Origin of the sequence: Mycobacteroides abscessus ATCC 19977, from assembly GCF_000069185.1 — a bacterium.
In the GTDB taxonomy this organism is placed as follows: domain Bacteria; phylum Actinomycetota; class Actinomycetes; order Mycobacteriales; family Mycobacteriaceae; genus Mycobacterium; species Mycobacterium abscessus.
Genome location: NC_010397.1, coordinates 3,540,529 through 3,597,949 on the forward strand (window position 1 = coordinate 3,540,529; position 57,421 = coordinate 3,597,949).

Consider the following 57,421-nt stretch of genomic DNA (forward strand, 5'->3'; position numbering starts at 1 on the left):
TAATCAGCTGGATGCGGGCGGGACGCGACAGGGTTCCAGAGCGCCCGGAAAGCCGGATGCCGCCAAAGATGTAGTGCACCAAGCCGTTGACGATCAGCGCGATAGACGCCGCGATGAACAGGTAGGTCAACACGAAGCGGTAGAACGGCAAGTCGAAGGCGAAGAAGCCGAGGTCCAATCCGAACTGCGGATCCTTGATACCGAAGTCCCCGCCTTCCAGGAACAGCTGCACAGGCATCCAATAGCTTTGGGCCACAACACCGGCCAGTACGCCGATAAGTATGGGAACACCGATGAGGAAGAGCCGCACCCGCGACAGAATCAGCGCCCGGTACTGCGCCAGCGCGTCACCCGGCCCCTTGGCGGGCACGAACACGGGGCGAGCACGGTACGCCAACCCGAAGCCGGCGAAAACCACGGCAGCGACCAGTGTTCCAACGATCAAGAACAGCGCGAGACGAGTCAGCAGCACGGTGGTGAACACACCGCGGAAGCCGAGCTCACCAAACCACAGCCAGTTGATGTAGGTGTCGACCAGGCGCGGCCCGATCAACAACAACACCACAATCACCAACGACGCGGCGACCAGTCGCCGGCTCCGTCGGGTCAATCGTGGCAGAGCCCCATTTGGCCGCATTCCCACGTCGCTACGCTCCTCGTCGAGTGTTACTGAGAGTGTCGAACCGCTCAATATTCGCTATAGAAAACCCAGGCCCCACTGTAGCCGCAGAAGGGCCGGACCTGTCCTGCATCGATGGTGGTGAGATTCGCTAACAACTGGGCGGTTGTTCACCGCGGTTGAGGGCATTAAGTCCATCCACCGCCTCGGTCAAGGTGCCCACCTTGACCAGAGTGAGCCCCTGCCCACCATCGGTCTTCGCCTCGGCACAGTTGGCCGCGGGCACCAGAAATACCGTCGCTCCAGCGTCTTTGGCGGCAAACATCTTGTGCGTGATACCACCGATGGGCCCCACCTTGCCCTCGGCGTCGATGGTTCCCGTTCCGGCGACGAACTTTCCACCATCCAATTCGCCGGGTGTCAGCTTGTCGATCACGGCGAGGCTGAACATCAAACCGGCGGAAGGCCCGCCGATATTGGCCAGGTTGAAGTCGATGGTGAACGGCGCCCACGGCGCCTGTACCACGCCGACCCCCAGGAATCCGTAGTCACGATCCCCGTTCTTGCCGAGCGTGATTTTCACCGTTCCGTTGGGTGCGTTCTTTCGCTTGTAATCAAGCATCACCTCGTCGCCCGGCTTCGTCAGCTTGAGCTGTCCGGTGAATTCGTCCAACGTCGCCACCGGATGACCGTTAACCGCCGTGATCGCGTCGTTCTGCTGCAGCTTGCCCTTGGAGGGCCCGTCGTCGCTGATGGTGAGAACGGTGACCGCGGCGGGGTACTTGAGATATCCGAGCGCCGCGAACTCCGCGCTCTCCTCCGACTTCTTGAACTCGAGGTCGTTCTCCTTGTCCACCTGATCCTTGGACCGATCCGGCGGGTACACCACATCCCGCGGCACCAGCTGCTCGCTGCCACTTGCCCACAACCGCAACGCATCGGCCAAGGTCAGGCCGTCGCGCTGCGAAACGGTCGTCATGTTGAGGTGACCGGAGACCGGGTCGACCTTGGTGCCCTTGATGTCGACCACTTCCTTGCCCTCGACCTGCCCGAGGGTGTTGAAGGTGGGGCCCGGCCCCAGGGATACGAACGGCACGGTGATCACCGACATCAACAACCCGAAGACGACAATCGGGATCAGCGCGACCAGCAACGTCGCAACGCGGCGATTCATGCCTGCACCTTATGGCAACCGGCGATCGGCACCCCGCCGGTAGGCTCCGAGGCGGAGGTTCGATGAACGAGCAAGCCCCTGTCCTGCTGTACGACGGCGTATGCGCGCTGTGCAACGGGGCGGTCAAGAAGATCCTGCGTGACGACAAGGTTGGGTCGATGCGGTTCGCCGCGCTGGACAGCGAGTACGGCACCCAGGTGATCGATCGGCACCCCGAACTCGCCGGGGTCGATTCCTTCGTGATCGTCGACAACCCGGGCGGGCCGGACGAACGCACACACATCCGATCCGATGCCGTGCTCCGCGTCATCGATTATCTAGGCGGCGCGCGACGGGCCTCCCTCATAGGGCGCCTGGTCCCGCGCCCGATCCGTGACTCGCTGTATCGGCTCGTGGCACGCACCCGGTATCGCGTGTTCGGCCGCTACGACACCTGCCCGGTGCCGCCTCCCGAGGTCCGGGCGCGCTTCCTGGCCTAAATCAGGCAAAAGTGAGTGGCGTTCTCTCCGATTACGCCGTCAGCGTGATCCGGCCGCCGCTACCAGCGGTACCGTGGAGATATGGCCGACCTACCCTTTGGATTCGCTGCTGGCGACGACCCCGACCGTGAACGGGGCGACGCCGGACGCGGCTCGTCGGGCTCCGGTTCGTCGGGCGCGGACCCCTTCGGCTTCGGATCTGGTGGATTCAATCCCGCCGACCTGGGCCAGATCTTCACGCAACTGGGCCAGATGTTCAGCGGTGCGGCCGCCGGCGCGGCCAGTGGCCAGCCCGCGGGCCCGGTGAACTACGACATCGCCCGGCAACTGGCCTCAAGTTCAATCGGTTTCGTTGCCCCCATCACCGCGAGCACCACATCGGCGATCACCGACGCGGTGCACCTGGCCGATACCTGGCTCGACGGCGCTACCTCGTTGCCTGCCGGTGCCACCCGCACCGCGGCCTGGACCGCGACGGACTGGGTGGACAACACCTTGGAAAACTGGAAGCGGCTCGTCGACCCTGTCGCCGAACAGATCTCAGGCATGTGGGCGGCAAACCTCCCCGAGGAGGCTCAGAGCATGGCCGGCCCGCTGCTGGGCATGATGACTCAGATGGGCGGCATGGCCTTCGGCTCTCAGCTCGGCCAGGCCCTCGGTCAGCTATCCCGAGAGGTGTTGACCTCCACAGACATTGGGCTGCCATTGGGCCCCAAGGGCACCGCCGCCCTGATGCCTGCCGCAATCGAGACATTCTCGGAGGGCCTGGAACAGTCCAAGGGCGAGATCATGACCTTCCTGGCTGCCCGCGAAGCCGCACACCATCGGCTGTTCAGCGGCGTGGGCTGGCTGACCATCCGGCTGATGGACACCGTCGAGCAGTATGCCAAGGGTATCTCCATCGATATGAGCGCCATCGAAGAGGCCGCACGCGGATTCAACCCCGCCGCGATGGGCGACCCATCAGAGATGGAACAGATTCTGTCCCAAGGTATTTTCGAACCGAAAACCACACCGCAGCAGGAACAGGCCCTGGAGCGGCTGGAAACCCTGCTGGCTCTGGTCGAGGGCTGGGTGCAGACCGTGGTGACCGACGCGCTCGGCGAGCGCATCCCGGCGACTGCGGCCCTCAGCGAGACATTGCGCCGGCGCCGCGCCACCGGCGGCCCGGCCGAACAGACCTTCGCGACCCTGGTGGGGTTGGAGCTGCGCCCGCGCAAGCTGCGCGAGGCGGCGGACCTGTGGCGCAGGCTGACCGATGCCGTCGGCGTCGACAAGCGCGACGCGGTCTGGGCCCACCCCGACCTGATGCCCGATGCCAGCGATCTGGACAACCCGGCGGCATTCATCGATCGCATCATCGGCGGCGACACCGATGCCGTCGATGACCCGATCGCACAGATCCAGAAGCTCGATCCCGGCACTCCCCCGACAGAGGACTGAAGAAACTCCCCGCGCGACCATTCATCGCTGGTCAGCACCTGAATCGGGCTGTGGATAAACGGCATTCGGCCGCCCGTCAGGCACGCGGGGCATGCCACAGTGGGTCATGTCCAGCGAGCCGACGTTCACCCTCGACCCGGCTCGTCCCGTGCTGCCCCGCCCCGACGACGGCATCCAGATCGGTTGGACGCCCCGTCACGCGGTGGTGGTGCACACCGGCTCGGCCGCGCCCACTCACGCGGTGCGACAGCTGCTCAGCTCCTTGAGCGATGAGCTCAGCTGGGAACAGATCGTCAACCTGCGGTGTGCCAAGGACTTTCGTGATCCCGATGACATCCGTTCACTTCTTGAGGAATTGGTTGCCGCAGGCGCCGTCATCCGCCGCATCAGGCCCACCAACCCAGCCTCACCGGTGATCAGGCTCGTCGGCCGCGGCCCGCTGTCCGACGCCCTCGCCGAAGCACTGCGACATACCTCGGCACGCATCCAGCACACGACACATTCGGTCCACGGAAAGTCCTGGCAGCACGTGGATTTGGCGGTATTGGCCGATGACCTGATCGCCGATACCCGCTTGCTGCGCATGCTGGCCGACGCCGAGGTGCCGCATCTGTCCGTCCGCGCCCGCGACGGCACCGGCCTCATCGGGCCCATGGTGCTGCCCGGCATCACCAGTTGCCTGGAATGCGCCGACCGTCACCGGCACGACCGTGACGAACAGTGGCCCGCGGTCGCGGCTCAGCTCACCGGAACCGTCGGCGTCGCCGCGCCGGCCACTGTACTGGGCACCGTGGCGGTGGCTCTGGCACAGATCGACCGGGTGTTGTCGGCGATGCGCGGACAGCCGCCCGGCCCACTCGCGACGCTCAACGCGACGCTCGAACTCGATCTGGCCACCCACGCGCTGACCGCCCGGCATTGGACCGCCCATCCCCTATGCCCCTGTGGCGCTTACTTTGCCGGAAATTGACGAAGCACCACTTTTTGTTAACTTCATCACGAGCGGGCATGATGTGCGCATGGCAGAGATTCGTCGTGGCCGCGCCGCGCGCGCCGCAAAACTCGCATCGCTTCCGGCCGGTATTGCCGGTCGCGCCGCACTCGGTGTCGGGAAACGCCTGGCCGGGAAGTCCAAGGACGAAGTCAACGCCGAACTCGTGGAGAAAGCCGCCGAACAGCTCTTCCAGGTACTCGGCGAACTCAAGGGCGCGGCCATGAAGATTGGCCAAATGCTCTCGGTGATGGAAGCAGCCATCCCACCCGAATTCGGCGAGCCCTACCGCGAGGCCCTGACCAAGCTGCAAAGCGACGCCCCACCGCTGCCCGCGGACAAGGTCCACCGCGTCCTGGATGCCCAGTTGGGCACGAAGTGGCGTGAACGCTTCCAATCCTTCGACGACAAGCCCGTCGCCTCGGCCAGCATCGGCCAGGTACACAAGGCCGTCTGGAAAGACGGACGCGTTGTCGCCGTCAAGGTGCAATACCCGGGCGCCGACGAGGCCGTCCGTTCGGACCTCAAGACCATTCAGCGCCTCTCGTCATTGTTCAAGCAGGTGGCACCCGGTGCCGATATCAAGGGCATCGTTGACGAGCTCATCGAACGCACCGAGGAAGAACTCGACTACCGCATCGAAGCCACCAACCAACGAGCCTTCGCCAAGGCCTTCAAAGGCGATCCCGAGTTCTACGTGCCCTCGGTAATCGCGTCCTCACCGAAGGTGATCATCACCGAGTGGTTGCAGGGCCGGAAGCTCTCGGAGATCATCGCCAGCGGTACCGAGGAAGAGCGCAGCAGATGCGCCCACCTGCTGCTGGAGTTCAGCATCAGCTCCCCGTACCGCTGCGGACTGCTGCACGCCGACACCCACCCCGGCAATTTCATGCTGTTGGAGGACGGCCGGTTCGGTGTCATGGACTTCGGCGCCTGCGCATCGCATGAGGGTGGGTTGCCCGCGGGCTTCGGGCCGATCCTGCGTCTGGCCCGCGACGAGAAATGGGAAGAGCTGACCGAGGTCCTCCGTTCGGAGGGCTTCATCCCGCCCAGCGCCACCTCGGTATCCCATGAGGAGGTCAACTCCTACCTCGAGCCGTACATCGAGCCGCTCAACTACGACACCTTCCACTTCAGCCGCAAGTGGTTACAACGGCTCACCGCCAAGGCCACCGATTTCCGCAGTGAAGAGTTCCTGGAGTCGTTCAAGACCAGCCGGCAGATGAATCTGCCGCCGAACTATCTGATGTTCTTCCGGGTCCTCGGCGGCCTGATCGGTATCGCCGCACAGCTCGATGCCCCCGTGGACTACGCGGCCATCATCGACAAATGGGTTCCCGGCTTCCACGAGGACAGCAAGGCCCCAGCCGCCACCTAGCCCAAGAGGAAAACCTGCGTTGTCAGAATCATCCGGGCCCCGGCATGATGTAACTCATGGCTGAGATTCGTCGTGGCCGCGCCGCGCGCGCCGCAAAACTCGCATCGCTTCCGGCCGGTATTGCCGGTCGTGCCGCGCTCGGTGTCGGGAAACGGCTGACCGGTAAGTCCAAGGACGAGGTCAACGCCGAGATGATGGAGAAGGCGGCCGAACAGCTGTTCCAGGTGCTCGGCGAGCTCAAGGGCGCGGCCATGAAACTGGGCCAGGCGCTGTCGGTGTTCGAAGCCGCCATTCCCCCGGCCTTCGCCGAACCCTTCCGCGAGGCCCTGACCAAGCTGCAAAGCGACGCCCCACCGCTGCCCGCGGACAAGGTCCATCGGGTCCTCGACGCGCAGCTCGGCACCAAATGGCGTGAACGCTTCCAGTCCTTCGACGACAAGCCGGTCGCCTCGGCCAGCATCGGGCAAGTGCACCGCGCCGTGTGGAGCGATGGGCGCGTGGTCGCCGTCAAGGTGCAATACCCGGGCGCCGACGAGGCGGTGCGCTCGGACTTGAAGACCATGCAGCGGCTCTCGTCATTGTTCAAGCAGATCGTGCCCGGCGCAGACGTCAAAAGCATCATCGATGAGCTGATCGAGCGCACCGAGGAAGAACTCGACTACCGCATCGAAGCCACCAACCAACGAGCCTTCGCCAAGGCCTTCAAAGGCGACCCGGAGTTCTACGTGTCACCGGTTGTGGCCTCGGCCCCCAAGGTCGTCATCAGTGAATGGATGCAGGGCCGGAAGCTCTCCGAAATCATCGGCAGTGGGACCGAAGACGAGCGCAATGAGTGCGGACGCCTGCTCCTTAAGTTCACCGTCAGCTCCCCCTATCGCTGCGGACTGCTACACGCAGACACCCACCCTGGAAACTTCATGCTGCTGCCCGACGGACGCCTCGGCGTCATGGACTTCGGCGCCTGCGCCACCCACGAGGGTGGATTCCCGCCCAACCTGGGGCCCATCTGGCGGCTGGAACGTGACGGAATGTGGGATGAACTGATCCCTCTCATGCGTGCGGAAGGATTCATCCCGCCGCACACCGAGGTGTCCCCCGAGGAGATCGACGAGTACCTCAAGCCATTCATCGATCCGCTCAAATCCGATGAGTTCCACTTCACCCGGAAATGGATGCAGCGGGTGGCTGCCAAATCCAGCGATGTGCGCGGCGCCCAGTTCCAGACGGGCCGGCATCTGGACCTGCCTCCCGTCTACCTGATGATGTTCCGGGTGCTGGGCAGCCTGTCCGGCATTCTGGCCCAACTCGACGCGACAATCCCCTATGCGCGAATCATCGGCGACTGGGTTCCCGGCTTCCGCGAGGATGAAGACCGAATGCCCGTGGCTCCCGGGGGCATTCGGTCTTAACTGCACCCGCTAGGCGCTCGCCAAGCGAGCGAGTTCGGCGTCCTGTTCGGGCGATCCACCGGAAGCTCCGAGCCCGCCGATCAACGCGCCGGCTTGGTCGAACAGCGGAACTCCGCCGCCGACCAGGAGTAGTCCGCCGGCATGGATGTGATCGAAATGTAGTGCGGGCTGGCCCAATTGCAGTGGTGCGGCCAGGCCCTCAGTAGGAGCTTGGAACATCACCGAAGTGCGCGCCTTGGCGATGGCCAGTTCGTTGGAGGCCAGCCAAGCTCCATCCATGCGTGCGAAGGCGACTAGATTGGCGCCGCTGTCCAGGATCGCGAAAACCGCTTTCATTCCGGCCTTCTCCGCGGCCGCGAGGCCGCGGGCCACCAGCTGGTTCGCGTGCTCCAAGGTGATATCAGGCATTTTGCGTCCACTCAGTTTCCTGCCAGCCCTTAGCGACGTCGATCGTGGCCAGCGGGCGCATGGTGCGGTAGAGGTGCTCGTCGGCGGGGATGATCTCGACCATCGCATCGATCATTTCCTGCGGATCGAACTGATCGGCGAGCGTGTCTCCGAACGAAGGCATGGGCACCACGGCACGTTCGGGGTCGTACCACTGCACGTGGCTCTCGGCACCCGTGTCGTTGAAGCCGGTACCGAACAAACCGGGATTCACGGTGGCGACCTTGACGCCATGCGGTTCCAGCTCGGCCTTCATCGAACCCGCGATCGCTTCGATGGCGTGTTTGGTGGCGCAGTACACCCCGACGAACGGAATGACCAGGATTCCGCCCATGGAAGACGTCCACACCACTTTGCCTGATTTGCGTGCGACCATTTTCGGAACAATGCCCTGTGCCAGCTGAATGTGTCCAAAGACGTTGATATCGAACGATTCCCGAACACGCGCCAGTGGGATATCGATGATCGAACCGCTTTCCATCACCCCTGCGTTGAGCACCAGTACGTCAGGGTCGTAGCCGGCGGCGTGCGCGATGTCGATCTCATCGAGCAGGTTGAGCTTGATGACCTCCAGGTCGACACCCGCCTCAGCGGCATCAGCGCGCAGGGTGCGTACCTGTGGCCAGGTCTCCGCGGTGGCAACCACCTGGTGCCCACGGCGTGCGAGTTCGATGGCAGCCCCTCGGCCAAACCCAGAACTTGCACCGGTGATCAGGATCTTCTTCGACATGCATTTCCCTTCAGAGGTATCAGAAGTGCCCCTTGACGACACCGAGCTTGCCTACTGGGGCCAGTATTGTCAATAAACAGTTAGTTACATGCGGCGCTATCCGCTGCCCGCCTCTTGCCCCGTCCGGCAACACCCCTACCGGATCGACCTACCGCGGCGAGTCTGCCCCGCCACACAAGAGGTCCTGACCGGGAGCGTATTCACGCCACAGCATCGGCACGGCTACTCTTCCGAGAGGACGTCACGGCAACGATGCCGGACCGAGAGGGTACGAGGTGACATGGCAGATATTCGCCGCGGCGGACTCAGCCGAATGACCAAACTGGCAAGCCTGCCCGCCGGCATGGCAGGACGGGCCGTCCTTGGTGTTGGCAAACGGCTGACCGGGACGTCGGCCGACGAGGTCAACGCCGAACTCTTGGAGAAGGCGGCCGACGAGCTGTTCAAGGTGCTCGGCGAACTCAAGGGCGGCGCCATGAAAGTGGGGCAGGCATTGTCGGTGATGGAGGCCGCGATACCGCCCCAATTCGCCGACCCGTTCCGCGAGGCGTTGGTGAAACTGCAGAGCGAGGCACCGCCGCTGCCGACACCCAAGGTGCATCGCGTGCTCGACGCACAGCTCGGCACCAAATGGCGCGAACGCTTCCAATCCTTCGACGACACTCCCGTCGCTTCGGCCAGCATCGGCCAGGTGCACAAGGGAGTATGGAAGGACGGCCGCGAGGTGGCCGTCAAGATCCAGTACCCGGGCGCCGACGATGCCTTACGCGCGGATCTCAAACTCATTCAGCGGATGACACCGTTGGCCAAACAGATTGCGCCCAAGGCAGATATCGACAGGCTGGTGGCCGAGATCAGCGACCGCATCGAAGCCGAGCTGGACTATCGCCTGGAGGCGTCCAATCAGCGCGCGTTCGCAAAGGTCTTCGCCAGCGATCCGAAGTTCTTTGTACCGGCGGTTGTCGCCAGCGCTCCCAAGGTGATCATCGCCGAGTGGATGGAAGGACGCCGGATCTCAAAGATCATCGCCGAGGGCACCCGCGAGGAGCGTGACTCCGCGGGCGCCTTGATGCTCGAATTCACAGTGAAGTCACCGGAAAGCGTGGGGCTGGTGCATGCCGATCCGCACCCCGGAAACTTCATGCTGTTGCCCGACGGACGTTTCGGCATCATCGATTTCGGTGCGGTCTCGGAGCACCCTGGCGGCATTCCGCCGGAGTTCGGCGAGGTGCTGTGCTGGGCGCGCGATGAGCAGTGGGACCAGGTGATCCGTCTGATCAAGCAGCTCGGCTTCATGCCGCCGGACGTTCAGCTGTCCGGGGATCAGGTGATGGATTACATCAGACCGCTTTGGCCCTATGTCGATCCGCTGCGCGCGGGTGAGTTCCATTTCACCCGCGAGTGGTTCCAGCAGGCCGCAGTCGCGTCGACCGACCTGTTGGACGAGGGATTCGCGGACCGATTCAAATTGGCGCGTCAGATGACGGTGCCGCCGGGTTACGTCATGCTGCTGCGCACTCTCGGCGGCATGATCGGGGTTCTGGTGCAACTCGATGCGCATGTGAACTACGCGGCGATCGCCGAACAATGGATGCCGGGATTCTTCCCGCCTAACTCCACATCGGCCTAAACGCATTGCTCCCCATCGCCGAATGACGATGGGGAGCAATGGTTATCAGGCCCTACAACCTTCTTGGCCGGCGGCGTCATGCCGCGGCGGTGTCGGCGTCGGGCAGTGGGTTCTTGCGCGGGCGTCCACGCGGCCGCTTGCGCGCCACAATGGTCCCCTGCTCAAGAATCTCACCGCCCCACACTCCCCACGGCTCTGCGCGGTCCAGCGCAGCGGCCAGGCACTGCGACCGGATCGGGCAGTCCGCGCACAGCGCCTTCGCCCGCTCCAGGTCGGCGGGGCTTTCCGCGAACCACAGGTCCGCGTCCGCGACGTGGCACGGCAGCGCGAGTCTTCGGGCCTCCACTTCAACGGTCATCATGTGTCCGTTCACCTGCTTCCTCTTCGGTTCCTCGTAAAACTGCTGGTCTCGTATCGGTGTCTTATCGATCGAGATCCGGAACCACGCTTGAGGTTTGGGGCTCAAACAAATGTGGCCACGGATCCCGGTGGTGTCGGGTCCGTGGCCTGGGAGGCGGTTGTGGGGATACCTAGATGTATCCCCTATTCACGGACGCGACATTCGCGGCTGCGACGGCGGCGCGGTGCTTAATCGCGGAAGCCGAGCCGGCCATCAACACGGCAGCTACCGCCGGCTTGGCGGCGGCACGCGTCTGGAGCGACGGCGGAGCGATCGGCAACACGACAAAGGCACCATGGGCATCACGCCACAAGGTGTCTCCGTAATTGGTGGGTGTGTTCATTTCGCTCCTCCTTCCGTCTACTCGCACGTGAACAGGTCTTGGTTTGGAATCCTCGCGAATTCCTGAAGCCCAGAGTAAAAGGTCACCTATCGGTTGACAAGTTATTTTTGACCTGCGGCGATACTTCAAAACCAGTTTCGTCGAACTGGCATCTTTTCTCGGTGAGACATGGCCGAAGATCAGCGGTGGCCCACCCTGGCACCGAAATCAACGTTGTGCAGATGCGCACTCACACTTTCCCTGCACAACGTCGATCTAGACATACTGGGCTCTACACGGAAGTGAGCAGCCGCGAGCGGAAAAGATCCAACACCTGGTCGAGGGCCGCCCGTGTGGGCTGCCCGGGCTCATCGATGAGATGTTCGGTCACCACCGAGTGCGGCGGCATCGGCGAACCAGGACGAGCGGACTCACCGGGCAGCTCGATTGCAATGAACGCGTCCCCCAGTTCGTCGCGCAGGAACTGAAAACGCTCGGCGGGCACCAGTTTGTCGGTGGTGAAGCGCATGCCGATCACCTTGAGCCCCTCATGCTGGCAGCGGTGCTTGACCTTGCTCAGGTCCTCCGGAGAGATATCGATGTTGTACCGGGCCTTCTTACTGAGGCCGAACGGTAGCGAGGGCTGCGACAGCACCGGTGCGAGCAGCCTGTCGTCTGCCGCCATGGCCAGCGCGTATCCACCGGTGAAACACATGCCGATGGCACCGACCCCCGGGCCGCCGTTGCGCTCATGTTCGTTCTGCGCCAGCGCCCGCAGCCAGTTGATCACCGACGAGGTCTTCCCCGTCGCCAGCACCGTAAATTCGCGGCTCACGCATCCCCGGAACATCGAAGACGCCATGTAGGTGCTGGTACGCAGCCAACCATCGGCCTTCGGGTCGACGCTTTGGCCGGGATTCCCGAAGAGGTGCGGCATGACGGCGGTGCAACCGATATCAGCCACCTTGCGCGCGAAGTCGGCGACCCTGGGGCTGATTCCGGGCATCTCGGCGATGACGATCACCGCCGGTCCGCTGCCCTTTCGCAATACGATCTTGGTTTCACCCTCGTGAGTGAAGGTGCCTGCTTCGAAATCGCGGAGGTCATCATCGGCCATGGGCCGAGCCTAGGACGAGATCGCGATCCGCGCTAGACACGTGTTCAACAAGCGATCACGAGGATCTGGCACGCACCAGACGCAATACGTCGGGGCCGTACTGCTCCAGCTTGCGCGCACCGATCCCGGGAATGGCGACCAGAGCGGCATCGTCGCCGGGAAGCAGTTCGGCGATGGCGATCAACGTGTTGTCGGTGAAGACCACGAACGCCGGAACCTTCATTTCCTTGGCCGTCTTGAGCCGCCAATCCTTCAGTGCGACAAGCAGTTCCTCGTCGATATCGGACGGGCAGCTCTCGCAGCGCCGCAGCAGCACTGCGGCGGGCGTGCTCAGCGCCGCATTGCAGACACGGCAGCGCGCGCCACCGCCGCGGCGCCTGGGCGTGGCAGAAGCGGGAAGTTGCGCGGTCGGGGCGATTCCGTTGAGGAATCGTGAATGCTTACGCGACTTACGCCCGCCGGCGGCGCGCGACAGCGCCCAGCTCAAGTTCAAATGCACACGGGCGCGAGTGATTCCCACGTACAGCAGGCGGCGCTCTTCCTCCACCGGCTCGATATCACCGGCGCGCGACAGTGCATGCGAGATGGGTAGGGTGCCGTCGGCGAGCCCCACCAGGAACACCGCGTCCCATTCCAGGCCCTTGGCCGCGTGCAGCGACGCCAGCGTCACGCCCTGCACGGTCGGTGGATGGCGCGCCTCGGCGCGTACCCGCAGCTCGCGCACGAGCCCGGGCAGATCCAGCTCCGGCTGACGAGCACACTCCTCGTCGGCAAGTTCGACAAGTGCCCGCAGCGATTCCCACCGTTCGCGCGCCTGGGTTCCGTGCGGCTCTTCCTGCGACAATCCCAACGGTTCCAGAATCTCCCGCACCTGTTCTGGCACAGGCATTCCCGCATCCTCACGGCCGGCTGCGCGTTGCAGCGCCACCAACGCCTGCCGCACCTCCTGCCGCGTGAAGAACCCTTCGCCGCCACGCACTTGAAACGGGATGCCGGCCTCGGTCAGCGCCTCCTCGTACACCTCAGACTGTGCGTTGATGCGGTACAACACCGCGACCTCGGAGGCGGGGGTTCCGGATTCAATCAGTGCCGCAATGGATTTCGCAACAGACTTGGCCTCTGCCGCCTCGTCGTCATGCTCGGAAAACCTGGGGGCAGGCCCCTGTGGCCGCTGACCGATCAGTTGCAGCTTGCTGCCGGCCACCCGGCCCTGCGCGGCCGAGATCAACCGATTGGCCAGCGAAACCACTTGCGGCGTCGAACGATAGTCGCGTTCCAGACGGACCACCGTCGCATCGGGAAATCTGCGCGAGAAGCCAAGCAGGTACTGCGGAGTGGCACCGGTGAACGAGTAGATGGTCTGGTTGGCGTCGCCCACTACCGTCACGTCATCGCGCGGCCCCAGCCACGCGTCGAGCACCCGCTGCTGCAGCGGGGTCACGTCCTGGTACTCGTCGACGACGAAACAGCGATAACGGTCCCGGAACTCCTCGGCGACGGCTGCCGAGTTCTCGATGGCGGCCGCGGTATGAAGCAGCAGGTCGTCGAAGTCGAGAAGGGTGGACCCATCGGGCCGGGCCTTGAGTTTTTCGTAGCCCGCGTAGACCTTGGCCACCTGTTCGGCCGGCACCGGCGCGTCCCTGCCGAACTTGGCGGCGGCGGCCGGATATGTCTCCGGGCTGATCAAAGACGCCTTGGCCCACTCGATTTCACCGGCGAGGTCACGCACGGTGTCGGTGGTGGTGCTCACCTTGGCGCGGTTCGCGGCCTGCGCGACGAGGGTGAACTTGCTGTCGATCAGCTCCCAGCGGGTATCGCCGACCAACTGCGGCCAGAAATACCGGAGCTGCCGTAGACCGGCCGCGTGAAATGTGACGGCCTGCGCGGATCCGACACCCAGGTCACGCAGCCGACCCCGCATCTCCCCCGCCGCCCGCTGGGTGAAGGTGACAGCCAGAATCTGGCCCGCGGCGACATGGCCGGATGCGACCAAATAGGCGATGCGATGGGTAATTGTGCGCGTCTTGCCTGTTCCGGCCCCAGCGAGCACGCAGACGGGGCCGCGCGGAGCGGTGACGGCGGCACGCTGCTCGTCATCGAGACCATCGAGAAGAGAGCGCGCCACCCAGCCATCCTCTCAGCAACGGCCGACAACACACCGCCCCCACCCCGCTGTTGACAGATCTCACACCCCCGGCGGAACACCCCCTCGGGGTATGACGTTGAATGCCAATGTGACTACAGCGAGCGATACCGGCCTCATCATGTACTCCACCACCTGGTGCGGATACTGCCGTCGGCTTGAAACGCAACTGAAGGCGGCCGGCATCGACTACACCAAGGTCGACATCGAACAAGACCCGGCCGCAGCCGAATACGTCAGTGGAGTCAACGGAGGCAACCAGACGGTGCCGACCGTCAAGTTCCCGGATGGCAGCGCGCTGACCAATCCGTCGCTGGCCCAGGTGAAGGCCAAGCTCGGCCTCTAATCGTTGGCTACGGTCTTCCCGCAGGCGGCTCCTCGCCGGCATACGCCCAGGACTCCACGATCTCCCGGGCGATGGAGATCGACCCCGGCAACATCAGCCGTGAGTCGGACGCAGTGGTCCAATCCCCCGCTTCCAGGGCGGAGCGCACCTCCGCACGGGTGAACCAGTCTGCCTCGGCAATTTCGCCGTCATTGAACGCGAAGGGCTGCGAGGGATCGCCGATCGCATGGAAGCCCAGCATGATCGACCGCGGGAAAGGCCACGGCTGGCTACCCAGATACTGCACATCGGTGACAGTGAGGCCGACTTCCTCAGCCACCTCGCGGGCCACGCATGCTTCCAGTGATTCGCCCGCCTCGACGAATCCGGCAAGCAGCGAGAACATCCGCTCCGGCCAGAACTTCTGACGGCCGAGCACCGCGCGATCGCCGCCGTCATGCACCAGACAGATGATGGCCGGATCAGTGCGGGGAAATTCTTCTTGCCCCGTGGCCGAGTTGACCCGAACCCAACCACCCTTGGCCGGAATGGTCGGCGATCCGTCGACGGGGCTATAACCGGCGTTGTCATGCCAGGCCAGCATGGCCATGGCGGTGGCCAGCAGCGCTGCGCTGGTGTCGTCGAACAACTGACCGGAGCGGCGCAGGTCCAGCAGCGGCGCGCTGTCCTCGTCGAGGTCGGCGCGCACCGCCCATACGTGACGGCCGCCCGGGATCCGTCCGAGGAACACGGCGTGCTCGGGCGGCTGATCGCCGATGCGGGCGGCGTCTTCGATCACCACCTGCCCGTCGACGATGTTCACCCGGCCACGCACATCCAGGGTGATCAGGCCCGCCTCGGCCCAGCCCTTGGCCAATTCCTCAGGGTTTGAACGCAGTTCATCGGCACGGTCCAGCCCGACGCGCGACAGCAAGGGAATGTTGCGAAGGCGGAAGGTCATATCAGGCTCCGGCGTTGCGGACGTAGAGCAGGCGGTCGGTTGCCTCGATGGAATCTACCTCGGGGGCGTCGACCCGGTGCAGGATGCCGTCGCGCACCACCCCCAGCACGATGTCGGACAGATGGCGCGGTGAGCCGCCGACCTCGCTGCGCTCCACCTCGCGTTCCGCGATCGCGAATCCCGCCTCCGGAGTCAGCAAGTCCTCGATCATCTCGACGACCCGCGGTGTCGTAGTGGCGATGCCGAGAAGCCGACCCGCGGTTTCGGAGGACACCACGACCGAGTCGGCACCGGACTGGCGCAGCAGATGCACATTCTCCGCCTCGCGGATCGCGGCAACGATCTTGGCGTTGGGAGCCAGTTCGCGGGCGGTAAGTGTGACGAGCACCGAGGTGTCATCCCGGTTCGCGGCCACGATGATCGACTTGGCGTTCTGCACCCCAGCCAGGCGCAGCACATCAGATTTGGTGGCGCTGCCACGCACGGTCACCAAGTCGGCGGCGGCCGCAGCGTCCAGGGCCATCTGGTCTTCGTCAACGACCACGATTTCGGACGGGGCGGCGCCGTCGGAGAGCATCGCCTGCACGGCGGTCTTCCCCTTGGTGCCGTATCCGACGACAACGGTGTGGTTGCGCACGCGGGCCCTCCATCGCTGGATCTTCAGTGCTTGACGTGAACGTTCGGTGAGCGCTTCCACCGTGGTACCGACCAGGACAATCAGGAACAGCAGGCGCAGCGGCGTGATCACAAGGATGTTCACCAGCCGCGCACCCTCGGTATATGGGGTGATATCGCCATAGCCGGTGGTCGAGAGCGACACGGTGGCGTAGTAGAAACAGTCCAGGAAGCTGAGCGGATCGCTCTCCTCCGGCGTCGATGCGACATCGCGATAGCCACTGCGATCCGCGTACACCACGAGCACGGCGGCGAAGAGTGTCCCGACCGCGATCAGGATGCGCTTGCCGATGGCCCGCCATGGGCTGGCCGCGTTTTCGGGGATGCGCAGCACACCGACCAACGCGTGGTCTGGCTGTGCTGTCAGCGCCTGATCAATACCGCGAAACCGCTGGCGGAGCTTACCTGCCATATGCCGATCGCGTCCGAGTCACCGGTTGCACGGGTGTCAATCTACTCATAGGGCGGCCGGGCTTCGCGTTGGCCAGCGAGATAGCCGGGAAGTCCGAGCGAATATCAATCCCGGGTCAGCTCCGCGAGCTCCTCCGCGTGCGGCAAATCGGGCAGCTCTGTGGGCGCCACCGTACGACCCGAGCGCACGTAATGGAACACGGCACGCACCCGCGCGGGATCGATTTCCCGTAACGACGCCCACGCGCGCCGGTACACGGCCAGCTGCAGCGCGGCGGCCTTCATCTCATCACCCGCCGGCTCGTGACCCGTCTTCCAGTCCACGACCGTCCACGTGTCCTCGGCGCTGTCGGGTCCGAACACGGCGTCGATGCGACCACGCACGACGATCCCCGCCACCGAAATCTCGAACGGCACCTCAACCTCTACCGGGGTTCGGTCGGCCCATTCGGACTCCAGGAACGCCGACTGCAGCGCCGCCAGGTCCTCGGCGTCCTCGAAACTTCCGTAGCCGTCGCCAGGCAAGTCTTCGAAATCGATGAGCCGCACCGACCCGTAGTGACGCTGCACCCAGGAGTGGAACGCGGTGCCCCGACGAGCGTCCAGGTCCGGACGGGTGGGGCGCGGGCGAGCCAGCCTGCGGGCCAGGGCCTGCGGATCCTGCCGCAGCTCCACCAAACTGGTCACCGAAAGGTGCTGAGGAAGGGTCATTTCCGGGCGGCGATGGCCCTGCTCGCGTTCCCGTAGCAGCGCGTCGACATCGGCCTCCCAGCCGTCGGTATCGTCATCGTCCTCCATGGTCAGGGCCGCCCCGTCGGCGAGCGCTGCGCGCACCAGCCGGGCGCCGGCCTCAATGTCATCGCGTCTGCCCGCGAGCGGGTCAGCGGGCCACTGTGCTTCGACGGTCTGATCGAGCATGGGATTGCGCTCGCCCGCTGGCGGCTCGGGGGCCCACCGTTCGACGGTTCCGCACGGAACGCCTTCGGCGGCAGCGGACTCAATGACATCGCGTAGTTCGACCAGAAAGTCCGACGGCCCCTTCGGTTTGAGCCCGGTCTGACCCCAATGGTGCCCCGAGACGAAAAGCTGCTCAGCGCAACGGGTAACCGCCACGTACAACAGCCGCCGCTCCTCGTCGATCCGGCGCGTGGCCAGGCTGTCCTTATGCCGGGCGATGGCGTCGGCGAGCTGTTTGCGATTGGTGATGCCCTCGGTGTCCAGCTGGGGCACCCCGAATTGATCTCCCTGGCTGGCGCGATCACCGCGGACCAGCGGGGGCAGTTCCGTGGCGCTGGTCAGCCAGGTCGGTGCGGCCACTCCGGACGGGAACACCCCGGCGCTCAGATGCGGGACGGCCACCACATCCCATTCCAGCCCCTTGGCCGAATGCACGGTCAGAATCTGCACCCGGCCCGGGCTTGCGGCCACTTCCACAGGCGCGAGGCCTTTTTCGATCTCCCACGCAGCGTCCAGGTATTGCAGGAACGCGGAGACCACCCCGACCGGATCGCTCTGGTCGGCGGACTCGGCGAATCCCGCCGCAACGTCGGTGAAAGCGCGCAGCTGATCCAGGCCCTCACCGCGTCGCCCTGCGACAAGCTCGACGTCCAAGGCGAGCACTCGCTGCACCTCGGCGATCAGGTCGGTGAGCGGCATCCCGAGTCGCGCGCGCAACGCCGACAGTTCCCGTCGCAGTGCGGTCAAGCGCTTCCAGCCCTCCGGCGAGTATTCATCGGGCGTACCGGGATCGCTGATGGCATCGGCCAGACACGGAATATCGGCTTCCTCTCCCACGTCTGGGCCGACCGCCGGCGCGCCGCCGCGACCGAATCCCGTCGCCCGCCGCCACAGCACCACCAGATCGTGGGCGCCAAGACGCCACCGGGGTCCGGTCAGCACGCGCAGGGCGGCGGGGCCAGCGGTCGGGTCGGCGACAAGACGCAGCATAGCCACGGTGTCGGCGACCTCCGGAAGTCCGAGCAGACCGGTAAGTCCGACCACCTCGGCCGGAACACCTTGGGCGGCAAGAGCCTCGGCCATGGGCGCGGCGTCACTGTTTCGCCTGACCAGCACCGCCGACGACGGAGGGCGGTTCCCCTCGCGATGTGCCTGCTCATATACCGCGGCCAGTTGCGTTGCGACCCATTCTCGCTCGGCAGCGATGTCGCCCAACAATGCGCACGCGATACGCCCGGAGGCGGCGTCCGGCCGGGGCAGCAGCGGCCGGACGGCCACCGAACGCCGACGCGCCTCCTCCGAGACCGAGTTGGCCAGGTGCAGGGCCTCGGGTGGGTTGCGCCAGCTGGTACGCAGTTCCCTGGTCGGCGCCGGTGATCCATCCGGAAGCGGAAAGTCGGTGGTGAATCGGGGCAGATTGGTCGCCGACGCACCCCGCCAGCCATAGATCGACTGGATGGGATCGCCCACGGCGGTCAACGCCAGGTCCGGGTCAACGCCCCGACCGAACAAGGACGACAACAAGATGCGTTGGGCATGCCCCGTGTCCTGGTATTCGTCCAACAGCACCACTCGGTAGCGCTCTCGCTGAGTCTGTCCGACGATGGGATGATCGGCGGCCAACCGCGCCGACAACGCCATCTGTGCACCGAAATCGAGAACACCGCGGGTACGCATCAGCGCAATCAGCTGCTCCACGATCGCCATCAGCTGCGTTCGCTCACGCTGTGTTTCGATCAATCGCAGCAGCCAGGCGCTCGGCCCACCCTCACGCTGGCGCGGGCCGGGAGGCAGCGTGAGGATCAGCCGCTCGAGCTCATCGTGCGATGACAACAGATCGGTGGTGTTCACCAGATGCTCGGAAAGCTGCCCCGCCAGCGCCAGCACCTGAGCGGTGACAGCGCCGGGCGTCTTCTCGGTGTCCAGGTCTCCATCGAAATCACAGACCAACCGGAAGGCCAGCTGCCATAACTGTGTTTCGGTCAGCAGACGCGCATTGGGTTCCATGGGCAGCAGCAGCCCGTGCTCGCGCAACAACGTTCCGGCATAGGCGTGATAGGTGGCAATGACGGGATCGGGCTCGTCGGCGGCGACGGGAGCCAGGATCCCGCTTCCCGCCAGCCGGGCGAGCCGAGATCTGACACGGCGCAGCAACTGGGCCGCGGCCTTGCGGGTGAACGTCAACCCGAGCACCTGACCGGGGGTGGCATAGCCATTCGCCACCAGCCACACCACCCGAGCGGCCATCGTCTCGGTCTTACCCGCACCGGCGCCGGCGATCACCACCATCGGGCCGGGAGGTGCCCCGATAACGGCCGCCTGCTCATCGGTGGGTTCGAAAAGCCCCAAAACCCTCGATAGCTCGGCGGGCGAGTATGCATTCACGACTGACACACTGCCTGTCCATCGGTCTGGGCCGGGCAGCACGTCCGCAAGGGACAATGCCCGCAGCCATCGTTGACCCGCGCGACGAATATCGGCCCTTGTGTGCTCGCCGCCGCGTTGTGGATGCTCTCGCGCCAGGCATCCTGGGCCGCCGGGGTCAGCGGATCCTGATGACGTTGCGTCGCGCCGTCATCGAGATTGGGCTTGGCGATGTAGACCAAGCGGCCACCACCGGGCGCACCCGCCGGTTCCCCCTCGATGAGCCCCTCGGCGGCCGCGACCTGATACGCGGCAAGCTGAGCGTGTTGTTGCGCATCGTCTTTGGTGGCAGGGCTTTTCCCGGTCTTGATGTCGATGACAACCGGACGACCCTCGGCGTCACGTTCCAGGCGGTCGATGCGGCCGACCAGGCGCACCTGCGGTTGACCAGCGCGGGAAAGAACTCCATCGACACCGATCTCGCGACCGACCTCGGTGAGCTCACCACGCGTTGACGCACGCCACGTGGTGAACGCTTCCAACAGCTCGTGATGGCGTCGCAGCTCGTTGCGTGCGTACCACTGCGACTCGAATGGCATTGATTCCCAGGCCTTGTCGAGCGCCCGGCACATCGCGTCAGAATCCTCAGCGTGGACGCCGACCAGCTCATGGACCAAAGTGCCCAGTGCCCGACGCGGATCGGTGAGGTCGGTGCCGCCATGCCGCTCCAGCATCCAGCGCAGCGGGCAGGCCATCAGGGTCTCTACGTTGGACGGCGACACTCGGACCGGACCATCTTCGGCCAGCCACAACGGGCGCTCATCGCTGACATCGCCGAGGCCATACCAGGATTCCGGGTCGGCGCCGGGCACTCCGGCAGCCGCGAGCCGGGCCAGTTGCCGGGCGGCGGCGCGGCGACGAGCATCAGTCACGGCTTCGACCGGTGCCGTGACGACTGCACGCAGTTCACCGACAAGGTTCGCGGCGGTCAACACTCGTGACTGCGCCGCACCCGGGCGATATTCAGATATCACCCATTCCGGGTGTGCGGCCATGAGTTCGGTGAGAAAACGCGATGCCATCGCGGGCCCACCGCCCATGTCTGCGTTTTCGTTCTCGACTGCGGTAATCAGCACGCGGCGTGCCGCCCTACCCACGGCCAACAGCAATAGCCGACGTTCCTCGGCAAGTGCCACCGCAGACCCGTCGACATGGGCGGCGTGCTCGATACCGGCCAACACATCCATCAGTTCCTGGGTGCGCAGCACGCCGCCCCGCACCGCGGTATTGGGCCACAAGCCTTCCTGTACACCAGGAATCGCTACCACATCCCATTCACGCCCCACCGCGGCGTGCGCACTGACGATGGCGACGGCATCGGGTTCGAGTCGCGTCGTGCGCTGGCCGACCAACGCCAATGACCGAATGTGGTCGATCAGGCCCGTGACGCCGATGCCGGGTGTGCGTGCCACATGCTCCGAGGCGAGGTCGAATAACGACGATACGGCGTCCAGATCGCGGTCAGCCTGCGCACCCAATGGGCCGCCGCGTTGCGACAAACCATCCCAGCGCCGCTGCAAGCCGGACCGCGTCCACGCGGCCCACAGCACGTCAAGAACGCTCGCACCGGATGCGGTGGCCTCGCGGGCGGCCCCGATCACCGCCCGCACCCGCCGCAGGGGCGCGGCCTGGATGTCGGTAAGCGCCGCGAGATGCGTCTCATCGGCCTCGACCAGGACCGCACGCAGCAGCTCCGCACTGCCCCTTTCGCCGCCCGCGGCTTCCTCAGCGCGCAGCAATTGTCGTCGTAACCGCCTGAGCGCCACCGGATCCACCCGCCCGAGCGGACCCGTCGCCAGTGTCACCGCGTCCTCATGTGTCACACCGCCCTGAGCGGCCGACACTGCCAGCAGTAAGGCGTGCACAGCGGGAACCGAGGCGACGGGGCCATCGTATGACTCCGCATGCACGGGAACACCAGCCGATTGCAGGGCCCGGCACAGGGCCGCTCCGCTGCGCGGCACCGAACGTACGATGACCGCCATGCGCGACCATGGCACGCCGTCTATCAAATGAGAGCGCCGCAGTAGGTCCACGACCAGCGACGCCTCCGCCGTCTCGGTGGGTACGGCGGCAAGACGAACGGCGGCCGGCCCGTTCTCGACCCCGTGGATTACCCGAGCCGGCGAACTCCCGGGCAGCCGCCGAGCCACCGAGTTCGCCAGTTCGGCGATTGGTGCCGCGCAGCGATGCGAACCATCGAGTTCGATCATGGTGGTCCTGCTGTCCGCACTGACCTGCAGCAGTTGCGTATCGGCACCGCGAAATCCGAATACGGTCTGGTTGGGGTCACCCGCGATGACACAGAAACCGGCCCTTTCCGCGAGCAGCCGGACCAGCAGCGCCGCCTGCGGATCAAGATGCTGAGCATCGTCCACGAGGAGCAGTTCGATGCGATCACGCTCCGCGGCTAGCATTCCCGGCTCCACGGCAAAGGTCTCCAGCGCCGATCCAACCAGCTCCGCGGCGCCCAGTGCGGGCACTGTGGCCTGCGGTGCCGCCATGCCCACCGCGGACCGTAGCAGCATGACTTCCTCGTACTCCCGCGCAAGACCAGCGACCGCGATCCACTCCGGGCGGTTGTGCCGCCGCCCGATCGCACGTAGCTCGCGCGCGTCCACCCCGCGCTCGGTGCATCGAGCCATGAGATCGCGCACACCGGTGGCGAAGCCCGCCGTGGCCAAGGCCGGCCGCAGTGACGCGGGCCACGATCCGCTGTTGTCTTCCGCGTTGCCGCACAACAATTCCCGCACAATGCTGTCCTGCTCGGCCGCGGTGATGAGTCGCGGCGGCGGATTCCCTTGACACGCCGCGTGGGCGGCAAGAACAGCGAAGGCATACGAATGCACGGTGCGGACCATGGGCTCGCGGATAGCGACACCGGCGCAGCGCTCGAACACCGCCGCCGAGATCCGGTTTCGCAGCTCGGCGCTGGCCCTGTTGGAACCGGTGAGCACGAGAACTGAGGCCGGGTTCACGCCAGCTGCGGTGTGGGCCGCCACGATATCGACCAGCAGGCTTGTCTTTCCGGTGCCGCTGCCACCGACGACCACGAACCGGCCCGTGCGGTCGGGATCCAGCAGGCATGCGGCAGCACCGTCCCAGTATCTGCTCGAGGGGGGCGGTGCCGACATGTGCAGATCACAGCACGAGGGTCCGACAAGTAGATCTGACCTGGGAACCCGTCATGAGGCGGTGGGCGAATGATGGCAGGATTCGGCGAGTGACACCGACGCTGAACATCCATCGATACGGCCCAGTGGAACCCGCACGCCTGCTCGCGTTGCATGGACTGACCGGACACGGCAGACGCTGGGCGCCGCTGTTCGACGAGTACCTCGCCGATGTGCCGGTGCTGGCGCCCGACCTGCTAGGACACGGGCGCTCCCCCGCGACCGCACCCTGGTCGTTGGAGGCACACGCCGATGCGGTAGCTGCCGAGCTGGACACGGCCGAGACCGGACCGATCGTGGTGGTGGGGCACTCGTTTGGTGGTGCCATCGCACTGCACCTCGCGGCGCGCAGACCAGACCTGGTGAAGTCGCTCGTCCTGCTGGACCCGGCAATTGGATTGGACGGGGACTGGATGCGTCAGATCGCCGACCAGATGGTGACCTATCCGGACTACACCGATCGGGCCGAAGCGAAATCGGACAAAGTAGCCGGGGCATGGTCAGACGTACCAGACCATGTCATCGAAGCCGAACTGGACGAGCACCTGATCCAGTTATCCAACGGCCGGTGCGGCTGGCGGATGAACCTACCCGCGGCGGTCACCGCATGGAGTGAACTTGCTCGCGATATTGTCCTACCTGTCAACGTCATTCGTACCACGTTGTTACTCGCGACCCGCACCTCACCGCCCTACGTGCTACCCAAGCTTCTGGACGCACTCCAGGCCACGCTCGGCAGCCAATTCGAGCTGATCGACATCGACTGCGACCACATGGTGTCACAATCCCGGCCCGCCGAAACCGCCGCCGCGATACGGTCGCACCTGGAGTAAACATGGCCGCAGTCACCGAGGAACAAGTCGAGCTGGTGCGCTCGCTGGTCGCATCCATACCGGCCGGGCGAGTAGCCACATACGGAGATATCGCCGATGCGGCAGGACTTGCCAGCGCGCGAATCGTGGGCTGGATCATGCGCACCGACTCCGCGGACCTGCCCTGGCATCGCGTCATCGGCGCGAGCGGCCGCCCCGCGCCGCATATCCGGACCCGTCAGCTCGAATTGCTCAGGGCCGAGGGCGTGCTCGCCGTGGACGGGCGAATCGCGCTACGCGACGTCCGCCACGGCTTCTAGCTCACCCGATGCCGCCGTGACCGAGGCAAAGCGCTGCACCAGCAGATCCACGATCTGCGGGTGTACCCCAAGCGGTTGCGCGACGCCGTCGGCACCGCACTCCGCGAGACGTTGCTGAAAAAGACCTTGTGCCAACAGATACGACGCGATGAAGACCCGTCGGCCCGTCGCACGCGCCTCTCTGACCACGTCGGCCACCCGCGGTTCCCCGGTAGCGATGTACCCCACCCGCACGGGGCCGGTATGCCGAGCGAGCAGGCTCGCCGCGGTGTGAACCTCATGGCGGGCACGCGCGTCAGAGGATCCCGCCGCCGCGAGCACAACCGCATCACCACGGCGCCATCCGGCCGCACGCAACCGCCCCGCCAGCACCGAGGCCAGTACAGGATCGGGCCCCAGCGTTTGCGTGATAGCGACCTGCGGATGCCCGCTGAGCGCTACGTGCTCCGGAATGTCGTGGTGCACATGGTATCCCGACGCCAAGAAGGCCGGAAGTAACACCGCGGGTCCGTCAATGGTGGATAACACTTCCGACGGGGTAGGTCCCAGAACATCCACGAAAGCGGTGCGCACCGAACCGACGCGCCGCGACACCGCCTCGGCGAGCGCCGCGATGTTCTCCACACCGGCTGCCGAACGGGTGCCATGGGCCACCAATACGAACTCAGCCATGACATTCCCCAATCGTGGTCGGATCGATCGCCAACCGGTAACCCCGCTTGACCACTGTCTGAATAACTTTCGGCGCGCCGAGTGCCGCACGCAACCGAGTCATCGCCGTCTCGACGGCATGGGTGTCGTCACCGCCACCCGGCAGTGCGGCCAGCAGATCCTCACGGGACACCACCTGACCGGGGCGCACCATCAGACGCTTCATCAACGCCATTCCCGCCGGCGAGATCTGGCGAGTTTCACCATCAACCGCGATCCCGCAGCTGCGCACGCTGACGATATGCCCGCCGGCGTGGAACCGTGGCGCCCGCCTGGTCAGTTCATCGGCAATGTGTCTGGCCAATGCACCCAGCCGCGCCCGCTCGGGCTGCGTGGTGGGCACACCGAGTACCTCCAGCGGAGCCGCGGTCACCGGCCCAACACACAACGGCGCCACCCGGGCCCGCAACGCGGCCAGCAGCTCATCCAAACGGCCGGTCGCCTTGGCACGCCCCAACATCGAGGCCACCGCGGGCGCACTGGTAAAACTGATCCCGTCCAGCTCGGCGTTGATCGCCATGGAGATCAAGCGGTCCATCGGCCGCTGGTCCTCCGGAGGCTCCCAACGGTACACCGGCACCCGGATCACTTGCGCGCCAGCGATGGTCAGCGCCTCGCATAGGTCAGCGATGGGCTCCCATTCGGTGGCGGCGCCGTGTAGTTGCACGGCGATACGCCGGCCCTCGACACCTTCTTCGAGCAGGCGATCCAATACCTCTGCCGACGATTCCGATGCGGGCGACCATTCTTCACGCAACCCCGCCTGACGGATCGCTCCGGTGGCCTTGGGTCCACGAGCGACCAAACGCCCGGACTCCAGCGCCGACTTGAGACCGTCGGCCACACCCCACTCATCGGCAGCCTCGATCCAGCCGCGGAAACCGATGCCGGTGGTGGCCACGGTCAGATCCGGCGGGTTGGCGATGACGAGTTCGGTCGCGTCCCGAAGTTCGGCATCGTCGGCCAGCGGGATGATCCTGATGGCCGCGGCATGCACAACAGCGGCCCCGCGACGCTCCAACAGCGCGATCAGTTCCTCCGAACGGCGCGCGGCGGTGACACCGATCGTGAACCCGTCGAGCCGACGTTCTGGCTCGTTACGCGGCAACCGCGTTCCGGTGTCGGCTCCTGAGCATTCCGATTTCGACGTTTCCATTGATCACCCGCACCTCGAAGACTGGCAACCGGCGCGACGCATCATCGAGACAACGCCCGTCAATTAGCGAGAAGACCTGCTTGAGCAGCGGCGATGCCACAGTGGGCTCCCCGCCACGGTCACCGGTCAAACCGCGTGACATCACGGCGGCCTGGCCGAATGGATCGATGTTACCGACCGCGTACAACTCCCCGCTGGGCATGAGGAACAAGGCGGCCTGTACGTCGTCGGCCAGGAGCACCGCAGCACCCCGGCCCGGGGTAAGCGAATCCACCGCACAGACCGTTGACCACACGTACTGGTACCGCCTCAGTCGAGGGCGAGCGTCCAGGATTGTCATCTCCGGCCTTTCTTCTCGTTGTTTCCTGCGTTTTCACGCGATATGTCATGTGTACCGACGTTGTGTTACCCCGGTATTACCGGGGCCGATGCGTTATGTTGCGGCCTCGGCGGCGGCCCGGAAACCGGGCGTACCCAGCAGCACCGGCACCTTGCGCGGGCCACTTTCGTCGAATGCGATGGTCGAATCGGGCTGATCGGGCGCGTTGACGAAGGAAACAAACCGTCGCAGCTTGTCCGGGTCGGCCAGGACCGCTGCCCATTCGTCCTGGTAGCCCTGCACGTGACGAGCCATCGCCGCTTCCAGCTCGTCGGCGATGCCCAGCGAGTCCTCGCACACGACCGCCCGGATGTGATCCAGGCCGCCCTCGATGGCCTCCTGCCAGGGCGCGGTGCGCTGCAGCCTGTCCGCGGTGCGGATGTAGAACATCAGGTACCTATCGATGTACCTGATCAGCGTCTCCGAGTCCAGGTCGCCGGCAAGCAATTTGGCATGTGCCGGCGTCGCGCCGCCATTACCGCCCACGTAGAGATTCCAGCCATTCTCGGTGGCGATGACGCCGACGTCCTTGCCACGCGCCTCGGCACATTCCCGAGCACACCCGGATACGCCCATCTTGAGCTTGTGCGGCGAACGCAGTCCGCGATAACGCAATTCAAGCTCAACGGCCATTGCGACCGAGTCCTGAACCCCGTATCGGCACCAGGTGGACCCGACACAGCTCTTCACCGTGCGCAACGACTTGCCGTAGGCGTGCCCCGATTCCATGCCGGCATCGATGAGCCGCTTCCAGATCAGCGGGAGCTGCTCGACGCGAGCACCGAACAGATCGATGCGCTGACCACCGGTGATCTTGGTGTACAAACCGAAATCCCGGGCGATCTCGCCGATGACGATGAGCTTCTCCGGAGTGACCTCACCGCCGGGCAGCCGCGGCACTACCGAGTAGGTGCCGTTCTTCTGCATGTTGGCCAGGAAGTGATCGTTGGTGTCCTGCAGCCCGGCCTGCTCGCCTTCCAGGATGTGATCGCTGGACGTCGAGGCCAGGATGGACGCCACGGTGGGCTTGCAGATATCGCAACCAGTGCCCTTGCCGTGCTTGGCAATGAGCTCGGAGAAGGTCCGGATTCCGGTCGCCTGCACCACCTGGAACAGCTCGGCGCGCGACTGCTCGAAGTGCTCACACAGCGCCTTGGACTGCTCGACGCCCTGGGCCGCAAGAATCTGCTTGAGCATGGGAATGCAGCTACCGCAAGAGGTTCCGGCACAGGTTGCCGACTTCAGAGCGGGCACATCGGTGGCGCCCTCACAGATGGCTGCGCATATCGCCCCCTTGGTCACGGCGTTGCACGAGCAGATCTGCGCATCGTCGGGCAGCGCGCCCACGCCGATCTCCGCACCCGATGGGGCGATGAGCGAGGCCGGATCCGCGGGCAGCTCCCTGCCGAGCATGGGCCGCAGGGTCCCGTAGGCACTAGCGTCACCGACGAGGATGCCGCCCAACAGAGTTCGCGCATCGTCGGAAACCACGAGCTTGGCGTAGGTGCCCTTGGTGGCGTCATTGAAAACGACCTCGAGCGCACCATCGGCGGTGGCGTGCGCGTCTCCAAAGCTGGCGACGTCGACCCCCAGCAGTTTGAGTTTGGTGGACAGGTCGGCCCCGGGGAACTGAGCACTGCCGCCCAGTAGCCGGTCCGCGACGATTTCCGCCGTGGTGTACCCGGGCGCGACCAGACCGTAGCAGCGGCCTTCTATCGCGGCGACCTCACCGATCGCGTAGATGTGCAGATCACTTGTCTGACAGCCCAGGTCGGTGAATATGCCGCCGCGCTCGGCCAGCTCCAGTCCACACTCGCGGGCCAGCTCATCGCGTGGCCGGATACCGGCCGAGAACACTAGCACCGAGGCATCGATCGTCGACCCGTCCGACAGCTGCACCGACAGTGTGCCATCGGCCGCCTTCTCGATGGCCTGTGTGGACACGCTGGTGTGCACGGTCAACCCCAGGTCGGTCACCAGCCGGGTCAGCAGGGCCCCGCCGCCCTCGTCGACCTGCAGGTGCATGAGGCGGGGATTGAGCTCCACCACGTGCGGGGCCAATCCCATGAGCCGCAGCGCATTGGCGGCCTCCAGCCCCAGTAGCCCGCCACCGATCACAACACCAGCTGAGCCGGGCGACTTGTCCGCGGTGGCCTTGATGGCATCGAGGTCATCCATGGTGCGGTACACAAAGCAGCCCTCAGCGTCCCCACCGGGCACCGGCGGCACGAACGGGTAAGACCCGGTGGCCATCACAAGCGCGTCATAGTCCAGCACGGTGCCCGCCGCAGTGCTGACCGTCTGATTGGTCCGGTCGATGCCCACCACCGGGTCGCCGAGGTGAAGTGTCACCATCGGGTCTTCCGCGTAGTCGTTTCCGGTGAGCGCCAGCGTATCCCGGTCCCAGCTGTCGATGTACGAGGACAACGCCACCCGGTCATAGGCGGCATCGGCTTCCTCACCCAGAACCGTCACCTGCCACTGATCGGTGGCATCGCGCTCACGCAGCACCTGGACAAATCGGTGACCGACCATTCCATGGCCGATGACGACGACTTTCTTGTTCATGGGTTTCACACCGCCACTTCGTTTTTGGAGCTGGAGATCGCCGGAACCGATACGGTCATGGGCCGCCGCACGTACGCGTACCAGGTGACCGCCGCGCAGATGACATAGAAGACGAGAAACACCCAGAACGCCATGGTCGCCGACTTGGCCGCGCTGAGATACGAGGCGCGAAGTACCAGGTTGATGGCGACACCACCGAGGGCGCCGATCGCTCCCGCCACCCCGATCAATGCGCCCGACATGGTGCGCGACCATGTCTCGTCGAGTCCTGCACTACGCGCCTTAGCCGCAAAGACCGACGGAATCATCTTGTACACCGAGCCATTGCCTATTCCGGAAACCACAAACAAGATGATGAATCCGATGACGTAGGCCGTCATGATGCTTCCGGACGGCGCACCAGCGCCGCGGTCGCTGATCGTTCCCGCGGCCACCAGAATGCCCGCGCCGAAGATCATGGCAATGAACGCGTACAACGAGATCTTGCCGCCACCGGTGCGGTCCGACAGCCAACCACCGAACGGACGGGCTAGTGAGCCCAGCAAGGGGCCGATGAACGCGATCTGAGCGGCGTGCAGCGATGCCTGCGCCGCGGCCTGCGCAGGCGTCACGCCACTGTGCGCCAGCCCGGCAAGGAAGTTCAGCTGCAGCACCTGACCGAACGCGAAGCTGAATCCGATGAAGGAACCGAAGGTGCCGATGTAGAGGAAGGCGATGATCCACGAGTCCCGGTACTTCATGACATCGATCAGAGAGCGACCGTCGGTCTTCTGGTCGGCCAGGTTGTCCATGAACAGCGCCGCCCCCACCGCCGCGAAGGCGATCAGCACGAGGTAGATGGCGGCTACCCAGTGTGGCGACCGGTTCCCGACGGTGGCAATGACCAACAGGCCGATCACCTGAATGACCGGCACGCCGATGTTCCCGCCGCCCGCATTGAGACCCAGCGCCCAGCCCTTGAACCGTTGTGGGTAAAAGGCATTGATGTTCGTCATCGAGGAGGCGAAGTTTCCACCGCCGAATCCGGCGACTGCGGCCACGATCATGAACGTGGTGTACGAGGTTTCCGGATGAGCCATGAAATACAGGGTCAACGCGGTCGGCACCGCCAGCACCAGGGCGCTGAAAACGGTCCAGTTACGGCCGCCGAACCATGCGGTGGCGAAGGTATAGGGCAAGCGCAGCACCGCACCCACCAGAGTCGGCATGGCCACCAGGAAGAACTTCCCGGCGGCATCGATGTGGTAGACGTTCTGCGGCATGAACAGCACCATCACCGACCAGATGGACCACACCGAGAATCCGACGTGTTCGGCCACCACGGACCAGATCAGGTTGCGGCGCGCGATTTTCGCGCCACCGTTGTCCCACGCGACGACGTCCTCGGGATCCCAGTTCTCAATCCAGCGTCCGCGCCGTGCAATTGGGGCTGTTGCCGTGTTGTTCGCCATACAAGCACGGTAGGAAAAGCTTGTTGCAGGGGCGCTGCTGCCGATGACCGAGCCATCACATCTCGCTCACTCAGTCTGTCAGGTGGCGGTGAGCAATCCGATCACGTCACATCCACGACATGGAGTGATGCGCGTTACAGCGTCAGTCGCACGAGTGCCGCTGTCCGCGCCAATCCCGGGAAGGACTGAGCCGAGGAACGCGGATGCAAGGCGTGCACCGCCAGTCGGAAGATCAACGCCCGCAACAGCATCTGGGGCCACTCCGGCAGTGTCGCCCACCGCTCGATCAGACCGTCGTCGGCGTCGCCCCACGACAGCGCGTCCACCACGGCCACACCGGCCGCCCAGGAGGCGGGACGCCAGTAGGGGGTGATGTCGGTGATGCCGGGTGCCGCGGCACCTGCGAAAAGCACAGTGCCGTAGAGATCTCCGTGCACCAATTGCGGCGGGCTCTTGGTCGGTCGACGCAAGCTTGCCAGCTGGTTGATCAGATCGATCGATCGCTGACCGTCGGGCGAGCCGGGCGATACCCGCGCCGCCGAGGGCCAGGACTGCAGCGGCCGGTCCTCCCATGCCGCCCGATCGGCGGCGATGAAGACGTCGACATCCGCCCACGGCGCGACCGGAGGCTGGGTGAGGAATCGGGGACGTTCCAGCTTTGACGTCGCCTCATGGAGACGCACCGACAGTGATACGACCTCGTCATGTCGAGGCTCAGGCGCACCCGCGACGAATGTGTCCGCACGCCAACCCGATACGACATAGCGCCCGTCGGTGGAGCGAACCGGCCGCGCCAGCCGCACCCCGTCGACGAACAGAGTGTCGCGCACCTTGGCCGACCACGCGGCACGCGCATGGTCAGCTACCAGGGACAACACCACTTCACCGCACCGCCAGCCGCCCTCCCATGTCGGGCCGAGCTGGACTGGTTTGACGCCGCTGAGCCCGTATGTCGCGAGCACGTGCTCGGGTGGGCGGTCCACAGTCACGCGGGATACGTTACCGCCTGCAATGAACTGGGTTGTGTTCGCTCGCCGTTCGTGTCGGCAGTCACAGGTGGCACGTCCGTAACGTGTGGCTGTTGCTGGTGCCCAGTCGGTCAGTACATGACCATGTCGGGGTCCACCTGCTTGGCCCAGGCGGCGATACCGCCCTGCAGATGCACCGCATCCGAGAAGCCCGCCTTTTTCACGGCCACGAGCGCCTCTGCCGACCGAATACCCGTCTTGCAATACAGCACCGCCTGCCGGTCCTGTGGCAGCTTGGCCAGGCCGTCTCCGGACTCAAGGGTCGACTTGGGCACCAGCTCGGCACCGTCGATGTGGACGATGTCCCATTCGACCGGCTCACGTACGTCGATCAGTGCCACCTTCTTGTCGGTGTCGAGCAGCTCACGCAGCTCACGCGGCGTGATGGTGGAATCGGCGACAGCGGCCGAGGCCTCGTCGCTGATCACACCGCAGAATGCCTCATAGTCGATGAGCTCGGTGATCTTGGGCGTGGCCGGATCCTTGCGGATCTTTATGGTGCGGTAGGTCATGTCGAGTGCGTCGTACACCATGAGGCGGCCCAGCAGCGAGTCACCGATGCCGGTGATCAGCTTGATCGCCTCGGTACCCATCACCGAGGCGATGGAGGCGCACAGGATGCCCAGAACCCCACCCTCGGCGCAGGAGGGCACCATGCCCGGCGGCGGCGGCTCGGGGTACAGATCGCGGTAGTTCAGGCCGAGCCCGTCCGGGGCGTCCTCCCAAAAGACCGAGACCTGCCCCTCGAAGCGGTAGATGGAGCCCCACACATAGGGCTTGTGCGCAAGCACCGCGGCATCGTTGACCAGGTAACGCGTCGCGAAGTTGTCGGTACCGTCCAGGATCAGGTCGTACTGCGCAAAGAGCTCGACCGCATTTTCCGGATCCAGACGCAACTCATGCAGCCGCACCTCGACCAGCGGGTTGATCTCCAACACCGAATCGCGCGCGCTCTGTGCCTTGGACCTGCCGATATCGGACTGGCCGTGGATGATCTGGCGCTGCAGGTTGGACTCGTCGACCACATCGAACTCGACGATGCCGATGGTGCCGACACCCGCAGCGGCCAGGTACAGCAGCGTCGGGGATCCCAGCCCGCCGGCGCCGATGACGAGCACCTTGGCGTTCTTGAGGCGTTTCTGCCCGTCCACACCCAGGTCGGGAATGATCAGATGCCGGCTGTACCGGGCGACTTCTTCGCGGGTCAGTTCCGCGGCGGGACGTACCAACGGCGGCAATGTGGGCACCGTGACTCCTGATGGTTGAGGGCTACAGCAGCATCAACAGTATCGGGATGCCAACCCTTCCCGGAGCCAGACCAGTGACCGCTACGGAATCGGGTACGGCCAGGGGTTGGTGCGGCATGTCTTGCCGTCGGGCTTGATCGAGTCGGGATCGAACTTCGCGGCGACATCATTGCTGGTGCTGAACGTCTGCTGCATCATCACCGGCGCCAGCTGCTGGTCCTGCTCGCAGGGTTCATGGCTTCGATACCCGATCGCATGTCCGACTTCGTGGTTGATGACGTATTGGCGATAGGAGGTGATATCGCCCTGGAACGGGACCGCGCCGCGCACCCAGCGTGCCTCGTTGATGAACACGCGCTGCTCGCCATTCTCGCCGTACCTCGGGTTGTAGCAAGAGGATTCGAGTTGGATCTCGTATCCGCAGCCCTCCCGGACGGTGTCTGGCGAGGTCAGCGAGATCCGAAAATCGGGTGTACCGGCATCGATCCGGACAAACGCGAATTGAGGGTTGTGCGTCCAGCTCTTCTGGCTGGCCAGGGTCTGGGTCGCCATCCGCGCGAACGCCTCGTCGCCTCCGAAACCCATTGTGTCGATGCCGTCCTCGACCTCGATGGTGTAGGAGAAGACCTTTGCGGCGCCCTGCCCGACCTGGGGCGTGGTGCCCGGCACTATGTGCCAGGTCCGGGCACCCTGGGCGGTGAAGGGCTCGCCTTCGGGCAGCACCCCGTCGGGCAGACTCGCGTCGAACTGGGTAAGCCCCTTGGGCGGCGCACCGATGATGGCGTCGCCCAGCGCCCCGATCGATGGCGGATCGGCCACGGGCTCGTTGGGCCCGTCGGCACCCCCATGCACGTGTTCACGCTGCGTGACGGTCTGGTAGCCGACAAAGACGGTCAGCGCCACCAGCAGCGGGATCGCATACGCACGCCATCCATATGTGGAGATGAAGCGCCCGAGCCAGGTCTGCTTGCGCCAGCGGTCGCGGTCACGCCTATCGGAGCGGATGCGGCCGCTTCCCTCGGCCAGCGGATCGCGCTGGGCACGCAGCGGCTCGTAGCGTTCGGAGGACTCCTGTACCGGGAGTCGACTCATCGACGAGCCGCTTGCGCGAAGGGAATCATCCATAGTTTCTGGCATGGACCTACGATTATGCGCCCATTGGTGCCGGTCGTAGGTCACCGAGCAAGAATGGCATAGCGACAAGCCATCCCGCCTCGGGCACGCCGCCAGGGGCCAGGAGTACTGTCTGTAGTTCGGGTCCAAGCGGATTTGAATAGCCGCTTGAGTGAGATGGCGTGGGCGACCTTTTCAGCCGCTTGCGCGCAGAGGATAAGGACATGCGTGACCTTGCGAAACTGGCCGGGCGTCGAGGCACGGTGAACTCGACGGTGGCGACGCAGGATTCGACTCAGGGAAACACACGGCGCGGTGGGCGGCTGCCCCGAGATGAACGGCGCGGCCAATTGGTCGGTTCCGCCAGCGAGATATTCGTCGATCGCGGCTACCACGCCGCCGGTATGGACGAGATCGCCGACCGGGCAGGCGTAAGCAAGCCCGTTCTCTACCAACACTTTCCGAGCAAGCTTGAGCTATATCTGGCGGTGCTGCACAAGCACGCCGACAATCTGGTCTCCAGCGTGCGCCAGGCGCTGCGCACCACCACCGACAACCGTCAGCGGCTGCGCGCGGCCGTCATGGCGTTCTTCGATTTCGTCGAGCATGACAGCCAGGGCTACCGGCTGATCTTCGAGAACGATCTCGTCGGCGTGCCCCAGGTCAGCGAACGCGTCGAGGGCGCCATCAGCGCGTGCACCGATGCGGTATTCGACCTGGTCAGCCACGATTCCGGGCTGGATCCCCACCATGCCCGCATGGTGGCCGTCGGCCTCGTAGGGATCAGCCAGGTCAGTGCGCGCTACTGGCTGGACAACGAGAAGCCCATCTCCAAGGACGACGCCGTCAACGCAACCGTCGGCTTCGCCTGGGGCGGGCTCTCGCACGTTCCGCTGCAGCCACACGGTTAGCTTCCGCCGGCCGTTAGGGCCTTAGCTTGAGAAGCCGACGCGACGCGCGTCGGCAACACCGATCTCCACGTAGGCGATCCGGGCTGCGGCGATCAGGTACTTGCGGCCCTTCTGGTCGGTGAGGTTGAGCACATCCGATTCCTTGGACAGCGCCGCCGTGACGACCTTTTCGACGTCAGCCGGGGCCTGATCGCTAGAAATGACCAGCTCGCGCGGGCTATCTGTGACACCGATCTTGATCTCCACCAGGACACCTTTCCACGTCATCGAGCCGACATCGAACTCGTATCGACGAGGTTAGCCGACGCCGATTGCGCCGACACACCTCGCATGATCGCGGGCGCCCGTTAATCACAGCAGTAACATCGGCATCAGGTTTCACATTGAATTGGGGCTGAGAGGAAGCGCTGATCATGGTCGGTTATCGCGGAGATTCTCGGTACTCGAGCGACTACGAGCCCTACGACGACCCGTACAACTCCGAGACTGCCCCGCAGTCCACCGAGTACTCGGGTCTTGACGAGGACTTCGAGTACCGGCCGCCGGGCTCCAACGAGAACTGGAAATGGGTCGCGTCGATAGCCGGGGCGGTGTTCGCCATCGCCGTGATCGCGACGGCCGTTGTGCTCAGCGGCGGCAACGACAAGCCGCCAGCTGCTGCGGTGACCACGCCCGTGCCCGCGCTGACACCCGTCACCACCACCACCGCGCCTCCACCACCCCCGTCGGCGACGTCTCCGGCCAAACCGTCGACAACCACCGTGACGAGCACGCCCGCGCAAGAGACGCCGACCGCGGAGCCCTCCACCGAGGCTCCCCCGCCCGAGCCGCCACCGTCGAACCCGATGCTGCCGCCGGAGGGCCAGCGGCCGATCACGCCGGCGGCATTCGCCTACTACGTGACCGGTAACCAAACGCCGGGCGATCTGCTGACCATCACCTACACCGACGGCAACGGCATGACACGCACCGTGCTCGGCGCCTCGCTGCCGTGGACGATGATCGTGACCCCGAGCCCCGGGATCACCGGCGGCTCGATCACCGCGACGAGCTTTGCAAGCCAGGTCAACTGCTCGATCACCAACAGCGAGAACCAGATGCTCGCGGTGCAGAACAGCAACAGCATCATCGCCCGCTGCGCCAAGTAGCTGCCGCCTGCGCGTTCCCCACAGGTAACCGGTACACAGACTCAATCGGCTGATTCTGTTGTCCCACAATCGGTATGGCTAGCGACATGGGGAATACCGCGTGTGCCCGCCAAACCCTCAGCCGAGCCCGAGGACAGCCATCCGCTCGGCATGCGCGCTTTGCAGCCGCTCGAAGAACTCGTTGAGATTCCCCAGCCCGGCGCCACCTGACATCACCAGTTCCGCGAGCTCATCGTGGCGCGCGAGCACGTGCTGGGCCTGAGTGATGGCCTCACCGAGCAGTCGCCTCCCCCACAGGGTGAGGCGGTTACGCTGCTGCGAGTTCTCCTTGACCGCATCACGCACCTGGGCGATGACGAACTCCGAATGACCCGTGGTGCCCAACACCGACTTGAGCACGGCGGCCGATTCTCCGGACAACGAGTCGACAACCTCGCCATAGAAGTCGGCCGCCAGGGAGTCGCCGATATACGCCTTAACCATCGCCTCCAGCCACGTGCGCGGCAAAGTCAGCGAATGGTAATTCTCCAGCGTCTTGACGTACGGCTCCATGGCCGCCAGTACGTCAATACCCTTGGCCTCCATCGCATCCCGGAGCACCTCGTAATGGCGCATCTGTGATGCGGCCATACTGGCGATGGCGATCTTGCTCGCCAAATCGGGCGCCATCCTGGACTCATCGGTCAGCCGGTAGAAGGCCGCGACCTCGCCGTACGCAATCACCGCGAACAGCTGATTGACACCGGGAGGATCGAGGTCCGTCGATGACCCGCTTGCGCGAAGGGAATCGGGCTCCGTCATGTCTGGAACTCTAGTCGGGCGACCGCAGGAGAACTCCGATCCGCACGGCAAACCATGCCGAATCGGAAAATCGCAGCTCACCCGCTACCATGGACTCGAGACGACCATCCTGACCATGAATTACCCAGGAAGTCCTCTCATACGAAATGTGCGTGCACGTGGCGCCCTCGCCGCTCGCTGCGAGCCGGCCCCTTGGAATCCTAGGAATCCGACCTACCGATCGTGCGCGCTGAGCGAAACACGAAAGGCACGTACCACACATGAGCCACATCGAACACACCTTTGCCCAGCTGGGCGTGCGCAAGGAAATAGCCCGGGCACTGCGCGAGGCCGGGATTGAGCATCCGTTTGCCATCCAGGAACTGACACTCCCCCTTGCCCTGGCCGGCTCCGACCTCATCGGGCAGGCCCGCACCGGCATGGGCAAGACGTACGCGTTCGGCGTCCCACTGCTGCACCGCATCGCCACCGGTGTCGAAGACCGGCCGCTCAACGGCACCCCGCGGGCCCTGGTCGTGGTGCCCACCCGCGAGCTGTGCATCCAGGTTTACGAAGACCTGACCAAGGCCTCCAAGTACCTGTCCGCGGGCGACCGCGACTTCACCGTCGTCTCCATCTACGGAGGACGGCCCTACGAGCCTCAGATCGAGGCGCTGCGCGCCGGAGCCGACGTAGTCGTCGGAACCCCGGGCCGCCTGCTGGACCTGGCCCAGCAGGGGCACCTGCAGCTCGGCGGATTGGCCATGCTGGTCCTCGACGAAGCCGACGAAATGCTGGACCTGGGCTTCCTGCCCGATATCGAACGCATCCTGGCCCTGGCGCCGTCCGCCGATGCGGGCCGCCAGTCGATGCTGTTCTCGGCGACCATGCCGGACCCGATCATCACCTTGGCTCGCACCTTCATGAACCGCCCGACGCACATTCGCGCCGAGGACCCGCAGGCCTCCTCGGTGCACGACTCCACGGAGCAGTTCGTGTACCGCGCGCACGCGCTGGACAAGATCGAATTGGTCAGCCGGATTCTGCAGGCCGACGGGCGGGGCGCCACCATGATCTTCACCCGCACCAAGCGCACCGCCCAGAAGGTTTCCGACGAGCTGGCCGAGCGTGGCTTCGCGGTCGGCGCTGTGCACGGTGACCTTGGACAGATCGCTCGGGAAAAGGCGCTGACATCTTTCCGGTCCGGTCAGATCAACGTGCTGGTGGCCACCGACGTGGCCGCCCGCGGAATCGACATCGACGACGTCACGCACGTCATCAACTACCAGTGCCCCGAGGACGACAAGACCTACGTGCACCGCATCGGCCGCACCGGCCGCGCCGGCCGTACCGGTATCGCGGTCACCCTGGTCGACTGGGACGACATCGCACGCTGGCAGCTGATCGACAAGGCCCTCGGCCTCGGTGTACCCGAGCCCGACGAAACCTATTCCACCTCGCCGCATTTGTTCACCGAGCTGAACATCCCGGCCGACGTCACCGGCTCAATCGGCGAGAAGTTCTCCGGCGGCCCGAAGCGTCGCGAGCCACGCGGTGAGCGCGCCGAGGGCGAGAAACCCAAGCGCACCCGGACCCGCCGCCGTACCCGCGCGGGCCAGCCCACCGACGAGTCGGCTGCCGAGGCACCCGCACCAGAGGCGGCCACCGCGGACGGAGATCAGCAAGCCCCCGCTCGCCGTCGTCGCCGTCGTCGCCGCCCCAACGCCACCGCCGCGACCACCGCCTCGGCGTGATCGCACCGGAGCGGCGCACCCGAGCCGACATCATTGCCGCGGCGGTGATCGCCGTCGTGGTAGCCGTTACCGGCACAACGATTTGGTGGACCAGCGACGCCCGCGCCACCGTCAGCCGCCCCGCCGCCGGGGATATCAAACGGCCGATGAGCGCCACCCGCGTCCCCGACTCGGTACGTGAGCTGTGGTCCACCGCCAGTGCGGCGACCAAGGGCCCCGTAATCGCAAGTGGCGCGGTCGTGAGCGCCGACGGACACGATGTGGTGGCCCACGACCCGGCAACCGGCGCGCAGCTGTGGTCCTATGCCCGCAGGAACCTCGATCTGTGCGGGGCAATCGGCTTCATCGATGACGCGGTGGCGGTCTACCGCGACGCACGTGGGTGCGGTCAGGTCACCATGATCGACGGCCAGACCGGCCGCCGAGGTGCGTTGCGCAGCAGTGCAAATGACTCAAAAGTGTCGCTGTCGACCGACGGCACCTACGTGTTGGCGCTCGGCAGTACGCGCCTCGAGCTGTGGCGTTCGGACATGGTTCGCACCCTCGAATACGGGCGGGTGGTGGCTCCCCTGAACGCCAATAGCCAGCCGCGCGTCGACTGCACGCTGAAGTCGGGTGCCGTCGGGGCAAGCGTGCTCGCGGTGCTGGAAACCTGCCCGCAGGATCCCACCCTGCGGCTGACACTGCAGAAGCCGACACCCAAGGACAACGACAAGCCGGAGGAGCTCTACTCGGCAGTGCTTCCCGGAGTGGAACGCGGTTCGGCGGCCAAGGTGCTCGCGGTCGCGGACACCCGATCGGCCGTCTACCTGCCGGGCACCCGTAACGAACTCGTGGTGTTCGACGACCGTGGCATGCGGGTGGGCGCGACGGTGCTGCCGGGCGAGATCGCCCAAACGAACGCCGCCGCCCAGGCCGGCGATGTCATCACCTGGTGGACGGGCAGTCAGGTGCTGGTTCTCAGCGCCTCGGACCTGAGCTACAGGTTCGTCCTGCCCACCACCACAAAGCCCCTCGGCCCCGGCACGAACATGGCCGGCGAATTGTTGATACCGGTCGAGGGCGGTATCGACGTGTTCAACATGACGACCGGCGAGTTCCGTAAAAGTATTGTGGTACAACGGAATACGGCCGACGAGAAGAGCCCTGTGATCAGTGCCGTCGTCGGTAATACGCTAGTGGAGCAACGCGGTTCACGAATCTTCGCCCTGGGGTAGCTGCGCGCCCGGGCGAAATCAGTCGACCGGCGGGGTGAAGGTCGGCATCGCCTTACCGCTCTTCCAGTGCTTCACCAGACTCTGTGCCAGCTCGCGATAGGCCAGCGCACCTTTGTTCTTGCGGCCCGCCAGCACCGAGGCACCCGAGGCACTCGCCTCCGCGAACCGCACGGTCCTGGGAATCGGCGGTGCCAACACCGGCAGCTGGTACCGATCGGCCACGTCCAGCAGCACGTCGCGGCTGTGTGTGGTCCGCGAGTCGTACAGCGTGGGCAGCGCACCCAATAGCGTCAGCCGCGGATTGGTGATCTGCTGGACATCGGTCACCGTCCGCAGGAACTGGCCAACGCCCCGATGCGCCAGCGTCTCGCACTGCAGTGGCACCATCACCGAGTCGGCAGCCGTCAAACCGTTCAGTGTCAGCACGCCCAGCGAGGGCGGGCAGTCGATGATCACCACGTCGAACTGATCCCCCAGTGATTCCAGAGCCCGCTTCAGCGCGTATTCACGTCCGGCGCGCATCAGCAGCATCGCCTCGGCACCCGCCAGGTCGATATTGGCGGGTAGCAGCGTCAAATCCTCGGTGGTGGTGAGCAGCGCTTCCTTGATATCCGCCTGCCCCAGCAGCACCTCATGCACCGAAATTCCCAGCCGGTCCGGATCTTGCCCCAGCGAGAACGTCAGGCAACCCTGCGGATCCAGGTCGACCAGCAGCACTTTCTTGCCGGCCTGCGCCAACGCCGCGCCGAGCGACGCGACCGTCGTGGTTTTGGCCACCCCACCCTTTTGATTGGCTACCGCCAGCACACGAGTCACGTCCACATACTGGCATGCCGGACACGATCACGACGGAAGTCGGTACGGCACAATCAAGTGTGTGTCCGCGCTCCTGAACCGAATGTTGTTGTTACGCCACGGCGAAACCGAATGGTCAAAAATCGGGAGACATACCGGGCGCACTGATCTTGATCTCACTGAAATCGGGCGCGCCCAAGCGGTGGCGGCCCGCGAGGTGCTCAAGGACCTCGACCTGAATGACCCGCTGGTTCTCAGCAGCCCGCGCCGCCGCGCGCTTCAGACGGCGGAGCTGGCAGGTCTCACCGTCGACACTGTCGACGAGCAGCTCGCCGAATGGGACTACGGCGACTACGAAGGCCTGACCACACCGCAGATCCGCGAGAATGACCCAGGCTGGTTGGTGTGGACGCACGGCTGCCCGGGTGGCGAGTCCGTGGCGCAGGTACAGGCGCGCGCCGATCTGGTGATCACCAAGATCGCCGCGGAGCTGACCCAGCGCGATGTCCTGCTGGTGGGCCATGGCCATTTCTCACGTGCCCTGATGACCCGGTGGATCGATCTGCCACTCGAAGAGGGCACCCGCCTGGGCATGGCCACCGCTTCGATCGCTATCGGCGGCCACGAGCACGGCCAGCGCCAGGTCGCCGCACTTGGCCTAACCGGGTACCAGCACCCGGTACCGTCAAGCTGACATGACGGCCACCGACTCTCCCGCCCGCCCACATTTCGTGATGTCGCGAGCCGCCGACGCGCTGTACGCGTATGGCCGCGATGCGACCTATGACGACGTCTTCACCGCGGCGGAAGCCTTGCGCACCGGCCGTCATCACATGTTGGTGGGTGCCCTGCCGTTCGACACCTCCCGTCCCGTCGCACTGACGGCTCCAGTCACGGTCCAACGCGGACTGCCCCAAGAGTTCTACGGCGCAATGCCGAATACTCAGGTGACACAACAGGTACCGGCGCCCTCTGAGCATCTGCGACGGGTCACCGAGGCGGTCGAGGTGCTGCGCAGCGACGCAGGGCTGGCCAAGGTTGTCTTGGCGCGGGTGTTGGAGCTGCGGGCCGAGTCGCCCGTGGACCCATTGGTGCTGACACACCGATTGATTCGAAACGACCCCGACGCCAACAGCTTTTGCGTGGACCTCTCCCCCGCCGGCAACCGATTCCGCGGACACACCATGGTGGGATGCAGCCCAGAATTGCTGGTGGAACGCCGAGGCGACATGGTGATCTGTCATCCCTTCGCCGGTTCCGCACCGCGGTCCAGTGACCCATCCCAGGATCGGCGCACGGGCGAAGATCTAGCGGGTTCACACAAGAATCGCCACGAGCACTCCGTCGTGATCGACCAGCTACGCGAGGATCTCGCGTCCCTGTGCGTTGATGTCCAGGTCCCCCCGGAGCCGACGTTGAGCCGCACCGCGGCACTCTGGCACCTGAGCACGTCCATCAGCGCCCGCCTCCGCCAAAGTTCAACCACAGCACTCGATTTGGCCTTGGCGCTGCACCCCACGCCCGCCGTGTGCGGCACCCCGACCGAGGCCGCTGCCGACCTGATCTCACGCATTGAGGGTGATCGCGGTTTCTACGCGGGTGCGATCGGCTGGTGTGACCGCAATGGGGACGGCCGCTGGGCCGTCACCATCCGCTGCGCCGAACTGTCGGCAGACGGCACCGCGATTCGCGCCTACGCCGGCGGCGGCCTCGTCGCCGAATCGGACCCGCAGGACGAACTTTCAGAGACCACAGTCAAATTCCGGACCGTGTTGGCAGCGCTAGGAGCCAAAATTGACTAACACCCTTATTCGCCGCGCCACCGAAGCCGACATCCCGGCCATTGTCGGGCTCATCGAGGACCTCGCGGAGTACGAGCACGCCCGCGATGAGTGCCTCATCACCGAAGAGCAGCTTCACCAGGCGCTATTCGGCTCACACCCCGCCCTTTTCGCCCACGTCGCCGAGAGCGGCGGCGTGGTCTGCGGTACCGCGGTCTGGTTCCTGAACTTCTCGACCTGGACCGGCCACCACGGCATCTACCTCGAGGACCTGTACGTCAGGCCAGAACAGCGCGGCGCCGGCCTGGGCAAGGCGCTGTTGTCGGCGCTGGCCGCCGAGTGTGTGGCCAACGGCTACACCCGGTTGGATTGGGCTGTGCTGGACTGGAATACACCGTCTATTAAGTTCTACGACTCACTCGGCGCCCACCCGCAATCGGATTGGATCACCTACCGTTTACAGGGTCCGGCGCTGGCGGAGTTGGCCTCGGACCGCTCAGACTAATCCGATTCGTCGGCACCGGCTTCATCGCCGCCGGCCCACATTTGGGCGGTGGGGCTGAATAACAACACCAGCGCGGCAACCGCGACAATCGCGAGGGGCACGCCCAGAGCCAGCTGGTGTGACCCGACGGCCGCGTACCACGCCACGGGGAGCAGCAGCAGCTGCATCATCACGGCGATCCCCCTGCCCCAACGCCTGCCCGAGATGAGTGCCAAGCCCGCGGCAAGCACGGCGGTACCGAACACCGAGAACCATGCTGCGGTGCCGTACCCGTTGACCACATGCTGATCGGCGCCGCTAGCCGCGCGCACAACCAGAACCAGCGCGATCACCAATCCCACGGCACCTTCCCCGGCAACGATCATTCCGGCGCGGCGAACGGTGTTCGGGGCGGTTGTGGTCACCAGACAAGCCTAGGCGGCCTCATCACCGCGGTGATGAGCAGCTTGCGTGGAGCAACATCCGACTAGGCTCATGCCCCGTGCGTGCGGTCCTCATCGTGAATCCCAATGCCACCTCGACAACAGCGGCCGGGCGTGACCTGCTGGCTCATGCGCTGGAAAGTCGTGTGCACCTACAGGTTCTGCATACCGATCACCGGGGGCATGCCAGCGAGCTGGCCCGTCGCGCGGCCGACGAGGGGGCGGCGGTCATCGTCGTGCACGGCGGCGACGGCACGGTCAGCGAGGTGGTGAACGGGCTGCTGGGGCAGCCGGGGCACCCCGCGCCGGGCCCGCTGCCCGCCGTGGCAGTGGTGCCGGGTGGTTCGGCCAATGTGTTCGCCCGAACACTGGGCATTTCCGCGGACCCCGCACAGGCCACCAATCAGGTTGTCGACCTGCTGGACGAGCACCGGCGCGAGCAGCGGCGATGGCGCCGCATCTCCCTGGGGCACTGCGGCGAGCGCTGGTTCATCTTCAACGCGGGCATGGGGTTGGACGGCGAGGTGGTCGCCGCGATGGAAGCCCATCGCAATAAGGGCAAGCAGGTCACCGCGGGACGCTACGTGGCGCGTTCGGTACTCGCCTTCTTCCGCGCCGCGCGGCGCCAGCCGACGCTGACCGTAGAACTGCCTGGCCACGAGCCACAAGCGGGGATCCATTTCGCCTTCATCAGCAATTCGAACCCGTGGACCTACGCCAACGAGCGCGCCATCTGGACCAATCCAGGCACCGGCTTCGAGAGCGGTTTGGGCATCTTCGCGTCCAAGAGCATGAACGTGGTGGCGAATCTCGGCCTGGTGCGCCACATGGTGGGAACACCGAGGGCCGACCGTCCGGCCGCCAAGCATCTGCTGCGCGAAGACGACATCCCATGGGTACGCGTGCGTGCGTCGGCACCGATCGCAACGCAGGTCGACGGCGATTTTCTCGGGCTGCGCAGCGATCTGACGTTCACCGCCGTACCCGACGTTCTGGACGTCGTTGCCCCGGCAAAACCCGCCGGAAAACAATCTTGAGCCGTGCACACGGCGCAATAGTGTTGAGCGCCAGTCCGTTCCGGATACAGGCGACTCACAGGTCCAACGCGGCGCACGTCACATTCCGACCCGGATCGGATGTACTACTTCACGTAGTCGAGTCTCGGCGGGCCGTGATGTTACTCACGAGTAGCGGCTTACCACCTGGGAAAATGAGGGAATCTCGCCAGATTCAAGGCGCAGATCGATCTAGTGTAGTACAAACGAATGTGGCGCTTGAACACGCCACCCCCGAGTGAGATTGACCACGTGTTAACTCACGCTATTGACTTCTGCTGAGCTTGTGAAACGATCGGAAGCAACAGTGCAGAAACATTTGGTACGCACGCGTTAACAGCCGAAAAACATTAATCTCGTGCGCTTGTGGCGCGCACGATGCAAAAGGAGTGCACAACTATGGATTGGCGCCATAAGGCGGTCTGTCGCGACGAGGATCCCGAACTGTTCTTCCCCGTCGGGAACAGCGGACCGGCCCTTGCCCAGATCGCTGACGCGAAGCTCGTCTGTAACCGCTGTCCGGTGACGACCGAATGCCTTACCTGGGCGCTCGAGTCGGGGCAGGACGCCGGTGTGTGGGGTGGCCTCAGTGAGGATGAGCGCCGCGCCCTGAAGCGTCGCAACGCCCGCGCTCGCGCCCGCAGCGCCGTATAACGCCGCAGCACCTGAGAACCCGGCACAGTTTGGTGCCGGGTTCTTTGCTGCGCAAGGGCTTTCGGTCGACGTTGACTAGGCCATCAGCCGGGCGCGTCGGCCCAGGGGAACCCGCAATACCGCGTTTGTTCCGCCCTCGGGATCGCTACGCATGTCCAGCGATCCATCGATCTCGGCCGACACCAGCGTCCGGACAATCTGCAGTCCCAATCGATCCGAGGTCTCCACGCTGAATCCCTCGGGCAATCCCCGCCCATCGTCGTGTACCACGACGTCGAGCCAGCGTGCCGACCGCTCGGCCCTGATGACCACTTGACCTTGAGCGCCCTCGTCGAAGGCGTGCTCGATGGCGTTTTGCACCAGCTCGGTGATCACCATGATCAGCGGTGTGGCCCGGTCCGAGTCGAGCACACCCAGCGCGCCCTCCCGTGACACACGCACCTTGGTGTCGACGGTAGCGACGTCCGTCATGATCGGCATGATCCGGTCGATCACCTCATCGAGGTTTACTTCCTCATCCACCGACATCGACAACGCGTCGTGAACCAGCGCGATGGAAGACACCCGGCGAACCGATTCGAAAAGTGCTTCGCGGGCTTCGTCATTGGGTGTGCGGCGCGCCTGTAGGCGTAGCAGCGCAGCCACCGTCTGCAGGTTGTTCTTCACCCGGTGGTGGATCTCACGGATCGTGGCGTCCTTGGACAACAGTGCCCGGTCGCGACGCTTGACCTCGGTCACGTCGCGGGTGAGCAGTAATGCCCCCTCCGACGCACCGCGCGCGATGAGCGGCAGCGTGCGGATCAACACCGCGGCACCGCCCGCATCGACCTCCATACGCATGCTGGGACCGCCTGCGAGCACATCACGAATGTGCGCCGCCAGCTCCTGGCCCTCAAAGGGGTCAGAAATCAGCGGTTTCGTGACGTCCATCAGATTGTGGCCCTGCAGATCGCTGGCCAAACCCATGCGGTGATAGGCCGACAATGCGTTGGGGCTGGCGTATTTGACTCCGCCGGAGACGTCGAGACGTATGAACCCGTCCCCAACGCGCGGACTGGACCGGGACATCGCCTGGTCTGCGACGTTCGGGAAGGTGCCCTCCGTGAGCATCAGCAGCAGATCGCCGGCACATTCCAGATAGGCGCGCTCGAGCGTGCCTTTCTTGAGCCTGGAGGCCAGGGCGGTTTGGTGAGTCAGCACCGCGACTGTCCGGTCGCCACAGCGCACCGGAACCGCCTCTACGTTCAGCTCGGAAGCGTGCTCGGTCAGGTCCGAGTCGCTCTCGCGCTCGATGGCACCAGAGGCAAACGCCGCCTCCACCAGGGGTACGTCGGCGATCTTGGCGATGGTGCCGACAGCGTCATTATCGATGATGGTCGGCGCGGTATTGGGTCGGCACTGAGCCACGCAGACGAAGGCATCGTCGTCGCGGTGCACCCACATCAGGTAGTCGGCGAAAGAGAGATCGGCCAACAATTGCCACTCGGCGACCACGGCGTGCAGGTGATCGACGGCATCACCGGGCAGCATGGTGTGCTCGGCAAGCAGATCACCGAGAGTCGACATACGGTCGCGATCTAGTCGTCGATGACGGCGATCAAATCGCCGGCCTGGATCACGTCGCCCACCGAAACGCTGACGTCTCCGATGGTTCCCGCCACCTCGGCCAGCACCGGAATCTCCATCTTCATGGACTCCAGCAGGACAATGGTGTCGCCTTCAGCGATCGCGTCACCCTTCTTGACGAGCACTTCCAGCACGCTGGCCACGATCTCGGCGTGTACTTCCTCGGCCACCTGCGCGCCACCTCGCTCTCGTCAACATCCGGTTACCGGTCCCCAGTATCGAACCACACCTACGGCATCCACGCTTTCAACCACCCGTACCGGCATGAGAGACTGGATACACACACCGGCGCGCATCACGCGCAGCTGGCTTGTCAGCCGGGTCCGGACCCGGAACCCATTTGATCACTAAGGAGATTCCCATGGCCAAGCGTGGTCGTAAGAAGCGCAGCCGCAAGCACAACGCCGCCAACCACGGCAAGCGTCCCAACAGCTAGCTAGGAGTTCTCGGCCCGCTGCTGGATAACAGTGGTCTGGCTGATCTTCAACTTAAGACGCTCACGTAGCCCGTCAGGTGCCTTTTCTCCACCGCACTTGCGGGCTACGAGTGTTTTGATCTGCTCTTCAATGCCGTAGTGCTGCAGGCAGCCCGGGCACTCTTCCAGATGATGCCTCAACCGCGCACTGCTTTCGGGGCTGCATTCACCGTCGAGGAGGGTCCACACTTCCGCGATCACCTCAGCGCAACCCGATACCTCGCAGTTGCCACTCTTGTCGACACTCTTCTTGAGTTCACCGTCGGTCATGCCCGGCCCTCCGCCAACTCATTGTTGCGCAGGAATCCGCGGTCCTTGGCCACTTCAGACAGCAAGTCGCGCAGCTGACGACGGCCGCGGTGCAACCGCGACATAACAGTGCCGATCGGGGTGTCCATGATCTCGGCGATCTCCTTATAGGGGAAGCCTTCGACGTCCGCGTAGTACACGGCCATCCGGAATTCTTCCGGCAGCTTATTCAACGCTTCCTTGATTTCGTCGTCAGGTAACCCGTCAAGGGCTTCGATCTCGGCCGACCGCAGCCCCGTGGAGGTGTGCTCGGCGTTCGCCGCCAGCTGCCAGTCAGTGATTTCCTCGGTCGGATACTCCGCTGGCTGACGCTGCTTCTTGCGATAAATATTGATGTACGTATTGGTCAGAATCCGGTACAGCCACGCCTTGAGGTTGGTGCCCTCTTTGAAGGTCCCGAACCCGGCATATGCCTTGACCATCGTCTCTTGCACCAGGTCCTCGGCGTCCGCGGGATTTCTGGTCATCCGCAAGGCAGCGCCGTAGAGCTGGTCCAGCAGCGGTAACGCATCACGTTCGAACCGCGCGACCCGCTCGGCCTCGGTTTCGACGTGAACCAGACCCGGGAGTTCTGCAGCGCTGTCCATGCTTGTCACGGCGGTCCTTTCGGTAGCGACACCGACCATACGGATCGGCACCGACATCGGACGTTCGAGGCACGCCATTGTCACCTGCTATACCCCTTCCGTGTTGAGGACCACAGTCCGCACACCGCGGACAGACTTCTCAACACCGACGCATGCCGGGGTATTTCCCAAAGTATCTCGACTGTCAACCGGAAATTCAGTGGACCCGGGGCGTTACTGTGCCTCTCGTGGGTTCCAAGGCCGTCAAAGCTGCTACTCCGGCCGTCGCCGCGCTGATCGCGGGAGGCGCCGAATACGAACTACTGCCCTACGAGCACCGTGCCGGGGAACACGCGTTCGGCGAGGAAGCGGTGCGCGCGCTGGCGGGCTCCGGCCTGGTTCCCGAGCAGATCTTCAAGACCTTGCTGATCTCGTTGGATCGCGGATCAGATCTAGCCGTCGCGGTCATTCCGGTGCCCGCCACACTCTCGCTCAAGGCCGCCGCGGCTGCGCTGGGTCGTGCGAAGGCGACAATGGCCGACCCCGCGGCCGCAGAACGCAGCTCCGGCTACGTGGTCGGTGGGATCTCTCCGCTCGGGCAACGCAAGCAGCTTCCCACCGTGATCGATGCCTCGGCACTGACCTGGGAGCGCATTCTGTGCAGCGCGGGAAAGCGCGGCCTACAGATGGCGCTGGCCCCGGAAGATCTGGTCCGGCTCACCGGCGCGGTGACGGCGCCCGTCATAGCAGGGTGATCTGCTCCCCCACCGCCGCAGCTCCATCATCCGGAACGAGCAGCTCCGGCCCGTTGTTCGCAACGCTGTTGACCAGCGACGACACCCGGCGAGTTTCGATGCCGGCCGCGCTGCCCGGGGCCCGCAGCAGACCCGGATCCAGCTCGCGGTCGGGGTCCAACCAGCTGTCCCACGAGTCGGCACCGAGCATCAACGGCATCCGATCGTGAATCTCCCGCAGCGGGCCGACCGCGTCGGTCGTGACGATCGTGCAGCTCAGCAGCGGTACAGCACCTTTAGCAGGCTTCCATACCGACCACAGCCCCGCCGCGAACAACCGTTTCCCCTCGCCGGCATTCATATAAAAGGCCGTCTTGGCACCTTCCTGCTTGCGCCACTCGTACCAGCCGTCCATCGGCACGAGACACCGCTTGGACTGGGCCGCCGCGCGGAAGGTCGCGGCGGTGGTGAGGGTTTCCGCCCTGGCGTTGATCAGCGGAGCACCCTTGGACTCCGGTCGGCCGTCCTGACGTGCCGTGGCCCAGTTGGGCACCAAACCCCAGCGCATAGCGCGGATCCTGCGTGTGGGGACGTCACCGGGCTGGTGGTGCCGCGCCACCACGGCCAGCACCGGGTCGGTGGGAGCGACATTGTAGTTAGGGATGGTGGGCGACTGCACGGCGCTGGTCGCGGTTTCGTCTACCGCGTCGATCTCCGCGGCGAGCAGCGCCGGGTCGATTGTCACCGCGTACCGTCCGCACATATCGCCATGGTGCCACCCGGGGCTGACAGCGAAACCGCCCGTCCGGGACAATAGGGCGGTGACGAGCGGACTGTGGCAGGCACCGACGATCGATGGTTCCATCTGCGCGACCATCACCATGCCCGGCTCAAAATCTCAGACCAATCGGGCGCTCGTGCTTGCCGCCCTGGCTGCGCGTGAGGGCGGCACCTCCACGGTCTCCGGCGCATTGCGCAGCCGCGATACCGATCTCATGATCCGCGCACTGCGCTCACTCGGGTTTGACATCATCGGCGACGGCACCGACCTCACGGTCTCCCCGGGAGCCGGAGACGATGACGCATCCACGGTTGACTGCGGGCTCGCCGGAACGGTGCTGCGGTTCCTGCCACCGGTGGCCGCACTTCGCCACGCCCCCACTGTCTTTGACGGCGACGAACAGGCACGCGCCCGGCCCATCGCTCCGCTGTTGGACGCATTGCGGTCAACCGGAGTGGGCATCGACGGGCAACATCTGCCATTCACCGTCACCGGTACCGGCCAGGTACAAGGCGGCGAGGTGGGCGTCGATGCTTCCGGCTCCTCCCAATTCGTCTCTGGTCTTCTACTTTCCGGTGCCGCGTTCAGCGCCGGTCTGACCGCCATGAACACCGCGGACGTACTGCCTTCGGGTCCGCATGTGGTCATGACGGTGACAATGCTGCGCGAGGCGGGAATCGCGGTGGACGATTCAGTGCCCGGGCGCTGGCGTATCGATCCGCAGCCGATTCCGGCGCACCAGTGGGTGATCGAACCCGACTTGTCGAATGCGTTGGCCTTCATCGCGCCGGCACTGGCTACCGGCGGCACCGTGCGCATCACCGGCTGGCCGCGGCAGTCCACCCAGCCTGCACGCCAAATCGAAGATGTAGTGCGCCAATTCGCACAAACCGTCTCATTGACCGACACTCATCTGGAGGTGACGGGCCAGAGCGGCTATGGCGGTGTCGACCTGGACCTCAGCGAGGTCGGCGAGCTCACCCCCACCGTTGCGGCGCTGTCCGCTCTCGCCGAGTCCGGGGCCGTCTCCACGTTGCGTGGGATCGCGCATCTACGTGGGCACGAGACCGATCGACTCAAAGCCCTCGCCCACGAGATAAATGCTCTCGGCGGGCGCTGCGAAGAGACCCAGGACGGATTGCGAATCGTCGCCACCGACCTGCGCGGCGGCGTTTGGGGATCGTATGCCGATCACCGGATGGCCACCGCTGGAGCACTTGTCGGGCTGAAGGTGCCAGGAGTTTCTGTCGACGACATCGCCACCACCAGCAAGACACTGCCGGACTTCCCCGGAATGTGGGCCGACATGATCGCGCAGTCAGAGCGCGCCTCTTGAGCCCACGCGAGTACGACGAGTCCGACGCCCGCATCCGTCCGGGTCGGCGCTCGCGGCCTCGCACCAAAATCCGGCCGGATCATGCCGATGCGGCGCCCGCGATGGTGGTCACCGTGGACCGCGGACGCTGGGGATGTGTACTCCACGATGACCCTGCCCAACAGGTCACCGCGATGCGAGCGCGCGAGCTCGGCCGTACCCCGATTGTGGTGGGCGATACTGTCAGCCTGGTGGGCGATCTTTCCGGGCGCCCCGACACCCTGGCACGCATCGTCCGGCTGGAGGAACGGCGAACAGTGTTGCGCCGCACCGCCGATGACACCGATCCGTTCGAGCGGATCTTCGTGGCCAATGCCGATCAATTGCTCATCGTGGTGGCGGTCGCCGACCCCCCGCCGCGCACTGGCCTGGTGGAACGCGCACTGATCGCCGCCTATGCCGGCGGCCTCACTCCCATCCTGGCGCTCACCAAAACCGATCTGGCAGATCCTGATTCATTCGCGGCGCAATTCGCAGACCTCAACATACGGGTCATCGGGGCGGGACGCGATGAACCACTCGCACCCATCATCGAGGTGCTGACGGGTCGCCTCACCGCGCTGCTCGGCCACTCCGGGGTCGGCAAGTCGACCTTGGTGAACCGTCTTGTTCCCGAGGCTGGTCGTGCGACCGGCGAGGTGACGGGAGTCGGTAAGGGCCGTCACACCTCCACCCAATCGGTGGCGCTGCCGCTGTACCCGTCGGGCTGGGTCATCGATACCCCCGGCATCCGATCCTTTGGCCTGGCCCACATCCGGCCCGACGACGTCCTAGCCGCATTCAGCGACCTGTCCGAGGCCATCGAAGACTGCCCGCGCGGCTGTCAGCACCTCGGCCCACCTGCCGACCCCGAATGCGCCCTCGATGAGTTGGAGGGAGCATCGGCCAAACGGGTAACCGCTGTTCGCCAGTTACTTTCTGTGTTAACAACGGCCTAACTCTTGGTTGCGGGGGCCCTCTCGAATCGCGCTATCAGCATCCGCCGATTAGCGTTTCCACCAGTGGCTGCGACGGAGACAGCCAATGAGGGTCAGGGGTTAACAGATGACGAGCTACGTTCGTAGAATCGCCAGTGTGGCAGCCGTTTTCGCCTGCGGTGTCGCCGCTTGGGCCACCATGTGGATCTCCGTATCCGGCCGCGGATAAATCCCGGCCGCTACCGAACGTAAAGGGTGCCCCCGCCGAAGTCGGCGGGGGCACCCTTTACGTCGAGATGACATATAGGCACACCAGTCCTGGGCAGATAGGTCTTCGAATGTCCTTTCACCGCACCAGTCGGCCGACCGAGGGACTGCAGTTCTGCATACCGTTCGATGTCTTTGGCGCGCTAGGCGGAATCGGTCCAGTGTTGCGCCCCATCGAATTCGACACCGACCGCCGGAACTCGCAGCGTGTGACGTGCCCAGCGGCTAGCGCTTCGCGCGCAAGAAACAGCCCTCCATGCGCGCAGCCTGACATAGGTCACTGACCTGGCTCGCCCACACCCACGGGGCGAGATGACATCTAGAGACGCGTTTCCCGAGAAGCGCTGTACTTAAATGTCCTCTCGCGGCCGGCGATTTAGACCTTTAGACCGCGACCGATGGTTTAGACCTTGTGACGGGCCTTGCGCCGCGCCCGCACCGCGGCGAACGCGGACTTCAGCCCGCGCCGCTCGTGCGGTTCCAACTCGTCGAACATCTTGACGCTGCGCGTCTCCTGCGCGTTGTCGGCCGTGTATGTCAGGTACTTGTCCGGCAGCGACAACTTGGCGATGGTTCGCCATGCCTTCGCGTATTGCACCAGGAATGGACCCGAGGTGTACGGCAGGTCGTACTTGTCGCACAGCTCACGCACCCGCACCGATACCGCCGACAGCCGGTTGCTCGGCAGATCCGGGAACAGGTGATGCTCGATCTGATGGCACAGATTGCCACTCATGAAGGCCATCGCGGGGCCCGCGTCAAAGTTGGCACTGCCCAGCATCTGTCGCAGGTACCACTGTCCTTGCGTCTCGTTCTCCAGGTCCTGCTTCGTGAACTTCTCGGCACCGTCCGGGAAGTGACCGCAGAAGATGACCGCGTTGGACCAGATGTTGCGAATGACATTGGCCAGCAGGTTGGCGGTGACCGTCTTGCGGTAGCTGCCCGCGGGCGAGAGCGCGCTGAGCGCCGGGAAGGCCACGTAGTCCTTGGCGACCTGCTTGCCCATCTTGGTCAATGCCGCCTGACGCTTGACCCGGAATTCTTCCTTGTCGGCCCGCCCCTGCGCCACCTTTCCCAGCTCCAGATGCTGTGTGCCAACACCCCATTCGAAGAGCAGCATCAGCAGCGTGTTGTAGAGCAGGTTGCCCAGGTTGAATGGCTTCCACTTCTTGTCGCGTGTGACGCGCAGCAGCCCGTAGCCCACATCGTCGTCCATGCCGAGCACGTTGGTGTATTTGTGGTGGATGTAGTTGTGAGTCTGCTTCCAGTGCTCGGCCGGATCCACCATGTCCCACTCCCAGCTGGAGGAGTGAATCTCGGGATCGTTCATCCAATCCCACTGGCCGTGCATGACGTTGTGGCCGATCTCCATGTTCTCGACGATCTTGGCCACACCGAGCGTCACCGCGCCCGCCCACCAGGCGGAGCGCTTCTTGCTCGCCGCCAGCAGGATGCGGCCGGTGAGCTCCAGTGTGCGCTGGGCAGCGATGGTGCGACGGATATAGCGGGCGTCGGCAGCGCCGAGCGATTCCTCGACATCCCGACGGATCGCGTCCAACTCGTGCCCGAGCGCCTCAACATCAGCCTCGGTGAGGTGCGCGAATTCCTGGATATCCGAAATCGCCATCCGTGAGCTCCCTTCGCCGGTTCGTGCCTACGATAGCGTAACTTACGGGACCGTAGGTTACTAGGCCGTTAACCTCACACGTCGAGAACGCAATCCCCCGATGCCGCGGAGACGCAGGTCTGAATGCGCGTTCCCGGCTCGTATTCGGCACCCGTTCGCAGGTCACGGGCATGCCCCTGCACCAGCGACACCACGCAGGTCTGACAGATTCCCATGCGGCAGCCGAACGGCATCTGCACTCCGGCCTCTTCCCCCGCCTCCATCAGCGAGGTCGCCGCGTCGGCCGCGCGCTGCTTACCGCTGCGCGCGAACGTGACCAGCCCACCCTGCCCGTGCGGCGCAGCCCGCGACACCGCGAATCGCTCCAGATGCAGCAGCTCGGCAAGACCGGCGTCCGCCCACGTCCGCTGCGCGTCGTCGAGCATGCCCTCGGGCCCGCACGCCCACGTTTGGCGCCGCGCCCAGTCGGGGACCTCGGCGGCCAGCGACGAAAAGTCCAGGCGTCCCTGAGTTTTCGTGGTCCGTAGCCGGTAGTGATACGAAGGGTGGGCCTCGGAGAACGCCGCGAGCTCCCCGGCGAACATCACGTCCCCGGCCGTGGGTGCCGAGTGCAGGTGCACCACATCAGGCAGCGGCAAGCCCGCCGCGGCCGAGCGCCGCACCAAGGTACGCAGCATCGACATGATCGGGGTGATGCCGCTTCCCGCGGTGAGGAACAGGATCGCGGGCGGTGCCGGATCGTCGAGCACGAAGTTTCCCTGCGGGGCGGCGAGGCGCACGATCGTGCCCGGCTCCAGGCCGTTGACCAGGTGGGTCGAGAGGAATCCTTCGGGCATCGCCTTGACGGTGATGGTGATGGTGCGCGCCGAACCTCCGGCATGCAGGGCCCGGCGTTCTTCGCGCGAGCCGCTCATCGCCGGCGCTGACGTCAGCGAGTAGGAGCGCCAGCGCCAGCGGCCATCGATCAGCACGCCGATGCCGACGTACTGACCGGGGTGGTAGTCGAAATGAAAGCCCCAGCCCGGCTTGATTTCCAGGGTGGCGGAGTCGCTGGTCTCCTTGCGCACGCTGACCACCCGCCCCCGCAGCTCCCGGGCCGACCAGAGCGGATTGGCCAGACTCAGGTAGTCGTCCGGCAGCAGCGGCGTGGTGATACGGGAAGCCAAGCCGCGCAAGATGTTTACCGCCGCATGGCGTGACTTGGGTGCGCCCGGCGCGGACGCGTCGAGCCAGGAAGCCAGTTTCACAGCCGATGACCTTCCATTGATGAAGCAGGCGCTCACGGTGGCGCAACCTACGCTACCGTAGGTTACCGGCCGGGAACAGACCAATTGGCCATGCCGGCCCGCCTACAGCAGATCAAGCAGGAACGGTAGTTCTTGCGTCGCGTACCAGGCCAGATCGTGGTCCTGTGCGTCGCCGACGACCAGCTCGGCATCCTCGTCACCCAGGTCCGCGGCATCGATCACCCCGGCCGCCCGCACCACGTCCGGCTCGGCCTGAGCCAGGTCGATATGCGCGGCCACCACCGCCGACATCGGTATCGCGCCCGGCAGCCGCACCACGGCGTCATCCAGATCGGGGCGCAGCTTCGCCTCCTCGGCGTCGGCAACCAGCACCGCCCGCCGGGCCGGCAGCCCGTCGTCGCCGTCCTCGGTAGCCAGCAGCCGCAGCGAGGCCAGGGCGGCCTCGCGCATCGCGACCTCGGACAGCTCGTCCTCATCGCCCGCGGAATAGGCCTCACGCAGTGCCGGCGTCACCGCGAAGGCGGTGCCGTTCACCGGCCACAGTTCACCGTCGGCCACCAGGCCGCGCAGCATCGACAGCGTCACCGGGATGTAGACCTGCATGGGCATTACTGCGCAGCCTCCAATAATTCGTCGAGCGCCTCGGTGATCAGCAGCGGAAGCATGTCGGCATCGGGCATCGCCTCACGGTCGGCGTTGATTCCGTAGTAGACGGTGCCGTTGTACGAGGTCAGCCCGATCGACAGCACCTGGTTACGCAACAGCGGAGGCACCGGGTAGATCTCCGCCAGACGCGCGCCACCCAGATACATCGGGGCCTGCGGCCCCGGCACGTTCGTGACCAAGAGGTTGAACAAGCGGTTCGGCAGTGTGCTCGCCACACGGGCAGCCAACGCATGCAGGGTCGGCGGCACAAACCCGGAGAGCGCCGCCATGTTCGGGACATCCACCAAACTGAATGCCGCAGAATGCGATTCGGTAGCGTGGGCGATCTGCGATAGCCGCACCACGGTGTTGCCCTCACCCACGGGAAGGTCGACGAGGAATGGCGAAACCTCGGTGGTCGCGGCACCCTCGCCGCCCACATCCAGGTCGCCGTCCCGGTACACCGACATGGGCACCATGGCCCGAATGGTCGAGGCGGTGGTCACCGGCTCTCCCCTGCTCATCAACCAATTCCGCAGTGCTCCAGCGATTGTCGCCAGCACCACATCGTTGACGTCGCAGTCGTACTTGGCGCGCACCCGGCGATAATCGGCCAGCTTGGTGCTCACCACGCCGAACCGCCGACTACGTGACACACGTTGATTGAGCGGTCCTCGGGGCGCGGCACCGCGAGCCGCGGTGCGCACCACCTTGACCATGCGCTCCCCCAACTCTCCGATCTCACCGGTCAGCGACGCAACATCGGCCACCGTGTTGCGCACTGCCTCCAAACGGGCGCCGGGTCGCGCCAGCCATTCGGAGACCGCCCCAGCCACCAGCTCGCTGGTGCTCGGTTCATGTTCCGGCACCCAGATGTCCTCCCCGAAATCTGGTGTGCGCGCCGTTCTGTCGAAGATGACCTGGCCCAGGCTAAGCGCGGAATTCCCATCCACCAGCGCCTGATGCGTCTTGGTGTAGATGGCCAGCCGGTTCTTGGACAACCCCTCCACCAGATACATCTCCCACAATGGTCGCGACCGATCCAGTGGACGAGATGTCAAGCGGGCCACAAGGTCTTGCAGTTGCCCGTCGCTACCCGGGGACGGCAGGGCCGAGCGCCGAATGTGATAGGTGATATCGAAGTCGACATCATCTAGCCAGACCGGGCGCGCCAACCCGAACCCGATCTCCTTGACCTTCTGCCGATAGCGGGGCACCTGGGGAAGGCGGCTTTCCACCAGCGCCAGCAGCTCCTCATACGTGAAGCCCCCACGAGGCCTACGGATGATCGCTAGCGAGCCGACATGCATCGGCGTGGCGCTGTCCTCGCTGGAGTAAAAGGATGCGTCGAGCGCGGACAACCTGCTGACCACTATCCGCGCCGCCTTCCCCAAAGAATCTCGCCACTCGCACCCAGCGGCGCCGCTGCGCCAACATTACCTGGCGCCCAAGACGCAGGCTGTGCAATCATGATCGGCAAGGTCTGCATCTCTCCAGCAGAGCACATGAGGGGGCTCATTCACTGGAGGGGAACATGTCTCATCGCTATATCAGCCGGGTCGCCGACTATGAACCCGCGCCCGTGCTGGCCAGCCTGCCTGCGGCCTGCCAGGCGCCGCGGCCCGCGAGATTGCACCAGTCCCGGACCCGGCCGACGGGTATCGAACGTCAGACGCATCTGCGCGAACAGTCTCCACCGCCTCAGGCAGTCGCGTTCGCCGACGCCGCAATGCGCCGCGTCCTGGAAGTCATGGACCGGCGCCGGCCGATAGCGCAGCTGCGCCCATTGCTCGGCGACGGCCCGCTCAGCGCGGTGCTGGCGCGGTCATCGCGTGTT

Annotated in this window: 56 protein-coding genes and 1 pseudogene (2 of these 57 running past the window's edge); 24 read left to right on the top strand and 33 right to left on the bottom strand. The window is 65.1% G+C overall.

The window, feature by feature from the left end; genetic code table 11:
• Window positions 1–643 carry the 5' end (the start) of a UPF0182 family protein gene (locus tag MAB_RS17755; protein ID WP_005111845.1) on the bottom strand. It extends 2,324 nt beyond the left edge of the window, so 643 of the gene's 2,967 nt are visible here — the first part of the coding sequence; its start codon is at window positions 641–643; its stop codon lies beyond the left edge, outside the window.
• A gap of 127 nt (window positions 644–770) precedes the next feature.
• Window positions 771–1,793 (bottom strand): YlbL family protein, encoded by a 1,023-nt coding sequence (locus MAB_RS17760; RefSeq protein ID WP_005081025.1) that lies wholly within the window; start codon window positions 1,791–1,793, stop codon window positions 771–773.
• A gap of 62 nt (window positions 1,794–1,855) precedes the next feature.
• Here MAB_RS17760 and MAB_RS17765 point away from each other — a divergent pair, with 62 nt between their 5' ends.
• The 5 genes from MAB_RS17765 to MAB_RS17785 all read left to right on the top strand — a co-directional run bounded on the left by MAB_RS17765 (window position 1,856) and on the right by MAB_RS17785 (window position 7,493).
• Window positions 1,856–2,272, top strand: a complete 417-nt coding sequence (locus MAB_RS17765; protein ID WP_005111846.1) for a thiol-disulfide oxidoreductase DCC family protein — start codon at window positions 1,856–1,858, stop codon at window positions 2,270–2,272.
• A gap of 81 nt (window positions 2,273–2,353) precedes the next feature.
• Entirely contained in the window at window positions 2,354–3,715 is a 1,362-nt protein-coding gene (locus MAB_RS17770; RefSeq protein ID WP_005081023.1) for a zinc-dependent metalloprotease, read from the top strand.
• Window positions 3,716–3,806: 91 nt separating this feature from the next.
• Window positions 3,807–4,685, top strand: coding sequence for a hypothetical protein (locus MAB_RS17775; protein ID WP_005094249.1), 879 nt, complete (start codon window positions 3,807–3,809; stop codon window positions 4,683–4,685).
• A gap of 49 nt (window positions 4,686–4,734) precedes the next feature.
• The gene (locus MAB_RS17780; RefSeq protein WP_005111848.1) at window positions 4,735–6,084 is read left to right on the top strand and encodes an ABC1 kinase family protein; all 1,350 of its coding nucleotides are present in this window, start codon (window positions 4,735–4,737) and stop codon (window positions 6,082–6,084) included.
• Between the two features lie 56 nt (window positions 6,085–6,140).
• Window positions 6,141–7,493, top strand: coding sequence for an ABC1 kinase family protein (locus tag MAB_RS17785; RefSeq protein ID WP_005111850.1), 1,353 nt, complete (start codon window positions 6,141–6,143; stop codon window positions 7,491–7,493).
• 9 nt (window positions 7,494–7,502) lie between these two features.
• On the opposite strand, the gene MAB_RS17790 is transcribed toward MAB_RS17785, so the two are convergent.
• Together MAB_RS17790 and MAB_RS17795 are read right to left on the bottom strand one after the other, a co-directional pair.
• Complete coding sequence (locus MAB_RS17790; protein WP_005081016.1) at window positions 7,503–7,901, bottom strand: GlcG/HbpS family heme-binding protein; 399 nt, start codon at window positions 7,899–7,901, stop codon at window positions 7,503–7,505.
• On the bottom strand, window positions 7,894–8,670 hold the full coding sequence (locus tag MAB_RS17795) for an SDR family oxidoreductase (RefSeq protein ID WP_005081014.1): 777 nt from the start codon (window positions 8,668–8,670) through the stop codon (window positions 7,894–7,896). The genes MAB_RS17790 and MAB_RS17795 overlap by 8 nt, the downstream gene beginning before the upstream one ends.
• A gap of 280 nt (window positions 8,671–8,950) precedes the next feature.
• On the opposite strand from MAB_RS17795, the gene MAB_RS17800 reads away from it, so the two are divergent.
• Entirely contained in the window at window positions 8,951–10,300 is a 1,350-nt protein-coding gene (locus tag MAB_RS17800) for an ABC1 kinase family protein (protein WP_005081012.1), read from the top strand.
• A 76-nt stretch (window positions 10,301–10,376) separates the two neighbouring features.
• Here the strand turns inward: MAB_RS17800 and MAB_RS17805 are convergent, their stop codons facing one another.
• The 4 genes from MAB_RS17805 to MAB_RS17820 form a co-directional block, all read right to left on the bottom strand.
• Window positions 10,377–10,661 (bottom strand): WhiB family transcriptional regulator, encoded by a 285-nt coding sequence (locus MAB_RS17805; RefSeq protein ID WP_005098383.1) that lies wholly within the window; start codon window positions 10,659–10,661, stop codon window positions 10,377–10,379.
• Between the two features lie 169 nt (window positions 10,662–10,830).
• The gene (locus tag MAB_RS17810; protein WP_005081010.1) at window positions 10,831–11,043 is read right to left on the bottom strand and encodes a hypothetical protein; all 213 of its coding nucleotides are present in this window, start codon (window positions 11,041–11,043) and stop codon (window positions 10,831–10,833) included.
• A 271-nt stretch (window positions 11,044–11,314) separates the two neighbouring features.
• Window positions 11,315–12,139, bottom strand: a complete 825-nt coding sequence (locus MAB_RS17815) for a dienelactone hydrolase family protein (RefSeq protein ID WP_005111854.1) — start codon at window positions 12,137–12,139, stop codon at window positions 11,315–11,317.
• Window positions 12,140–12,194: 55 nt separating this feature from the next.
• Window positions 12,195–14,264, bottom strand: coding sequence for an ATP-dependent DNA helicase UvrD2 (locus MAB_RS17820; protein ID WP_005111856.1), 2,070 nt, complete (start codon window positions 14,262–14,264; stop codon window positions 12,195–12,197).
• A 91-nt stretch (window positions 14,265–14,355) separates the two neighbouring features.
• On the opposite strand from MAB_RS17820, the gene MAB_RS17825 reads away from it, so the two are divergent.
• On the top strand, window positions 14,356–14,628 hold the full coding sequence (locus MAB_RS17825) for a mycoredoxin (RefSeq protein WP_005077315.1): 273 nt from the start codon (window positions 14,356–14,358) through the stop codon (window positions 14,626–14,628).
• A 7-nt stretch (window positions 14,629–14,635) separates the two neighbouring features.
• Here MAB_RS17825 and nudC read toward each other — a convergent pair whose 3' ends face one another.
• The 4 genes from nudC to MAB_RS17845 form a co-directional block, all read right to left on the bottom strand.
• Entirely contained in the window at window positions 14,636–15,568 is a 933-nt protein-coding gene (nudC, locus tag MAB_RS17830) for an NAD(+) diphosphatase (RefSeq protein ID WP_005056376.1), read from the bottom strand.
• 1 nt (window position 15,569) lies between these two features.
• Window positions 15,570–16,655 (bottom strand): potassium channel family protein, encoded by a 1,086-nt coding sequence (locus MAB_RS17835; RefSeq protein ID WP_005081006.1) that lies wholly within the window; start codon window positions 16,653–16,655, stop codon window positions 15,570–15,572.
• A 104-nt stretch (window positions 16,656–16,759) separates the two neighbouring features.
• Window positions 16,760–19,996, bottom strand: a complete 3,237-nt coding sequence (locus MAB_RS17840; protein ID WP_005111858.1) for an ATP-dependent helicase — start codon at window positions 19,994–19,996, stop codon at window positions 16,760–16,762.
• Complete coding sequence (locus tag MAB_RS17845; protein WP_005111860.1) at window positions 19,993–23,169, bottom strand: ATP-dependent helicase; 3,177 nt, start codon at window positions 23,167–23,169, stop codon at window positions 19,993–19,995. Before MAB_RS17845 ends, MAB_RS17840 begins: the two co-directional genes overlap by 4 nt.
• An 89-nt stretch (window positions 23,170–23,258) precedes the next feature.
• Here MAB_RS17845 and MAB_RS17850 point away from each other — a divergent pair, with 89 nt between their 5' ends.
• Window positions 23,259–24,041, top strand: coding sequence for an alpha/beta fold hydrolase (locus tag MAB_RS17850; protein WP_005111862.1), 783 nt, complete (start codon window positions 23,259–23,261; stop codon window positions 24,039–24,041).
• Between the two features lie 2 nt (window positions 24,042–24,043).
• Entirely contained in the window at window positions 24,044–24,340 is a 297-nt protein-coding gene (locus tag MAB_RS17855) for an MGMT family protein (RefSeq protein ID WP_005090551.1), read from the top strand.
• On the opposite strand, the gene MAB_RS17860 is transcribed toward MAB_RS17855, so the two are convergent.
• The 8 genes from MAB_RS17860 to MAB_RS17895 all read right to left on the bottom strand — a co-directional run bounded on the left by MAB_RS17860 (window position 24,314) and on the right by MAB_RS17895 (window position 34,005).
• Window positions 24,314–25,012, bottom strand: coding sequence for a sirohydrochlorin chelatase (locus MAB_RS17860; RefSeq protein ID WP_005080998.1), 699 nt, complete (start codon window positions 25,010–25,012; stop codon window positions 24,314–24,316). The two genes, MAB_RS17855 and MAB_RS17860, sit on opposite strands and share 27 nt — an antisense overlap.
• The gene (locus MAB_RS17865; RefSeq protein WP_005080996.1) at window positions 25,005–26,159 is read right to left on the bottom strand and encodes a uroporphyrinogen-III synthase; all 1,155 of its coding nucleotides are present in this window, start codon (window positions 26,157–26,159) and stop codon (window positions 25,005–25,007) included. The genes MAB_RS17860 and MAB_RS17865 overlap by 8 nt, the downstream gene beginning before the upstream one ends.
• On the bottom strand, window positions 26,149–26,502 hold the full coding sequence (gene nirD / locus MAB_RS17870; protein ID WP_005100148.1) for a nitrite reductase small subunit NirD: 354 nt from the start codon (window positions 26,500–26,502) through the stop codon (window positions 26,149–26,151). The genes MAB_RS17865 and nirD overlap by 11 nt, the downstream gene beginning before the upstream one ends.
• 138 nt (window positions 26,503–26,640) lie before the next feature.
• Window positions 26,641–29,154, bottom strand: coding sequence for a nitrite reductase large subunit NirB (nirB, locus tag MAB_RS17875; RefSeq protein WP_005111865.1), 2,514 nt, complete (start codon window positions 29,152–29,154; stop codon window positions 26,641–26,643).
• A 5-nt stretch (window positions 29,155–29,159) separates the two neighbouring features.
• Window positions 29,160–30,605, bottom strand: a complete 1,446-nt coding sequence (locus MAB_RS17880) for a nitrate/nitrite transporter (protein WP_005077324.1) — start codon at window positions 30,603–30,605, stop codon at window positions 29,160–29,162.
• A 134-nt stretch (window positions 30,606–30,739) separates the two neighbouring features.
• The gene (locus tag MAB_RS17885) at window positions 30,740–31,594 is read right to left on the bottom strand and encodes a TIGR02569 family protein (protein WP_005056363.1); all 855 of its coding nucleotides are present in this window, start codon (window positions 31,592–31,594) and stop codon (window positions 30,740–30,742) included.
• 110 nt (window positions 31,595–31,704) lie between these two features.
• Entirely contained in the window at window positions 31,705–32,871 is a 1,167-nt protein-coding gene (moeZ, locus tag MAB_RS17890) for an adenylyltransferase/sulfurtransferase MoeZ (protein ID WP_005111867.1), read from the bottom strand.
• Window positions 32,872–32,961: 90 nt separating this feature from the next.
• A complete protein-coding gene (locus MAB_RS17895; RefSeq protein WP_005080986.1) occupies window positions 32,962–34,005 on the bottom strand; it encodes a DUF3152 domain-containing protein in 1,044 nt (347 codons plus the stop codon).
• 212 nt (window positions 34,006–34,217) lie between these two features.
• Between MAB_RS17895 and MAB_RS17900 the strand changes: the two genes are divergently transcribed.
• Window positions 34,218–34,904, top strand: coding sequence for an HTH-type transcriptional activator FasR (locus MAB_RS17900; protein WP_005056360.1), 687 nt, complete (start codon window positions 34,218–34,220; stop codon window positions 34,902–34,904).
• 21 nt (window positions 34,905–34,925) lie between these two features.
• Here the strand turns inward: MAB_RS17900 and MAB_RS17905 are convergent, their stop codons facing one another.
• Window positions 34,926–35,150 (bottom strand): DUF3107 domain-containing protein, encoded by a 225-nt coding sequence (locus MAB_RS17905; RefSeq protein WP_005080983.1) that lies wholly within the window; start codon window positions 35,148–35,150, stop codon window positions 34,926–34,928.
• Window positions 35,151–35,317: 167 nt separating this feature from the next.
• Between MAB_RS17905 and MAB_RS17910 the strand changes: the two genes are divergently transcribed.
• A complete protein-coding gene (locus MAB_RS17910) occupies window positions 35,318–36,052 on the top strand; it encodes an MmpS family transport accessory protein (RefSeq protein WP_005091711.1) in 735 nt (244 codons plus the stop codon).
• Between the two features lie 117 nt (window positions 36,053–36,169).
• On the opposite strand, the gene MAB_RS17915 is transcribed toward MAB_RS17910, so the two are convergent.
• Window positions 36,170–36,853: a ferritin-like fold-containing protein gene (locus tag MAB_RS17915; protein WP_005056357.1), complete on the bottom strand. Its 684-nt coding sequence runs from the start codon at window positions 36,851–36,853 to the stop codon at window positions 36,170–36,172.
• A 260-nt stretch (window positions 36,854–37,113) separates the two neighbouring features.
• Between MAB_RS17915 and MAB_RS17920 the strand changes: the two genes are divergently transcribed.
• Together MAB_RS17920 and MAB_RS17925 are read left to right on the top strand one after the other, a co-directional pair.
• Complete coding sequence (locus MAB_RS17920) at window positions 37,114–38,586, top strand: DEAD/DEAH box helicase (RefSeq protein WP_005094277.1); 1,473 nt, start codon at window positions 37,114–37,116, stop codon at window positions 38,584–38,586.
• Entirely contained in the window at window positions 38,583–39,803 is a 1,221-nt protein-coding gene (locus MAB_RS17925) for an Rv3212 family protein (protein WP_005080978.1), read from the top strand. The genes MAB_RS17920 and MAB_RS17925 overlap by 4 nt, the downstream gene beginning before the upstream one ends.
• Window positions 39,804–39,821: 18 nt before the next feature.
• On the opposite strand, the gene MAB_RS17930 is transcribed toward MAB_RS17925, so the two are convergent.
• Window positions 39,822–40,619 carry a ParA family protein gene (locus tag MAB_RS17930; RefSeq protein WP_005098387.1) on the bottom strand — a complete coding sequence of 266 codons (798 nt, stop codon included), beginning with the start codon at window positions 40,617–40,619 and terminating at the stop codon, window positions 39,822–39,824.
• A 61-nt stretch (window positions 40,620–40,680) separates the two neighbouring features.
• On the opposite strand from MAB_RS17930, the gene MAB_RS17935 reads away from it, so the two are divergent.
• The 3 genes from MAB_RS17935 to MAB_RS17945 are packed head-to-tail and all read left to right on the top strand — an operon-like array spanning window position 40,681 to window position 42,884.
• Window positions 40,681–41,292, top strand: a complete 612-nt coding sequence (locus MAB_RS17935) for an acid phosphatase (RefSeq protein ID WP_005088509.1) — start codon at window positions 40,681–40,683, stop codon at window positions 41,290–41,292.
• A 1-nt stretch (window position 41,293) separates the two neighbouring features.
• Window positions 41,294–42,400, top strand: a complete 1,107-nt coding sequence (locus MAB_RS17940; RefSeq protein WP_005088506.1) for an isochorismate synthase — start codon at window positions 41,294–41,296, stop codon at window positions 42,398–42,400.
• Window positions 42,393–42,884, top strand: a complete 492-nt coding sequence (locus tag MAB_RS17945) for a GNAT family N-acetyltransferase (protein ID WP_005088503.1) — start codon at window positions 42,393–42,395, stop codon at window positions 42,882–42,884. Before MAB_RS17940 ends, MAB_RS17945 begins: the two co-directional genes overlap by 8 nt.
• Here MAB_RS17945 and MAB_RS17950 read toward each other — a convergent pair.
• On the bottom strand, window positions 42,881–43,288 hold the full coding sequence (locus tag MAB_RS17950; protein ID WP_005056347.1) for a hypothetical protein: 408 nt from the start codon (window positions 43,286–43,288) through the stop codon (window positions 42,881–42,883). The two genes, MAB_RS17945 and MAB_RS17950, sit on opposite strands and share 4 nt — an antisense overlap.
• A gap of 77 nt (window positions 43,289–43,365) precedes the next feature.
• Between MAB_RS17950 and MAB_RS17955 the strand changes: the two genes are divergently transcribed.
• Together MAB_RS17955 and MAB_RS17960 are read left to right on the top strand one after the other, a co-directional pair.
• On the top strand, window positions 43,366–44,343 hold the full coding sequence (locus tag MAB_RS17955; RefSeq protein WP_005080966.1) for a diacylglycerol/lipid kinase family protein: 978 nt from the start codon (window positions 43,366–43,368) through the stop codon (window positions 44,341–44,343).
• A gap of 417 nt (window positions 44,344–44,760) precedes the next feature.
• The gene (locus MAB_RS17960; protein WP_005056343.1) at window positions 44,761–45,015 is read left to right on the top strand and encodes a WhiB family transcriptional regulator; all 255 of its coding nucleotides are present in this window, start codon (window positions 44,761–44,763) and stop codon (window positions 45,013–45,015) included.
• A gap of 75 nt (window positions 45,016–45,090) precedes the next feature.
• Here MAB_RS17960 and MAB_RS17965 read toward each other — a convergent pair whose 3' ends face one another.
• Window positions 45,091–46,581, bottom strand: a complete 1,491-nt coding sequence (locus tag MAB_RS17965; RefSeq protein WP_005056342.1) for a sensor histidine kinase — start codon at window positions 46,579–46,581, stop codon at window positions 45,091–45,093.
• Between the two features lie 11 nt (window positions 46,582–46,592).
• Entirely contained in the window at window positions 46,593–46,811 is a 219-nt protein-coding gene (locus tag MAB_RS17970; protein WP_005056341.1) for a biotin/lipoyl-binding carrier protein, read from the bottom strand.
• On the opposite strand from MAB_RS17970, the gene MAB_RS25220 reads away from it, so the two are divergent.
• Entirely contained in the window at window positions 46,794–46,985 is a 192-nt protein-coding gene (locus MAB_RS25220; protein ID WP_005133177.1) for a hypothetical protein, read from the top strand. The two genes, MAB_RS17970 and MAB_RS25220, sit on opposite strands and share 18 nt — an antisense overlap.
• A gap of 17 nt (window positions 46,986–47,002) precedes the next feature.
• Window positions 47,003–47,077 carry a 50S ribosomal protein bL37 gene (locus tag MAB_RS25495; protein WP_085988129.1) on the top strand — a complete coding sequence of 25 codons (75 nt, stop codon included), beginning with the start codon at window positions 47,003–47,005 and terminating at the stop codon, window positions 47,075–47,077.
• Here the strand turns inward: MAB_RS25495 and rsrA are convergent.
• A pseudogene (rsrA, locus tag MAB_RS17975) lies at window positions 47,078–47,329 on the bottom strand (mycothiol system anti-sigma-R factor); the annotation flags it as partial.
• Window positions 47,330–47,382: 53 nt separating this feature from the next.
• Window positions 47,383–48,090: a sigma-70 family RNA polymerase sigma factor gene (locus MAB_RS17980; RefSeq protein WP_005056338.1), complete on the bottom strand. Its 708-nt coding sequence runs from the start codon at window positions 48,088–48,090 to the stop codon at window positions 47,383–47,385.
• A gap of 149 nt (window positions 48,091–48,239) precedes the next feature.
• Between MAB_RS17980 and MAB_RS17985 the strand changes: the two genes are divergently transcribed.
• Window positions 48,240–48,746, top strand: a complete 507-nt coding sequence (locus MAB_RS17985) for an aminoacyl-tRNA deacylase (RefSeq protein ID WP_005080961.1) — start codon at window positions 48,240–48,242, stop codon at window positions 48,744–48,746.
• On the opposite strand, the gene MAB_RS17990 is transcribed toward MAB_RS17985, so the two are convergent.
• Complete coding sequence (locus MAB_RS17990) at window positions 48,733–49,488, bottom strand: SOS response-associated peptidase (RefSeq protein WP_005098388.1); 756 nt, start codon at window positions 49,486–49,488, stop codon at window positions 48,733–48,735. The two genes, MAB_RS17985 and MAB_RS17990, sit on opposite strands and share 14 nt — an antisense overlap.
• Window positions 49,489–49,546: 58 nt before the next feature.
• Here MAB_RS17990 and aroA point away from each other — a divergent pair, with 58 nt between their 5' ends.
• Together aroA and rsgA are read left to right on the top strand one after the other, a co-directional pair.
• Window positions 49,547–50,842 carry a 3-phosphoshikimate 1-carboxyvinyltransferase gene (gene aroA, locus MAB_RS17995; protein WP_005094298.1) on the top strand — a complete coding sequence of 432 codons (1,296 nt, stop codon included), beginning with the start codon at window positions 49,547–49,549 and terminating at the stop codon, window positions 50,840–50,842.
• Window positions 50,839–51,819 (top strand): ribosome small subunit-dependent GTPase A, encoded by a 981-nt coding sequence (rsgA, locus tag MAB_RS18000; RefSeq protein WP_005088496.1) that lies wholly within the window; start codon window positions 50,839–50,841, stop codon window positions 51,817–51,819. Before aroA ends, rsgA begins: the two co-directional genes overlap by 4 nt.
• A 649-nt stretch (window positions 51,820–52,468) precedes the next feature.
• On the opposite strand, the gene MAB_RS18005 is transcribed toward rsgA, so the two are convergent.
• The 4 genes from MAB_RS18005 to MAB_RS18020 all read right to left on the bottom strand — a co-directional run bounded on the left by MAB_RS18005 (window position 52,469) and on the right by MAB_RS18020 (window position 56,957).
• Complete coding sequence (locus MAB_RS18005; protein ID WP_005080953.1) at window positions 52,469–53,692, bottom strand: fatty acid desaturase family protein; 1,224 nt, start codon at window positions 53,690–53,692, stop codon at window positions 52,469–52,471.
• Between the two features lie 74 nt (window positions 53,693–53,766).
• On the bottom strand, window positions 53,767–54,939 hold the full coding sequence (locus tag MAB_RS18010) for a ferredoxin reductase (RefSeq protein WP_005080950.1): 1,173 nt from the start codon (window positions 54,937–54,939) through the stop codon (window positions 53,767–53,769).
• A gap of 102 nt (window positions 54,940–55,041) precedes the next feature.
• Complete coding sequence (locus MAB_RS18015) at window positions 55,042–55,542, bottom strand: DUF6912 family protein (RefSeq protein WP_005080948.1); 501 nt, start codon at window positions 55,540–55,542, stop codon at window positions 55,042–55,044.
• Between the two features lie 5 nt (window positions 55,543–55,547).
• The gene (locus MAB_RS18020) at window positions 55,548–56,957 is read right to left on the bottom strand and encodes a WS/DGAT/MGAT family O-acyltransferase (protein WP_005080946.1); all 1,410 of its coding nucleotides are present in this window, start codon (window positions 56,955–56,957) and stop codon (window positions 55,548–55,550) included.
• Between the two features lie 161 nt (window positions 56,958–57,118).
• Between MAB_RS18020 and MAB_RS18025 the strand changes: the two genes are divergently transcribed.
• A protein-coding gene (locus MAB_RS18025; RefSeq protein WP_005111879.1) for an Rv3235 family protein crosses the window boundary here: on the top strand, window positions 57,119–57,421 show its 5' portion. 168 nt of this gene lie beyond the right edge of the window; the window shows 303 of its 471 coding nt (coding positions 1–303); the start codon lies at window positions 57,119–57,121; its stop codon lies beyond the right edge, outside the window.

What these genes read in the sequence shown, in the direction of transcription:
- MAB_RS17760 (WP_005081025.1), bottom strand. Translation starts at nt 1,793, where the DNA reads ATGAATCGCCGCGTTGCGACGTTGCTGGTCGCGCTGATCCCGATTGTC.
- MAB_RS17765 (WP_005111846.1), top strand. Translation starts at nt 1,856, where the DNA reads ATGAACGAGCAAGCCCCTGTCCTGCTGTACGACGGCGTATGCGCGCTG.
- MAB_RS17770 (WP_005081023.1), top strand. Translation starts at nt 2,354, where the DNA reads ATGGCCGACCTACCCTTTGGATTCGCTGCTGGCGACGACCCCGACCGT.
- MAB_RS17775 (WP_005094249.1), top strand. Translation starts at nt 3,807, where the DNA reads ATGCCACAGTGGGTCATGTCCAGCGAGCCGACGTTCACCCTCGACCCG.
- MAB_RS17780 (WP_005111848.1), top strand. Translation starts at nt 4,735, where the DNA reads ATGGCAGAGATTCGTCGTGGCCGCGCCGCGCGCGCCGCAAAACTCGCA.
- MAB_RS17785 (WP_005111850.1), top strand. Translation starts at nt 6,141, where the DNA reads ATGGCTGAGATTCGTCGTGGCCGCGCCGCGCGCGCCGCAAAACTCGCA.
- MAB_RS17790 (WP_005081016.1), bottom strand. Translation starts at nt 7,901, where the DNA reads ATGCCTGATATCACCTTGGAGCACGCGAACCAGCTGGTGGCCCGCGGC.
- MAB_RS17795 (WP_005081014.1), bottom strand. Translation starts at nt 8,670, where the DNA reads ATGTCGAAGAAGATCCTGATCACCGGTGCAAGTTCTGGGTTTGGCCGA.
- MAB_RS17800 (WP_005081012.1), top strand. Translation starts at nt 8,951, where the DNA reads ATGGCAGATATTCGCCGCGGCGGACTCAGCCGAATGACCAAACTGGCA.
- MAB_RS17805 (WP_005098383.1), bottom strand. Translation starts at nt 10,661, where the DNA reads ATGATGACCGTTGAAGTGGAGGCCCGAAGACTCGCGCTGCCGTGCCAC.
- MAB_RS17810 (WP_005081010.1), bottom strand. Translation starts at nt 11,043, where the DNA reads ATGAACACACCCACCAATTACGGAGACACCTTGTGGCGTGATGCCCAT.
- MAB_RS17815 (WP_005111854.1), bottom strand. Translation starts at nt 12,139, where the DNA reads ATGGCCGATGATGACCTCCGCGATTTCGAAGCAGGCACCTTCACTCAC.
- MAB_RS17825 (WP_005077315.1), top strand. Translation starts at nt 14,356, where the DNA reads ATGACGTTGAATGCCAATGTGACTACAGCGAGCGATACCGGCCTCATC.
- nudC (WP_005056376.1), bottom strand. Translation starts at nt 15,568, where the DNA reads ATGACCTTCCGCCTTCGCAACATTCCCTTGCTGTCGCGCGTCGGGCTG.
- MAB_RS17835 (WP_005081006.1), bottom strand. Translation starts at nt 16,655, where the DNA reads ATGGCAGGTAAGCTCCGCCAGCGGTTTCGCGGTATTGATCAGGCGCTG.
- MAB_RS17845 (WP_005111860.1), bottom strand. Translation starts at nt 23,169, where the DNA reads ATGTCGGCACCGCCCCCCTCGAGCAGATACTGGGACGGTGCTGCCGCA.
- MAB_RS17855 (WP_005090551.1), top strand. Translation starts at nt 24,044, where the DNA reads ATGGCCGCAGTCACCGAGGAACAAGTCGAGCTGGTGCGCTCGCTGGTC.
- MAB_RS17860 (WP_005080998.1), bottom strand. Translation starts at nt 25,012, where the DNA reads ATGGCTGAGTTCGTATTGGTGGCCCATGGCACCCGTTCGGCAGCCGGT.
- nirB (WP_005111865.1), bottom strand. Translation starts at nt 29,154, where the DNA reads ATGAACAAGAAAGTCGTCGTCATCGGCCATGGAATGGTCGGTCACCGA.
- MAB_RS17880 (WP_005077324.1), bottom strand. Translation starts at nt 30,605, where the DNA reads ATGGCGAACAACACGGCAACAGCCCCAATTGCACGGCGCGGACGCTGG.
- MAB_RS17895 (WP_005080986.1), bottom strand. Translation starts at nt 34,005, where the DNA reads ATGGATGATTCCCTTCGCGCAAGCGGCTCGTCGATGAGTCGACTCCCG.
- MAB_RS17900 (WP_005056360.1), top strand. Translation starts at nt 34,218, where the DNA reads ATGCGTGACCTTGCGAAACTGGCCGGGCGTCGAGGCACGGTGAACTCG.
- MAB_RS17910 (WP_005091711.1), top strand. Translation starts at nt 35,318, where the DNA reads ATGGTCGGTTATCGCGGAGATTCTCGGTACTCGAGCGACTACGAGCCC.
- MAB_RS17915 (WP_005056357.1), bottom strand. Translation starts at nt 36,853, where the DNA reads ATGACGGAGCCCGATTCCCTTCGCGCAAGCGGGTCATCGACGGACCTC.
- MAB_RS17920 (WP_005094277.1), top strand. Translation starts at nt 37,114, where the DNA reads ATGAGCCACATCGAACACACCTTTGCCCAGCTGGGCGTGCGCAAGGAA.
- MAB_RS17940 (WP_005088506.1), top strand. Translation starts at nt 41,294, where the DNA reads ATGACGGCCACCGACTCTCCCGCCCGCCCACATTTCGTGATGTCGCGA.
- MAB_RS17960 (WP_005056343.1), top strand. Translation starts at nt 44,761, where the DNA reads ATGGATTGGCGCCATAAGGCGGTCTGTCGCGACGAGGATCCCGAACTG.
- MAB_RS17965 (WP_005056342.1), bottom strand. Translation starts at nt 46,581, where the DNA reads ATGTCGACTCTCGGTGATCTGCTTGCCGAGCACACCATGCTGCCCGGT.
- MAB_RS17980 (WP_005056338.1), bottom strand. Translation starts at nt 48,090, where the DNA reads ATGGCGTGCCTCGAACGTCCGATGTCGGTGCCGATCCGTATGGTCGGT.
- MAB_RS17990 (WP_005098388.1), bottom strand. Translation starts at nt 49,488, where the DNA reads ATGTGCGGACGGTACGCGGTGACAATCGACCCGGCGCTGCTCGCCGCG.
- MAB_RS18005 (WP_005080953.1), bottom strand. Translation starts at nt 53,692, where the DNA reads ATGGCGATTTCGGATATCCAGGAATTCGCGCACCTCACCGAGGCTGAT.
- MAB_RS18015 (WP_005080948.1), bottom strand. Translation starts at nt 55,542, where the DNA reads ATGCAGGTCTACATCCCGGTGACGCTGTCGATGCTGCGCGGCCTGGTG.